This is a genomic window from Sulfitobacter noctilucicola (genome assembly GCF_000622385.1).
Taxonomy (GTDB): domain Bacteria; phylum Pseudomonadota; class Alphaproteobacteria; order Rhodobacterales; family Rhodobacteraceae; genus Sulfitobacter; species Sulfitobacter noctilucicola.
In genome coordinates this window covers 171,427-224,654 of sequence record NZ_JASD01000005.1, presented here as the reverse complement: position 1 = coordinate 224,654, position 53,228 = coordinate 171,427, and the positions used below count along the sequence as shown (strand labels likewise).

Genomic DNA, 53,228 nt, shown 5'->3' with positions numbered 1-53,228 from the left:
TGTAGCTGATGGTTGCTTCGCCGGTGAAGTCTTCGGCCGGGGTGAAGGTCACGGTGCCGTCGCCGTTGTCGACCAGGGTGCCCTGCTCTTCGGGAACGGTGGCTTCGACAACCGTCAGATCGTCGCCGTCCACATCCGTGTCGTTGGCCAGCAGATCAACCGTGATCGGTGTGTCTTCCGGTGTGACGTCCACATCATCAACCGCATCGGGTGCGTCGTTGACGGGGGTCACGGTCACGGTGACCGTGCCTTCCGTCTCCTCGCCCGAGGGATCGGTCACGGTGTAGGTGATCGTTGTCTCACCGTTGAAGTCCGGATCCGGCGTGAAGATCACCTCGCCTTCCGGCGTGAACGCCACCGTGCCATCAGGGCTCGTCGCCTCGATCAGCTCAAGCGGATCGCCATCGGGATCTGTGTCGTTGGCCAGCACGTTCAGCGGCTCGGACGGTGTGTCCTCATCCGTGGTCAAGGTATCGGGGTTCGCAACCGGCGCGTCGTTCTCTTCACCAACCGTGATCACGTGAACTGCGGAATCTTCGCCGCCGTTGCCATCGGAAATCGTGTAACTGACGGTCGCGTCGCCGTTAAAGTCAGGCGCTGGCGTGAAGGTATAGAGGCCATCGCTGCCATCAGTAACAGGCTCAAGCGTGCCTTCCTCTGCGGGAACGGACGCTGTTGTAACGGTCAGCGGGTCGCCTTCAACATCGGTGTCGTTCGCCAGCAGGTTGATCTCAACGCTGGTATCTTCGTCCGTCACGTCGGTGTCATCGACCGCATCAGGTGCGTCATTCACAGGGTTCACTGTGACGGTGACTGTTCCTGTGCTTTCGGTGCCGGATGGATCGGTAACGATATAGGTAATTGTCGTTTCGCCATTGAAGTTCTCGTCAGGCGTAAAGACGATCTCACCATCTGGGTCGAAGGAGACTTCGCCGTCCGGGCTGGTGGCTGATGTCAATGTCAGCGGATCACCATCGGGATCGCTGTCGTTGGCCAACACGTTCAGCGGCTCGGACGGTGTGTCCTCATCCGTGGTCAAGGTGTCGGGGTTCGCAACTGGCGCGTCATTCTCTTCGCCAACAGTGATCACGTGAACTGCGGAATCTTCGCCGCCGTTGCCATCGGAAATCGAGTAACTGACGGTCGCATCGCCGTTAAAGTCGGGAGCAGGCGTGAAGATATAGAGGCCATCGCTGCCATCGGTAACAGGCTCAAGCGTGCCTTCTTCTGCGGGAACGGACGCTGTTGTAACGGTCAGCGGGTCGCTTTCAACATCAGTGTCGTTCGCCAGCAGATTGATCTCAACGCTAGTGTCTTCGTCCGTCACGTCGGTGTCATCAACCGCATCAGGCGCGTCATTCACAGGGTTCACTGTGACATTCACGATGCCAGGAGATTCCAGACCGGAAGGATCTGTGACGAAGTATTCGATTGTTGTTGTGCCGTTGAAATTCTCGTTCGGCGTGAAGACGATCTCGCCATTCGGGTCGAAGGACACTTCGCCATCTGGGCTTGTGGCCGAGATCAGCGTCAGCTCGTCACCATCGGGATCGCTGTCGTTGGCCAGCACATTCAATGGCTCTGACGGCGTGTCTTCGTCGGTGGTCAGCGCGTCCGGTTCTGTGACCGGAGCATCCGCAACCGGTGTAACAGTGACGACTGCCTCACCGTCATCGGTATTTCCTTCGGGGTCGGACACAGTGTAGCTGATCGTTACTTCACCATTAAAATCCGGTGCGGGGGTGAACGTCACGGTACCGTCGCCGTTATCAACGACTTCACCTTGGTCTGCCGGAACAGACAAAGCAGAGATCGTCAGATCTTCGGCAGGCGTGTCTGGGTCTGTGTCATTACCGAGCAGGTCGATCACAACGGCGGTGTCTTCCTGGGTCTCTGCGACATCGTCGACCGCTACAGGAGAGACATCGGTGCTTTCGCCCACTGTCACTGTGTGAAGTGCGGAATCCTGCAAACCAGCAGCATCTTCAATGGTATAGCTGATTGTTGCATCACCCGAGAAACCGTCGGCAGGTGTGAAAGTCACGGTGCCGTCGCCATTATCGACCAGGATGCCCTGCTCGGCAGGAACAGTCGCTTCGATTACAGTGATGACATCGCCATTGGTCGCAATATCAACATCTGTATCGTTTGCCAGCAGGTCAACTGTGACAGCTGTTTCAAACTCTGTTGTATCGCTGTCATCAACCGCATCGGGTGCATCGTTGATCGGGTTCACAGTGACATTAACCGTGCCTGTGCTTTCGGCACCGGACGGGTCTGTCACAGTATAGGTGATCGTGGTCTCGCCGTTGAAGTCTTCCGTAGGCGTGAACACTATCTCTCCATCCGGATCGATCGAAACCTCTCCGTCAGGGCTCTCTGCCGATACAAGTGTCAGCGTGTCGCCATCGGGATCGCTGTCGTTCGCCAAAACGTTCAACGGCTCTGAAGGGGTGTCTTCGTCTGTGGTCAGCGTGTCGTCGCCGGTGACAGGTGGCTGGTTGTCGTCTACTTCAACAGTCACAAAGTGCTCGTCGCTATCGCGCAGACCGGCTTCGTCTTCGATAGTGTAGGCAATGGTTGCAACGCCCGTATAGCCGTCCGCAGGTGTGAATGTCGCGGTGCCGTCGCCGTTGTTGACGACTGTGCCCTGTGCTTCGGGGACGGAAACCGCCACGACAGTCAGGACGTCACCGTTGGTCGCAATGTCGGGGTCTGTGTCATTCGCCAGCAGATCGACCGTGATTGCAGTGTTGAAGTCTGTTGTGTCTGCATCCGCGACAGCGTCTGGCGCGTCGTTGATCGGGTTTACCTGAACAGTGACTTCGCCGACGTCTGTGTTGCCGTTCGGATCGCGCAGCGTGTAGGTAAAGACCGCCTCGCCATTGAAGTCCTGATCAGGCGTAAAGGTGACGGTGCCGTCGCCATTGTCCTCAACCGTGCCGTTCGGGCTTACGAACTCACCGATTGTGAGTTCTTCCAACGTGTTGTTAGGATCGTTGTCATTGCCGCGCAGATCGATGATGACGGAGGTGTCTTCATCCGTGATCGCGGAATCGTCTACAGCAGTCGGGGCTTCGTCTGCACCTTTGCCATCGTCAAAGACGAGGTTGTCGATTGCGCCCGAGCCTTCAAAGCGCACTTCCATACGCGCCGTGCCTGGAACGAACAACTGGACAGTTGTTTCACCACCATCACCCGTCGGGGCGACAAACTGGTTCTCAATGACTTCACCGTCCGCATTGTAGAAAATCATCCGCGTGCCTTCGCCGGATGTTTCTTCGATATCTTTGAATGTCAGTGATTTGATGCGCACGAGGTCTTCGAAATCGAAAAAGATGCTGCCGCCCGCGTCGTTGTCGTCGGGGTCACTGCTGTCACCGTCTTCGGAAATGATCAGCAGACCGTCTAGCGTATCGGACGCGAGATCAGTGTCATCACCGGTCGGGTTGTTGCTGTCAAAGATCATTGCCTGATCCGCACCATCGCCACGTGCAACAGCAGAAACCGTTACCCCGTCTGAAACGACATACTCATCATCGATTACGGTTCCCGCAACGAATGCGTTAAAGTCTATTGTACGGATCATTGGAAGTTCTCCTGAGCTGTGCTGCGCGCGGCGCGCAACGCGGCCGTTCTGGTAGTTGGTGCAAATTCGGTGTGTGGACGAGCAGATGAATCGGGCCCGAAGGCTCTGCTAGCTCTCAAATGTGGCAAAAATTGCTCACTCATCATCATCTACTCCTCACTCTCGCCCCACAGGCCTGTTGCAGGCAGAGCGACACACACAAAAACATCAACTTGAGGAGAGCACTGACAAGCAGCAGGTGAAATGACGCAAGCATCATAATCACCTAACGTATACGGTCGCGACGAACGCGGCGTACACACCTCTCCCGCATCCTTACGAATGCGCGAATTGTGTGGTCGCCCCCCGACCTACAGACAGTGCCCCCCAGTTGGGCAAGACCATAGATAGCTGCGCACAGAGGGGGAACAAAGGGGAAAATGTCGGGAATGTGTCCGTAATTGTGGCTGGATAAAGGCGGAAATGACGCGAACTTTTGAGAGTTTTACACGCTATCACGTTGTGGTCTTTTGGGTCGGATATACAAATAATCGCCCATTCCCCTTTAAAATAGGATTATTGACCATCGGGTTAAGAATTTGGATTTCGGCAATTCAACTATGACGGGTTCGGGGCGGAAAATGCGCCAGCACAATGAAAACGCTAAAGTGACCAAAAGGTTCTAGGCATAGGTGTAGCCGGGCTGTTCATGGTTTGGAACCAATAGTCAAAAATGGACTTTACTGATGCGTAGACACGCCAATAAGCGCCACATTTATTTCGAATCAAAAATAGTTTGAAGGTAAAAGCTCTGCTTGATCCACACTGTCTGAAGCAGAATTTAGTTATGTGCGCTGGTTCCAGAGAAACCAGTGGTACCCAAGGCCGGACTCGAACCGGCACGCCTCGCGGCGGGAGATTTTGAATCTCCTGCGTCTACCATTCCGCCACTTGGGCACATGCGGCGCACCTCTAGCCTGCCCTGCGACTGTCGGCAAGAGTATTTGTCGTATTTTATGCCCCTGCTCTTGACCCCGCGCAGGTGACGTGGTGTTGCCCTCTTGGAGAACCAGAAAGCAGTCCACCATGCTCCAGCGTTTATACAATTGGACCCTCAGTCTTGCCCAGCATCCGCATGCGCTCTGGGCGTTGGCGATCGTGTCCTTTGCCGAAAGCTCTTTTTTCCCGATCCCGCCCGACATTATCATGATCCCGATGATCATTGCCCGCCCCAACCGTGCCTTCGTCATTGCCGGTGTCGCTTTGGTGGCTTCGGTTCTAGGCGGTCTGGCGGGTTATGCCATCGGAGCCTTTGCATATGACGCCATCGGGGTGCCGATCCTGTCCGCTTTGGGCAAAGAACACGCAATGGAAGCCTTTGCAGAGCGGTTTAATGGCGTAGGTTTCTGGGCGGTACTTGCCGCAGGCGTGACGCCTTTCCCTTATAAGGTGATCACAATCATGTCCGGTTGGACAGCGATGCCACTCGGCACATTCCTTGTCACGTCAGTCATTGCGCGCGGGCTTCGCTTCTTCTTAGTGGCTGCCCTGCTGTGGAAATTTGGCGCGCCTATCCGCGATTTCATCGAAAAGCGACTGGGGCTGATGTTCATCCTTTTCGTCGTTCTGCTGCTGGCCGGCTTCTACGTGGTCAAACTGCTATGAGCCGCAACGTGCTGATTGCATTGGCGACGATTGGCTCCGCTGCGCTTTTGCTGGGTGCCTTCGGTTTCCAGCATCTGGGCGGTTTGCCACCCTGCAAGCTGTGCCTTTGGCAACGCTGGCCACATGCCGCTGCGATCCTCATCGGGGTGGTGGCTTTGCGCGTCTCTTATCGTGGGCTGGCCCTTCTAGGTGCTGCCGCTACGGCGACAACCGGTGTCATCGGCGTCTATCACGCAGGTGTCGAATGGGGCTGGTGGCCCGGTCCGACGTCTTGCAGTGGTGGCGGAACCGATCTCGGCAGCATGACCGGCGGTGATCTGCTGGCACTGGATACGCCCACTGGCGTTGTGATGTGTGACGAAATCGTCTGGCAACTTTTTGGTCTGTCGATGGCCGGTTGGAATGCCGTGATCGCCTTCGGTCTTACGGTAATCTGGATCATGGCAGCGCTGCGCGACTAAAGGCGTCTGACTAGCGGGCTTTGCTTGTTTTCAACAACAGGTTCGTCTCGCTTGATGTGATCCCGTCCAAACGCCTGATGCGTGTCAGCACATCATCGAACCGTTCCAGCGTCTCTGCACCGATCTCAACAATGATGTCCCACCGGCCGTTGGTCGAATGGACCGCGCGCACCTCCGGATAGCCGCTCAGCTGTCGGGTGATCCGGTCGGCACCGCGCCCTTCGATCCCGATCATCATCAGCCCCCGCACAGGATCGCGCATTACGTCCGCGCGGGTCAGCACGCTGAAGCCCGCAATCTCTCCGCTGTTTTGAAGCCGTTGCAAACGTGCCCGTACCGTCGTCCGCGAGGTTTTCAGCGTTGCTGCCAGTTCCGACAGTGGCATCCGGGCATCGTGGCGCAAAGCCGCTACGATGCGCATATCCAAATCGTCCATCATGGGTTCCGTTATGATCAATTATAAACCGATACGGCCAAAATAGCAGATTGTCGATGGTCAGCCTGCAACGCTATGCCCTTTCTCAACACATCAAGACCGGAGGATGAAGGGATGCCAGAGCGTCACTGTATACTAGTGGGTGCCCCGATGGATTGCGGCAAGAAGCGCAAAGGATGCCTGATGGGTCCTGACGCGTTCCGCACGGCGGGCCTTCCAGAAGCGCTGCGCGATTTGGGACACTCGGTCACCGATCAGGGGAATGTATCCCCTGCCCCTTTCACGCCAAAAGAGCACCCCAAGCTCGTTGCGTTGGAAGAGACAATCGGTTGGACAACGAGCCTTGCGGATGCGGCCGAGACAGCGCTGCGGGACGGCATGCCGATTTTCATGGGTGGCGATCACGCGCTTTCACTCGGCACGGTTCTGGGCGCAATGCGTCACGCCCAAAAGGTAGAGCGTCCGCTTTTTGTGCTGTGGCTGGATGCACATACCGACTTTCACACGCCAGATAGCACCGACAGTGGCAACCTGCATGGCACGCCTCTGGGATATGTGACCGGACGTCCCGGATTTGACGGATTTCCCACCATCGGCACACCGTTGCCACACGATAACCTTGCCATCATCGGTCTGCGGTCTGTCGACCGCGCAGAGCGCGAAGCATTGCAAGGCACAAATGTGACCTACGTGGATATGCGCCAGATTGACGAAACGGGCATTGCGCAACCGCTTTCTGAATTCCTTGAGCGTGTGGCGGCCGAAGATGGCATGCTGCATGTCTCGCTCGACGTGGATTTCCTTGACCCGGCTGTTGCACCTGCTGTCGGCACCACCGTGCCCGGCGGTGCCACCGTGCGTGAAGCCCATCTGGTGATGGAGATGCTGCACGACAGCGGCCTGATGACATCGCTTGATCTGGTAGAACTGAACCCGTTTCTGGACGAACGCGGGCGCACAGCATCGCTCATGGTGGACCTCGCCGCGTCGGCAATGGGCCGCCATATCTTTGATCGACCAACAAGGGCTTACTGACATGACCACACCTCAACCATCTCACAAGGCTTTGGTGCCTTTTGTCTCTGTTGATCACATGATGAAGCTGGTGCACCATATCGGGCTGGAACCGATGTTGCGCGGTATTGCCGACTATATCGAGGCAGATTTCAAACGCTGGCCTCTATTTGACAAGACCCCGCGCGTGGCGAGCCATTCGGACACAGGCGTGATCGAGTTGATGCCGACGTCGGACGGTGACGTTTATGGTTTCAAATATGTCAACGGGCATCCGTCCAACACCGCGGACGGTTTGCAGACAGTCACCGCTTTCGGTCTGCTGGCCGATGTGGCGTCCGGCTATCCCGTCTTGCTGAGCGAAATGACCTTGCTGACCGCTTTGCGTACGGCCGCAACCTCCGCGCTTGTGGCGCGCGTCCTTGCCCCGAAAGGGTCCAAAGTAATGGCGATGATCGGCAACGGCACACAGTCCGAATTCCAGACCCTCGGGATGAAGACCATCGTCGGGATCGAGGAAGTCCGTCTTTATGATATCGATGCAGCCGCGACTGCGAAATGTGCTGCGAACCTTGCGGGTCAAGGGCTGCGCGTGGTCAGTTGCACCACAGCCGAAGAAGCCATTGAGGGCGCGCAGATCATCACGACCTGTACGGCAGACAAACAATATGCCACCATCCTCACCGACAACATGGTCGGTGCCGGTGTGCACATCAACGCAATTGGGGGCGACTGCCCTGGCAAGACCGAACTGGCCCCAGCCATCCTTCACCGCTCCGACATTTTCGTAGAGTACCCCGAGCAAACCCGCATCGAAGGGGAAATCCAGCAGCTTCCAACGGATCATAGCGTCACAGAATTCTGGGAAGTTTTGACGGGCGCGGCTCAGGGCCGCACATCGCAGGCGCAAATTACGTTGTTCGACAGTGTCGGCTTTGCCATTGAAGACTTCTCTGCCCTGCGTTTTGTCCGAGACCAGATTGCGGATACCGCATTCTTTCATGCATTGGACCTGTTGGCTGATCCTGATGATCCGCGTGATCTGTTCGGCATGCTGGAACGAGCAACGCCAGCCTAGGGCTTCCGGTGTACTTTGTCGGTCACGTCATGACCGTAAAGCCAGTCAAAGGCACCGATCATACGACCCGGTGCCAAACGACTGGCAAGGCGCAGGCCCAGATGGGCCGCGCTGCGGACAGGTCCGGGCCGCAGATGATAGCGTTTTGCGTTGCCCTGCGCGGCGCGGATCACACGCGGGACGCGGGCCAGACGGCTGCTTTGATATCCTTCCAGCCCGCCCGCTCCGTTTCGCGTGACCGCGTCGGCCAGAACCCATGCATCTTCAAGCGCGAGGTTCGCGCCTTGCGCAAGAAATGGCAGCGTCGGGTGGGCAGCATCCCCCAGCAGCGCGATACCTTGATCGTGCCAGCGGGTGGCAACAGGGTGTAGGTGCAGGCCCCACAGGGTCACATCCTCTACCGCCGCAATCATCCGCGCCGCCGGCCCGCCAAAACCGGAAAATGCTGCTTTCAGATGTGCAGGATCATCGGCAAGGTTCCAGCCCTCCTGCGCCCAGTCATCCCGTTCTTCAACAGCGACCAGATTGACCAGACTGCCACCACGCAAAGGATAGCTGACCAGATGGCGGCCCGGTCCCATATGTACATGGGCTTGGGCCGGATGCTGCATGGAGTTTTCAATAACGGCCCGCCACGCCACCTGCCCCGAGAACGCCGCCTTGTCCGGTCCGTTCAGCACGGCGCGCGCCACCGAGTGGATACCATCCGCCGCAACGATCAGCTCGGCGCGGCGGGTGCTGCCATCTGCAAGCTGCACCTGTGGCGTAGGTCCGGGCCTCACGCTTGCGACCTGTGCGCCCATTTCGAAAGTCACGTTTGCGCGCTTGGCAGCACCTGCCAGCGCGTCCACAAGGTCTGCCCGATGGACAAAAAGATAGGATTGATCAGGCCGGTGCCGCTTCAGGTCCAGAACCGCGACAGTGGCGCCCGCGGCGTAGTCACGCAGAACAACTGCTTGTGCAGCGACGGCTTGCTTGCTGCGCAAGGCCGGGACTACACCAAGGTTGCGCAAGACGGCCAAACCGTTCGGGCTGACCTGCAGGCCGGCCCCCACTTCGCCCAATGCTGGGGCTTGTTCCAGAACGGTCACGGCGACCCCGCGTTGGGCCAAAGCCGCCGCAGCCGCCAGCCCGCCAATTCCGCCGCCCACAACAATGGCATTCGAGATCGTCATCACGGTCCTCCACAAGCAAACGCCGGAGCCAAGCCCCGGCGTCTAGCCTCTCATCCGACCCGTTTCCATACGGAGTGGTCGATCAATCGTCGCGATGTACTTTCTCGCGGCGCTCGTGTTTTTCCTGAGCTTCAAGGCTCATAGTCGCGATAGGACGTGCATCCAGACGCTTGAGCGAAATTGGATCACCCGTGACCGAGCAATAGCCGAATTCACCTTCTTCGATCCGCCGCAAAGCCGCGTCGATCTTGCCCACCAATTTGCGGGCCCGATCCCGTGTGCGCAGCTCAAGCGCGCGGTCGGTTTCTTCGGAAGCGCGGTCGTTCACATCAGGAATATTGCGCGTGCCGTTTTGCAGCTCTTCGATGGTGTCGCGGCTACCTTCGATCAGTTCCGCTTTCCAGTTCAACAACTTGCGACGGAAATATTCCGTCTGCTTGTCGTTCATGAATGGTTCGTCTTCCGCAGGTGAATAGTCGTCAGACAGAAAAACTTCCTGTTTCATCTTTTGTCCCTCAACGGTTTTTAGCCCTGGCATTCGAGACCTCTCTCCCCAGTCAGCTCCTGTGACGCCGCGTCTACCTTAGCATCCTCGAATTGTCACTACACAATCCCTTTGATTTTTGGTTAAAGGTCTGAAAGGCCCAACTGCGGGCGCAGGCGACAGAAGGTTGAAAAGCAATGAAATTCCAAGGCACCGCAGATTATGTTGCAACTGATGACCTGACAATTGCCGTCAATGCAGCCGTGACGCTGGAGCGTCCGTTGTTGGTTAAAGGCGAGCCGGGAACGGGTAAGACCGAACTTGCGAAACAGGTATCAAACGCGCTGGGTTTGCGGATGATCGAATGGAACATCAAATCAACCACACGCGCGCAACAGGGCCTTTATGAATACGATGCGGTAAGCCGCCTGCGCGACAGCCAGCTGGGTGAAGAGCGTGTGCATGACGTTGCCAACTACATCCGCAAGGGCAAGCTTTGGGAAGCTTTCGAAGCGGGTGAAAAGGTTGTTCTGCTGATTGACGAGATCGACAAGGCCGACATCGAATTTCCCAACGACCTGCTGCAAGAGCTCGATAAGATGGAATTCTTTGTTTACGAGACAGGCGAGACGATCAAAGCCGAGAACCGCCCTATCGTCATCATCACATCGAACAACGAAAAAGAGCTGCCGGATGCGTTCCTGCGCCGTTGTTTCTTTCACTACATCCGCTTCCCGGAAATGGAGACTTTGAAGAAAATCGTCGAAGTCCACCACCCCGGGATCAAGGAAGCCTTGCTGACGACAGCATTGACCCAGTTCTACGAGATCCGTGAGCAGCAAGGCCTGAAGAAAAAGCCCTCCACCTCCGAGGTTCTCGACTGGCTCAAGCTGCTGCTGGCCGAAGACATGGATGCGGCGGATCTGAAGAAGGACGGGGCCTCTGCCCTGCCCAAGCTGCATGGTGCGCTGTTGAAAAACGAGCAGGACGTCCACTTGTTTGAGCGGCTCGCTTTCATGGCGCGCGGCCAACAGCGATAAGAGCCGCACAATCAACCCCTACGTGACTGCAAAAATGCAGAACGCTTCTGTTTGTGGGCGCTTTGCAACTTATCCGAATGGCTTTAGGCACGGAAAAATCTGCTAAATCCCTCAAATTATGGCATTTTCGCGGGCACCGAAGAAATTCCCGTTAGAATTGAAACTGCACTGCCTTAATTTGCCTTATTTGCCCCAAATTTGCCTTAATTGATCCCTAGTAAGGTCCGGATGGACGGCGATAAGACCGGAAATCCAAAGCTCAAAAAGGGCAGGCAGGCAGTTATGAAGATGATTATCGCACCATGCGTGCGCGCTGAATGCGCGTTCACGGGGTGGAATGAACCAGTGCAGTTCTCTGCTGATCCCCTCCTCTGTGCGGCATTGCCAGTTCGGATGTGCCCATGAAAGCGCGCAGTGTCCTTCCGCTCGTTTTGCTGTTGAACGCCTGCGTTCCTGCCTCCCAGCACGGTGTTGCCACCCGCGCCAATTTCGCGGCAAGCTATACTGACGCCCAACTGCCCCCAATGAAAAGCTTTGCCACGAGCGCACCCAAGGCAACGATCCGCTCCAACAACGATCTGGCCCTCGATTTCATTGAACTTGCCTTCCAGATGGAAAGCGGTCGCCGCCTGCCGGTTCTGACGCGCTTTGAAAAGCCGATCACTGTGCGGGTAACAGGCAAGCCCACTGCGACACTTGGGCCGGACCTCAAACATCTTATTGCACGCCTGCGCAGCGAAGCAGGTATCGACATCAGCCTGACCACCGCGGGCACTGCCGACATCACCATTCAGGCCGTAACACGTTCGGAAATCCGTAAGGTACTGCCACAGGCCGCGTGCTTTGTTGCGCCCAACGTCTCGTCGATCGATGAATATCGCAAGGCACGTCGTAAGGCGCAAACAGACTGGAGCCTTTTGAAAAAGCGCGACCGTTTGATGATTGCGCTGCCAAATGATTCCAGTCCGCAAGAAACCCGCGACTGTCTTCATGAAGAACTGGCGCAGGCGCTTGGGCCGCTCAACGACCTTTACCGTTTGCCTGACAGTGTCTTTAACGACGACAATGTTCACACGGTTCTCACCGGTTTCGACATGCTTATCTTGCGGACCTATTATGACCCCGCGTTGCGCTCAGGCATGACGCGCGGCGAAGTGGCGGCCGCCCTGCCCGGTATTCTGGCACGCACCAATCCCGGCGGTGCGCGCAAGGCCGCACGATTTGCTACACGGACACCCCGCGCCTGGAGCAAGGCGATCCAGACAGCCCTTGGTCGGTCGGTCTCATTCTCCGGTCGCAACGCTGCGGCGAACGAAGCCATCCGCATCGCCACCGCGATGGGCTGGGAAGACCACCGCCGCGCCTTTGCCCATTACGCAATGGGCCGCGTGTTGCAGACCACCGATCCGATCACAGCTCACAAGCATTACCAGACTGCCGAAAAATACTATACTAACACTCCCGGCACATCCCTGCACCGCGCCTATGTGGCCACCCAATTATCGGCCTATGCGATCACACGCGGCGACGGTGCGACCGCCCTGCGGCTGATTGCCCCGCATATCCCTACCGCACGCCAAAGCGAGAACGCAGCATTGCTTTCGACCCTTCTTTTGCTGCGCTCAGAGGCACTTGAACTGGAAAACCGCCACGCCGAAGCGCGTAGCGTCAGACTGGACAGCATCGGCTGGGCGCGGTACGGCTTTGGTCCGGATTGGGCAGTGCGAGCCAAGCTGCGCGAGATTGCATCGCTCAACCCGCTAAAAGGATAAAAGCGGAGCGAAAGCGGCATATGATCTACACGGTTCTGGGCATCATCGGTGCAGTGATCGGCGGGCTTACTGCACGCAAACGTGGCGGCAACCGGATGGATATGGCACAATACGCTGCAAGCTACGCCATTGCCTTTGCGCTTTTGGGACTTGTTCTGACGGTCCTGTTGGACCGCTGGCTGTCAGCCGCGTGATCTGAGCAGATGTTCCTTCCCTTCTTCGACCAACTTCGCGCCCACAAGGTACCCGTCTCCATGCGCGAGTTTCTCGCCTTTCTGGACGGGATGGCCGCCGGCATCGCAACCTATGACGTCGAGGCGTTCTATTACCTTGCGCGCGTGGCGATGGTGAAAGACGAACGCAACATCGACAAGTTCGATCAGGCTTTTGCCGCAGCGTTCAAGGGGCTTGAGAACATCAGTTTTGACGATGTGCTGGAAGTCGTGGAAATACCCGGTGACTGGCTTGAGAAGATGGCTGAAAAGCACCTTTCGCCTGAAGAGAAAGCTGAGATCGAAGCGCTGGGTGGGTTTGACAAGCTGATGGAGACGCTGCGCGAGCGCCTCAAGGAACAGGAAAAACGCCATCAGGGCGGCAACAAGTGGATCGGCACCGCTGGTACATCGCCTTTCGGGGCCTATGGATACAACCCTGAAGGCGTGCGGATCGGTCAAAAAGAGTCCCGTCACCAGCGTGCTGCGAAAGTCTGGGATAAGCGTGAATTCAAGAACTTAGACGACACAGTTGAACTGGGGACGCGCAACATCAAGGTTGCTTTGAAACGTCTGCGCCGCTGGGCGCGTGACGGTGCCCAGGAAGAGCTGGATCTGGGCGGCACCATCCGCGCCACAGCCGAGCACGGTTATCTGGATGTGAAAACACGACCGGAGCGGCGCAATGCGGTCAAGGTTCTCTTGTTCCTCGACGTTGGCGGATCAATGGATCCGCATGTGAAGGTAGTGGAAGAACTGTTTTCGGCGGCCAAATCCGAATTCAAACATATGGAGCACTTCTATTTCCACAATTGCCTTTATGAGGGCGTGTGGAAAGACAACCGCCGCCGCTGGGACGAACAGATGTCGACCCATGAAATTCTGCGCACTTACGGGCCTGATTACAAATGCATTTTTGTAGGCGACGCTTCCATGTCGCCCTACGAGGTCGCTTATCCGGGCGGTGCGAATGAACACTGGAATCCCGAGGCAGGATCGGTCTGGTTGACACGTGCACGCGAGCAATGGACCAGCAGCCTTTGGATCAACCCGGTGCCAGAAAAGTATTGGCCCTATACCCAGTCGATTTCCATGATCCGCGAGATTTTCGGACCAGAGGCAATGGTCCCTATGACGCTTGAAGGGCTGACACGCGGGATCAAGGAACTGACCCGCTAAGAAACAGGTGACGGCGCGGATGCAATCATTCTAGGCTGGCATCATGTCAAACGCGCCTGTCAGCCACATCGACCCTGTTGCCTTCAACTCCGATCCCTATCCGGCGCTTGCGCAGATGCGGCGCGAAGCCCCGATCACCTTTGTACCAGAGTTGAACGCCACACTGCTGACGCATCGTGACGACATTCACCGTGAGGAAAAGAGAATAGAAGTCTTCTCGTCCCGCCAGCCGGATGGGCTCATGACCCAGTTGATGGGCGAAAACATGATGCGCAAGGATGGTGCCGCGCATATGTCCGAACGTCGGGCGCTTTTCCCTGCGCTCAGCCCGCGCACTGTCGCCGAACACTGGCAGCCGATGTTCGAGGCGGCGGCACGCGAAATCATCGAGAAATTGAAGCCAAAAGGCCAATGCGATCTGGTCACCGATTATGCGATGCCAGTGTCGGCAGCAGCTCTTATCGCGATTACTGGACTTGAGGGGATGGAACGCGCGGATATGGACCGTGTCAGCCAACACATGATCGACGGATGCGCCAATTACGCAGGTGATGGACCTACCGAAGCTCGGTGTCACGCCGCAACGGCACTGATAGACACGCATATCGACCGGATGCTTGACTGCGCCCCTGCCAAGAGCGCCCTTGCGGTTCAGCTTGACGCCGGTCTGCCGATGGACAGCGTTCGGGCGAACATCAAGCTCGTGATCTCCGGTGGCCAGAACGAACCGCGCGACGCGATTGCAGGTGTTGTATGGGCGCTTCTGAACCACCCTGCCCAGCTCGCTGCGATCCGTGCAGGCAGATACAGTTGGCAGGATGCCTTTGGCGAGTATGTGCGCTGGATCAGCCCGATCGGCATGTCGCCGCGTATCGTCGCAACCTCAGATACCGTGGGAGACGTCACGTTTAAGGCAGGCGACCGTGTATTTTTCATGTTTTCATCCGCTGGGCGGGACGAGGCGCATTTCGAGGCAGCAGATCAGTTCGACATCTCCCGCGACACCAGCCGGGCTATCCCTTTCGGCGCGGGGCCGCACTTTTGCGCCGGTGCGGCAGCGTCCCGCGCCTTGATTACACAGGTTGCTTTGCCCCTGCTGTTCAACGCCCTGCCCGATCTTCATCTGACAGGCGATGCACCTTTTGCGGGCTGGGCGTTTCGCGGACCGCTGTCGGTCCCTGTGGCGTGGTAGCGTCGCAGGCAGAATAGAGACCGCGGATGCTTGCTACCGACCACAGCACCCCCATATATCACTTATGATCCGTATTTTTCCCATCCTCCTTGCCGTTGGCTATGCCCTGGTGATGTACCGCTTTTCCGCCTGGCGCACGGCGCGTGAACTCGACGCCAAGTCGACGGAACTTGCTGACCCGGCGCTCAAAGCGGTGAGCGACAAACTGGCGGCAGCACTGGATCTGCCACGCATCCGCGTGAATATTTATGAAGTCGATCCCGTCAACGGGTTGGCTGCACCAGACGGGCGCATTTTCATCACGCGGGGCTTTTACCGGAAATTCACCCAAGGCGAGGTATCCGCGGAAGAAATTGCCAGCGTGATTGCGCATGAATTGGGTCACGTAGCACTTGGTCACTCGCGCCGCCGGATGATTGATTTCTCGGGTCAGAACGCAATCCGCACTATGTTGGCCATGGTACTGGGCCGGTTTATTCCCTTTGCCGGTGTCTGGATTGCCAACATGCTGACGACACTGCTTGCCGCAAGGTTGTCACGTGGCGACGAATACGAAGCGGATGCCTATGCCGCCGCTTTGCTTACTAAAGCGGGCATTGGTGTAGCTCCTCAGATCACGCTTTTCAAAAAACTCGACGCCTTGACGAAATCCGGCGGAGGAACTGCCCCTGCGTGGTTGTTGAGCCACCCAAAAACGGACGAGCGGATTACAGCGCTGCAAAAGCTCCAGCAGCGCTGGCAGAGCGATAGCTAGACAACCGTCCGAAGTGCCTTTGCCAGTCTTGGCAGGCGTGCTTTCTTCAGCAACGGGCGCATTTCCCAGTCTTCGCCCGACAGTCTGCGGGCGGTTTGCAACACATCAGCTGCGGCAGCTTCAATAGCGGCAGGATGGTCCATCCAAAGTGACACAAGGTGACTGTCAGGATCAATCCGCTCTACTCCTTCTTCAGCCAGCGTGCCGCGCGGAAAATCCTTTGTATTCAGCGTCATGATCGCATCAGCGCTCGCATCCACTGCCACAGCCAAAACGTGAATATCATTCTCGTCGGGCAACCAAAGGCGTTGGGCCACATGAGGCGCGGCGGGGCGCGATGCATCAGGCCATGCCGCGTGTAGCAGCGCAATTTCGCTGCGGGCCTGCATCTCACCGGTCGGGCCAATCTTGATCGCCGCGCGGGCCCACTCCTCAATAATGCGTTCGGACCAGATCGGCTCGAACAGGCCAGCGCGCGCAGCCCCCAGCACGATTTCGCGCATCACCGTCGGATAAAGGACGCAGGCATCAATCAGGATGCGCGAAACCATCAGAGGCGGAAGAACAGTGACTTCAGGTATCCGCTTTCAGCCAGTTGAGGCAGTTGCGGGTGATCCGGTCCGGCAAAGCCGGTGTGCAACAGGATCCCGCGTCGCCCTGCCCGCCCGATGCCACGGCTGGACGCCGTACGGAACTGTCCAAGATCCGCCGCATGAGAGCAGGAACACAAGCCAAGGATGCCGTTTTCCGCTACCAGAGGTGCTGCCAGCCGTGCAATACGCTCATACGCCCGCAATCCGGCTTCCAACGCGTTACGCGAAGGGGCAAAAGCAGGCGGATCGCAAATTACCACGTCGAACTGTGCGCCTTCGTTGCGCAAGGCGGCAAGCGTGTCAAAGGCATCGCCCTGACGCGTGGCAAAGCGGTCTGCCATATCCATCGCATCAGCACCTTGTGTCGCCAGCTCAAGCGCCGGAGCGGAGCCGTCCACTGCCAAGGCACTCTCCGCGCCTGCGGCAAGCGCTGCGAGTGAAAAGCCACCGACATGCGCGAAAACATCAAGCACGCGCGCGCCTTTAGACAGCCCCGCAGCAAATGCGTGATTTGGACGCTGGTCATAGAACAGACCGGTCTTTTGCCCTGCCATCAGGTCCGCCATGTAAATGGCGCCGTTCATTGGCACAGGAAGCGGTGCATCGGGTGCCTGACCTGCCAAGACGGATGAAATATCATCCAGCCCTTCCAGCGTACGGGTGCGCCCGCCTGCGTTCTTGAGCACATTGGTGACACCGGTGACGCTCTGAAGTGCGGCGCAAAGCGGCTCGATCATCACTTCGGCCCAAGCGGCATTGGGTTGCACCACGCAGGTATCGCCAAAACGGTCGATCACAACGCCCGGCAATCCGTCCGCTTCCGCATGGATCAGGCGGTAGAACGGCGCATCATAGGCACGGTTGCGCAAGTCCAGCGCACGGGCGATCCGCTTTTCAATCCATGTCTGATCGATGACTGCGTCCGCGTCCTGATCCAGCATACGTGCGATGATCTTGGACAGGGGATTTACGGCAACCACGCCCAAAGGCTGGCGCTCTGCGTCCTCCAGTCGTGCAATGGTGCCGGGTGCTAGGTTCTTGGTCCGGCGATCCACCACCAGTTCGTTGGTATAGACCCAAGGTGCGCCATGCCTGACGGCACGTGCATTGGCTTTGGGCATCATCCGGATGGTGGGCATCGCGGCGGAGTTTGCGGGCTCTGAAGGAGTAAGGGGCGCTGTCATAGCGCCCCTTTAGTCGTTTCGCGCCTCTTGGGAAAGCGCTGAATGTGGATAAGCGGCGCTTAGCCCGCGACGAAGCGGGAAAGTTCCTGCTGGATCACAAGTGCCAGATGATCCGTTACCCGGACTTTCTGTGTCTGGCCTTTGCGGTCCGCTTCCATGGCAGAACGGCCACCCAAAGCGGGCAAATCCGCCTCGATGAAACGCGTCGGCGCAAGTGCCGCGCCAGTTGACGCACGACGGACCGTCAGCTTGAACATGATGTTGTGCACGCCACCAACGGAATAGCGGGTCTTTTCCGTGACCGAATGGAACCGCACCAGTTCGACGTCAAGGATGACAGGGGTGCTACCATCCATTCCCACAGTGCCCCTTTTGAAGGCGGTCTCGAAGATTTCCGTGATCTGAGTGCGGCGGTTCCCCACCGGATCGCCACGCCAAACGATGTCAGCCGAAGGGTAATAGGTGTTTGCTTCGGACACCTTAAGCGCACCCGGGACATTGATGTTGATCGCTTTGACCGTCATGGGCAGCGGGGTCTGGGTCTCAAGCATCGCGGTTGGCTGGAACGGCGCTTTTGGCCTGAGGTCCTGTGCCGACGATGGCTGTGTCGCTTCGAAGGGCGCGTTGCGGGACGCGATATCGGGCATCGCGCCACAGGCCGCAACACTCACGCCCATCGTCAGGGCGGCAATCAGTTTTAATACTCTCATCTCTACCTCGCTTCAGGCGCATCGAGGCACCCGTCTTTTGATTTGCAGGTAGATTGACTAAAGATTGAGGCCAATTTGCGGCTTAATCAGCGGCATTTCGGGGGCAATGTGCGAAGGTCAGTAAAGCGGCAGGATCGAAGCAGAGCAGTGTCAGTTGCGCGGACGTGACCGCCACCCGCCCCGCCTGCGCGGGGCAGCCATACTGGTCAATCCCTCGCCCAGAACCTTTGTCATAGGATGATCAGGGTGCGGTCCCTTGTACTGCGCTAAAAGCGCCCGGATCGCAGTCGCGGTGTCACGCTCCATCGGCAGGCTCAGCGCCCAGTCCAGAAAGATGGTGCGGCATTCCTCTTTCGTGATGCCATCGATCCGGTAACTTTCAAAGACGAGCCCTTTCGGGTCATGAAGATCCCCTTTGATCATGTCGCATCCTCCTGCGGCAGTGCGCCCCTGATCACAGCTGCTGCATCGCTATAGGTCTGTTCCATCTGCGTCGCGAGGGCATCAAGCGTGTCGCAACCAAGCGAGCGGGCGAGAAACCCGGCCCCCGCCTGCCCCAGCGCATCGGTATCCAGAGGGCCAGCAGAAAGCAGGCGTGCGGCGCATTGTAGCTTCCAGCAGCTTTCATAACACTTGGTCAGGGTCTGCGCCGCCGCAGCATTCCACAGGGAGGCGGAAGTGCCTGCGTTGATGCCATCCGCAATCCGGTGCGCGCCCTTTGCGGTGATTAGCGCGGCTGCTTGCGAGGCAAGCTCAATATCCTGCAAGCGCCCTGCGCCGATCTTGGCGTCCCAGGGCCCGGCCGGCGCTTTGGCCTGCGCAATACGCACACGCATCTCTACGACGTCCTGCAATATCGCTGATCTCTCTCGCGGCAGGGCTACAATTTCGGCGCACAGCGCATCGACATCGGCACGGATTTCTTCGGGGCCAGCGATCACTTTGGCGCGGGTCAACGCAAGGTGTTCCCAGACCCATGCCTTTGTCTTCTGATAGCTGTCGAAACTTGCCAGGCTTGTGGCAACCGGTCCCTGATTGCCGGACGGGCGCAGGCGCATGTCTATCTCATAGAGTTTTCCCTGAGACATTGGTGCCGTCATGGCTGTGATCATCGCTTGTGTCAGCCGTGCATAATAGGTGCGCGACGGCAGCGACCGCGGACCATCCGAGGCTTCCTGATCAAGCGGATCGTAAATCACCAGCAAATCAAGGTCCGAGGTTGCTGTCAGACGTCCAGCGCCGAGCGAACCCATACCCAGAATGACCGCCCCACGTCCCGGCGGGGGACCGTATCGTCTCGCAAACTCTGCAGTCACAACAGGCCAGAGCGCGGACAGAACAGCACGCGCCAGATCGGCGTATTGCGCGCCAGCGTCCTGCGCATCCGTGAGCCCGCGCAGCAGATGAACCCCGATGCGGAAATGCCATTCACGCGCCCATCTGCGCGTCCCGTCCAACCGCCCCTCGTATGACGGCTCTGCCTCAAGCACCGCGCTCAGCGCGTCGGTCAATACCGCCTCGCCGGGCCAGTCGTCAAAGAAGTCGCCACCGATGACCGCATCAAGCACCGCCGCATTACGCGACAGATGCGCCGCAAGCGCAGGCGATGTTGTGACCACATCAATGAGCAGATCAGCCAGATGAGGATTGGCCCCCAACAGGGAGAAAAGCTGAACGCCCGCAGGCAGGCCCGCAAGAAAACCGTCAAAGGCCAACAATGCCTCATCCGGCTTGCCAGCCTGCGACAGTCGCGCCAGCAGATCGGGCTTCAGCCGCTCGAAAATCTCCGACGCCCGTTCAGAGCGGAAAGCAGGATAGCTCAGCCATTTCGAGAGAACCTGTTGATCAAAAGCGTGCTCTTGCACCTCAGGTTCCGGCCGCGAACGGGTGGCCGCAAAGAAACCTTCGGTCAGGTCGTGGACGTCTGACAACCGTTTGGTCAAATCCTTACGCAAGGCGTCTTCGTCCATGTCCATCATAGCGGCAAGGCGGGCAAAACCCTCATCGGATTTGGGCAGGTCGTGGGTCTGCGCATCGCGCACCATCTGCAATCGGTGCTCAACCGTCCGGTGAGCACGGTAATGATCGGTCAGCGTTGCGACCACATCCTCGGGCACCCAGCCTTTCTCTCCCAGCACCGCCAAGCTTTCGCAGGTGCCGCGCAGACGCAGATCAGCGTCACGCCCGCCGGCGATCAACTGCCGCGTCTGGGTAAAAAACTCGATCTCTCGAATACCGCCGCGTCCCAATTTCATGTTGTGACCAGGCAAAGTGATCGGCCCGCCAAGCCCTTTATGCTCACGGATGGCCAGGCGCATGTCATGCGCATCCTGAATTGCGGCAAAGTCCAGATGTCTGCGCCAGACAAACGGCCGCAGTGTTTTGATAAAGCGGTCGCCCGCTGCCACATCCCCCGCGCAGGCGCGTGCCTTGATATAGGCTGCACGCTCCCATGTGCGGCCAAGGCTCTCGTAGTACCGCTCAGCGGCCTCCATCGCCATACACACGGGCGTGACCGACGGATCGGGCCGAAGGCGCAGGTCTGTGCGAAACACATAGCCTTCGCCAGTCAGATCGCTCAGCGTGCCGCTCATGCTGCGGGTGGCTTTGACAAAAGCCATACGTGCGTCATGGAAATCGTCAGGTTCAAAGCGGGTTTCGTCAAACAGGCAGATGAGGTCGATATCCGAGGAATAGTTCAGCTCGAAGGCACCCATCTTGCCCATGGCAAGCACGCTCATACCGGCAGTATCCGGCAGATCATCCATGCTCATGCCTGGCACCTTGCCACGGCGCAGATGAGGAGCCAGTCCCGCCCTCAGAGCAGCGCCACAGGCAGCATCCGCGTATTCCGTCAGGGCTGTCGTCACCTGTTCCAACGACCATGCACCGCCCAGATCAGCCAGCGCGGTCATAAGCGCCACGCGCCGTTTGCCCTGCCGTAGACCGTCGTTCACCTGTTCCGGGCCAAGTTGACCTGCGCCGAGGATGACATCCCGCACAGCAGCAGCCGGATCATCTACTGCCTGCAGCAGCCAATCTGTCTCTTTTTCCAACAGGGCCATCAGATACGGCGCGGTCGATACCGCGTTGCAGATCAATGTGCGCACTTCGGGCGCGAGTGCGGGCAGCAAGGCCGCAGCTTCTGCCGCGCGGTCCGAATTGAACTGGCGTGGGACACGGGTAATGAGGGAGGCAAGGGTTGTTGTCATGCCATGATGTTTGCGCCAGTGTGGGCCCATGAGCAAGAGCCTGAAACGAGTACGTGCTGCCTTGGATGCCAGCGGCCATTCCGTCAACATTGTAGAAACAGCACTGGCGCGGACTGCACAGGACGCGGCAACGGCGTTGGGGTGCGCCGTTGACCAAATTGCCAAATCAATCGTCCTGCGCGGCGAACAAAGCGGTGAAGCCGTACTTTTCATCACCGCAGGCGGGCGGCAGGTCGATCTTGGAAAAGCAACAACGCTCGTGGCTGAACCCTTGGGCAAAGCGGATGCGGCTCTTATAAGGGCCCAGACAGGGTTCGCGATCGGTGGTGTCTCTCCTGTCGGGCACATCACGCCCTGTCGCGCATGGTTTGACAAAACACTTCTTCGATTTGAAGAAATATGGGCCGCTGCGGGGACACCACACCATGTGTTCGGCATGAAACCGGCTGAGATGTTGCAGCTTTCAGGCGCGCAACTTTCTGATTTCACTCAATAAACGAAATTAATGTAAAAACCTTTCACATTTACTCTTGTGAAACCCGAAGCAATGCCCATTTTGATTGATGTAAAGGGCATTCACATAAGACCCTTTCCCCACAGCGAGGCCGTCGTCAGGCCTGCACCACGAGAAAGGCTCGACAATGACAACGATGACAACAGACCAGACCTACGCCCCCCGCCCGAACTGGTTCGCCCGCACAGAGATGTGGCTGGATGACAAAGGCAAAGGCGCATGGATCGCCGCGATGGTCCTTGGTTTTATCTTCTTCTGGCCCGTCGGCCTCGCCCTTCTGGCATATATGATCTGGAGTAAACGCATGTTTTCTGGCAAATCCTGTACAAAACGCATGAACCGCACGGTCCTTTCAACCCGCAGCACCGGCAACTCGGCGTTCGACGCCTATAAGGCCGACACACTGCGCCGTCTGGAGGATGAACAGTCCAACTTCGAAGCATTCCTTGAGCGTCTGCGCGAAGCAAAAGACAAAGCTGAATTCGACCAATTCATGGACGACCGCGCCAAGCGCAACGAAACTGCCGCTGAAGCCTAAAGTCAGGCGACGCACAGATATCCATCTGCCTTCCGGCTACCCGTCGGAAGGCCCACTTTTTAGACAAGAGACCAAATATGACCCCCGATCCCGCAACCGACCCGCATTTCTATCAGGGCATCCCGTCCAAGCGCCTGTTGGCGTGGTGTCTGGATACTGTGTTGATTGTGGTGCTTTGTATTATGGTCCTGCCCTTCACAGTCTTCACCGGCCTGTTCTTCTTTCCCTTCCTGATGATGGTCGTGGGGTTCATCTACCGCTGCGCAACACTCGCAAGCGGGTCCGCCACATGGGGCATGCGGTTGATGTCGATGGAAATCCGTCAGGGGGATGACCGGCCCTTGTCCGGCGGCATGGCGATCCTGCACACGGTAGGTTACTCCGTTTCGCTGGCGATGCCGCTGTTTCAACTCATTTCTGTTGTCCTGATGCTGACGTCTGAACGCAAGCAGGGTTTGACGGATATGATCCTTGGCACAGTCGCAATGAACCGCCGCCTCTGACGGCTTTGGCCATGCCATCCCAGATTGATTGGATTTTATTAAAACATCCCTTGGCGGCATGGTGACCCAGCGCTACACTCTTTGTGACAGAGAACGGAAACCATGCGCCACACCCTTCCCCTAACACCACAATTCTACGTAACAGCGCCGCAGCCCTGCCCCTATCTTGAGGGCCGGCTTGAGCGGAAGTTGTTTACCGCGTTGCAGGGCGAGAACGCGAAGGATCTGAATGACAGCCTGTCTGCGCAGGGCTTTCGTCGTTCCCAGAATGTGCTCTACCGTCCATCCTGTGCCGATTGTGCGTCCTGTTTGTCAGCCCGTATCGACGTCTCCGCCTTCCGGCCCAGCCGCAGTCAGCGTCGTGTGATGAACCGGAACGAAAACGTGGAACGCAGGGCCACATCGCCTTGGGCCACAGAGGACCAGTACGACCTGTTTCGCCGCTACCTCGACAGCCGCCACGCTGACGGCGGTATGGCAGACATGGATGTGTTTGAATTTGCCGCGATGATCGAAGAAACGCCGATACGCAGTCGCGTTATGGAATATACCGACAAGACCACTCGCGAGCTTCTGGGCGTATGCCTGACGGATGTCTTGGGTGACGGTGTCAGTATGGTCTATTCTTTCTACACCCCTGACCGGCCGCGTGACGGGTTGGGCAATTACGTGATCCTTGATCATATCGAGATCGCCCGAGATGCGGGCCTGCCCTATGTCTATCTGGGCTATTGGGTGCCCGGCAGCCAAAAGATGGGATACAAGGCCAAGTTTTCAGGGCTGGAAGTCTACATCGGCGGCAAATGGCAGAAGATGCAGGATCCCGAGCAATTCGAGCCCGAGCAGCATCCCCTGAGTAATGATCCGATTGCCGAGCAGGTCGCGAACATCGCCCTGCCCGATATGGCCCGCGCGCGGCGCTAAGTGCGGCTTTCCACCTGACAATCGCAAAGTGAAGTGTAGGCTGCGTCTCGCAGCCAAATTAGCGTGCACAGTCACTGCTCCTTTCACGTCGACATATAAAAAAGGCTGCCCCTGAAGGCAGCCTTTTGTTCTTTGTTCATGTCCCGACTGGATCAGTTCGGGATCAGGTCCGGCACGATGGTCACAATCGCCGGGAAGAACCACAAAAGCGCCAGCCCTGCGACCTGAATGAGCACGAATGGTACGATGCCGCGGTAGATGTGCTGTGTCGTGACGCTCGCCGGTGCAACCCCGCGCAGATAGAAAAGCGCAAAGCCGAAGGGCGGTGTCAGGAAGGAGGTCTGCAGGTTCACGGCAATCATGATGGTCACCCACTTTGGATCAAACGTGCCGCCATAGATCACCGGCCCGACGATGGGCACCACGATGTAGATGATCTCAAGGAAGTCGAGCACGAAGCCCAGCACAAAGAGCACCAACATGACCAACAAGAAGACTGTCAGTTCGTTATCGAAGGATTTCAAAAACTGCTGGATATAGTGTTCACCACCAAAACTGATCACCACAAGGTTCAAGAGCTGTGAGCCGATCAGGATGGTAAAGACCATCGAGGTCACTTTGGCCGTTTCACGCACCACCGGTGTCAAGACGCCGGATGTGTAAAGGATCCAGCACGAGAACAGCAGACCGAAGACCGCATAGAGATACGCGCCGTATGCGACAAAGAAGGCAATCCAGCTTTCTGCACTGACGCCATCCTGATTGATCCGAAGATCAAAGTTCACGCCCACAAGGATGCAGATGATAATCGCCAGCGTCGACCAGATGATCACTCTGGGTGAGCGGTCCTCGTCTTTCAGTTTGCGGTAAGCTGCCAGCATGATGGCGCCACCTGCCCCCAACGCTGCCGCTGGTGTCGGGTTGGTGATACCGCCAAGGATCGAGCCAAGCACAGCAACGATCAGCATCAGCGGCGGGAAAACCACGCGGATCAGTTCGTTACCTGCACAAATTTTGGTCGCGTACACCACACCGTAGAGAAGCAAGGCAAAGGGGATCGCCATCAGCAATACTGTCGCCCCGGCAGAGGTGGTCGGCCCGAGCAGGAGAATATCGACCAGCACAGCCAGCACCGCACCCAAGGCACCGATCACAAGCGGCCGCGCATCCGAAGACGGAGAGACACCGCGCGCTGTTGTCAGGAAAAGCCCCAGGAGAACCAGAAGGATCGCGATGCCCGTTCCGATTGGCGCAGCAGCGTCGATCTTGGCGGCCTGCTTGGCGGCAAAATCGTCCTCGCTCAGCTTTTCGGACTGGGCCAGACCGCCTGCATCATCGATCACCTGTTGTTCGGCCAAGGCACGGTCCCATGCTTCCTGCCCGTGCAAATCAATCATAGACGCTTTGCATTCGTCCCCTACATTGGTGCGCAGGCTGGCGGCTTCACCGATGTCAGAGAAACTGGAAATCGTGGTCGACTGACTGCCGACAACACCCATGTTGCCAAGGAAAATGGTACCGACAACCAGCAGGATTGGCGCGCCAAGGAACCAGGTAAAGGCTTCGCCACGTGTGACCGGCTCTGAGTTGGTCGAGCCCATTTCAACAGGCGGGGCTTTTTCCGGGCGGAACAAGGCATAGCCCAGAGCGTAGAGCGCATAGAGAAGCGCCAGCATAATACCGGGCAACAATGCCGCCTGAAACAGGGTGCCGACCGAAACAACCGCAGGCTCTCCCAGCAGAGTCAAAGCATCCGTACATCCGGCAAGCTGCGCACGCGCTTCCTGCGCAGAGGAATAGAGATCACCCGCAAGCGTGCCGAGCAGAACGATCACGATTGAGGGCGGAATGATCTGCCCCAATGTGCCTGATGCCGCAATGACACCGGTGGCGAGCTCGGGTGAGTAGTTGTTGCGCAGCATTGTCGGCAGGGCGAGCAGACCCATGGTGACAACAGTTGCGCCCACGATCCCTGTGGATGCGGCAAGGAATGCCCCTACAACAACAACGGAAACGGCCAGACCACCGGGCAGCGGGCCGAATACCTTGGCCATACTGGTCAGCAGATCATTGGCAATCTTGGAGCGCTCAAGCGTAATGCCCATCAGGACGAACATGAGAACCGCCAGCAGCGTCTCGATCGACTGGCCTGCCAGAACACGTTCGTTCATGCGGTTCACGATAAAGGATACATTGCGGTCGAGCGCCACTTCCCAACCTGACGGGAATACAGGCTCCGCGATGCGCGGCAGGTCCGGATACCGGAAGAGCGATACCGTATCCTCCTTGACGCCGGAATTGACCAACGCGCGATAGGCGTCAGAAGAGGTGTCGATAGCCTGGTGGATCAGCAAACCAGCACTGTCCATTGCGGCAATGATACCGAATGAGATGATACCGGCCCCGCCAATGGCAAACGCCACGGGAAAGCCCGACAAAATGCCGCCGAAAAGGCAGACGAACACAATAATCAGGCCGACTTCGACCCCGTCCAATCCAAAAAACATCAGTGTGTCCCCTCGTAGGCTTCTTCCCCTTCGCCAAGCGTATCCCTGTCGAGGTATCTATCGGCGGCTTCTTCGCCTTCCATCAATTCGCACCAGCTGCGGTAGAAGATGGCAATCGCCTGCAGGATCACCATGACGCAGAACAGGCACAGCAACACCTTGAAGATGAAGTATCCGTTGAACCCGTTTGGTGAGAAACCGATGGTTTCTACGTTCCATTTCAGCACCCGCGCCTTGCGCAACAACAGCTCAAGACTGTCGGAGGCGGAGGGGTTCGGCGTGACAAGGTGACGCCACATGAAGAACCAGCCGTAAAGCCATGTAACGACAGCGAAAGGGATCATGAAGAACAGAGCGCCAAACATATCGACGATCTTCTTGGTGCGGAATTTCGCGCCCGCATAGAACAAGTCAACCCGCACGTGGCCGCCTTGGATAAATGTATAGCTTACGCAAAGACAGACCACCAACGCATTGAAAAGCTTCAATTCTTCGGCAAACCATGAAATGTCGAACTGCAGCGGAATACCGAAGCCGACAGAGATGTCTGGCCGTGTGAAGATCCGCTGCATGAAAACGATGATGATCTGCTGGATCACCATGATCAATCCTGCCCAGGCAAACAGACGCCCCACACCGTTCCCGAACCACTCCAGCCCCCGCACGACGGCCCACATGATACTGCGGCGGAACATCCCGAGGACAGTCAAAGCGATAAGTGCAAGCGCACAGACAAAGAAGAACTCAACCGATGCGCCATAATAGATAAACCGCATCATTGCCTGGGGATCGGTCCAATTCAGCCAAAGCATCGGCTGAAACAGGGCCGCAAAAAAGTTGTAAAAGGCTTCCAGAAAATTACCCAGAATAAACTGGATCATTCCGCTATCTTGGAATTTATCAAGACAGCTGAGTTTCTCGCCCTCAGCTGCACGGAAAAATCCCGAACATACCACGTCATCTGCCATTGATGTCCCCTCCCCGGATTGCACGCAGGGTTGTCCCTGTCTCGTGCTTGTCAGGTGATGTGTCACCTGTCGTTGATGTGCATCAAGGGCCGCAGTATCGAACTACGGCCCCCAAGCATATTAGATCAAGCGATTAGCCTGCGTTACGTACGCGCTCACGCTGTTCTACGTAGAAGGCGTCGGACTTGGACAGCCATTCCGCGGAAGACGTCAGAGACGCTTCAAAGCTCTCACGTGTTTTCGCAAACAGCTCGTCGCCCATGTTTTCGTCCATGACTTCGGAAGAGGCTTTACCGAATGCATCCCAGACATCGTCAGAGAACTGCATGGTTTTCACACCCTGCTGCTGCAGGCGCGCCAGTGCGGCACCGTTGTTTGCCAGCGTTTCAGCCAGCTGCAGGTGTGTTGTCGCCATTGTTGCGTATGTGATGATCTTCTGGTGCGCTGGTGACAGCTCGTTAAAGACGTCGAGGTTGACAGCCGCTGACAGACCGGAGCCTGGCTCGTGGAAGCCCGCAGTGTAGTACACTTTCGCAACTTCCTGGAAACCGGCGCGTTCGTCCGCGAACGGGCCAACCCACTCAAGACCGTCCAGAGCACCGGAAGAAAGCGCCTGATACAGCTCACCACCCGGGATGTTCTGAACAGATGCGCCCAGTTTACCCAGAACCTTGCCGCCAAGGCCCGGCATGCGGAACTTCAGACCGTTGAAGTCGGCAGCGGAGTTGATTTCTTTACGGAACCAGCCACCGGACTGTGAACCGGAGTTACCCGCCTGGAAGGACTTCAGGTTGAAGATCTCGCCCAGTTCGTTGTGCAGGTCGTGGCCGCCACCGTGGTAGTACCAGTTTGTCAGCTCTTGCGCTGTACCGCCGAATGGAACGGCTGTGTAATACGCATATGCAGGGTGCTGACCGATGAAATAGTAATCAGCAGAGTGGTACATATCGGCCTGACCGGATGATACCGCGTCAAACACTTCAAAAGCGCCAACCAGTTCGCCGGGGGCTTTCTTGTCGATGGTCAGCGTGCCGTCAGACATCTCGTTGACCATTGTGTTCAGATAGGATGCCGCATCGTCCAGCACGGCAAATCCGCGCGGCCATGATGTGACCATAGTCAGTGTACGCTTGCCCTGCGCATAAGCAGGTGCCGCGAGTGTTGTTGCTGCAGCGGCTGAACCACCAAGCGCAGATGTCTTCAGAAATGAACGACGATCCATAAGGTTACTCCTCCCGAGTAGGATGCCCACATGCCGTTCTGTCACGGCTGCAGGTCGTTTCAAGTGTGCGTACATTAGCGACGGCGACAGAAAGGGAAATACCTAGTACTACGTAGAAGCGCCGCAGAAGCGGGCGATCTTGTTGTTTTTCTGCGGAATTTGAGCGCTGTGATGCCTCAGGGTGCACTCTGTTAACGCTCACACGCCGCCCTGCCCTTTGCATTGCGCAGGAAACATCGTATCGAATCATCCATGCGCCGCTTGCTGCCTTCCTTTGTCTTTACCTATGCGCAAAAGCTAACGCTGCTCGCCGCGATCCCGCTTACCCTGGCCGTGGCCGCCATTGCGACGCTCGTGGCGCTTCAGGCCCGCGCCCTGGCAGAGCGCGAGATCAGCACGCTGGAAACACAATTGATCGAGGCCAAGAAAGCGGAGCTTCGCAATTATGTGACGCAGGCGCGCAATGGGTTCTATTTCATCTACGGCAATGCCGCCCCCGACGATGAAGAAGCCAAAGAGCGTGTCGCACAGATCTTATCCGCGATGATCTATGGCGATGAAGGACAGTTCTTTGTCTACGATTACGATGGCACGCAGTTGGTCAGCCCGCGCCAGACCGAGCGGATCAATCAGAATTGGGCCGGATTGACCGACAGTGCCGGCACGCCTGTGGTCGACACGCTTATCCGCATCGCGCGTGATGGCGCGGGATATCACAGCTATCTTTGGCCCAAGCCGTCCACAGGCGAGGAAGCGCGGATGATTACGTATGTGACATCATTTCCCTCCTGGCAGTGGGCCGTGGGAACAGGTGTGTTTATCGACGATGTACTAGCGTCGGTAGCAACAGCACGCGCTGACGTCGAACAGCGGGTACAGCGGACTTTTGTCTACATCGGGGCGATTACGCTCACTGCTTTGCTGGTCGTCTTCGGCACTGGCATGGGCGTGAACCTGCGGGAAAGACGCCTCGCGGATGCCAAACTGAAGAAGCTGACCGAACGGGTGTTTGACGCGCAGGAAGAAGAACGCGGACGAGTAGCGCGGGAATTGCACGACGGGATCAGCCAGATCTTGGTTGGTGTACGTTATGCGCTCGACAATGCGCGGCGCAGGTTGGAACGCGGCGACGAACGTGCAGCAGAACCGCTGGCGAAGGGTATCGACAGCCTTGGTGACGCGATCATCGAAGTCCGCCGCATCAGCCGCGACTTGCGACCGGGTGTTTTGGACGACCTTGGTCTTGGTCCCGCAATCAAGACGTTGGCCGATGACTTTCAGGCCCGCACCGGCATTATCTGCGTTTTTGAAACGGTCGTTTTTCGCAACCGGCTTGATGAAGAAGCAAAGATCGCTCTCTACCGGATCGCTCAGGAAGCACTGACCAACGTTGAGCGCCATGCAGGCGCCGACCGTATCGAGATTGCCCTGCGCGGACACCGGCGCGGCGCGACCTTACTGATCCGTGACAACGGGCGCGGCATCGGCGCGGGACGCTCTGCGGCCACATCGGGGCTTGGCCTGCGCAATATGCAGGAACGGATGGAGCAACTGGGCGGCAGGCTGGTCATTTCGACCAACAAAACCGGAATAAAACACAAGCATCAGGGCACCACTATTGAAGCCACGGTGCCGTTGAGCCATATGCTGCCGCCAGAAGACACAGAACATCCCAAGGTTGCGGCCCAATGACTTCTCTCGTGCGCGTATTGATTGTCGACGATCACCCCATGGTGGCCGAGGGCATCCAGTCTATCCTCGAAAGCTATGACGATATTGATGTGATCGGCACGCTCAGCACCGGCCGCGAAGTGATCGACCAGCTGGATAAACTGAACCCCGATGTCATTCTGATGGATTTGAACATGCCTGATATCGGCGGGCTAAGCGCCACCGAGATCGTGCTGGAACGTCGCCCCGGAACACGGGTGGTCATCCTTACCATGCACGACAACCCCGAATACATCGCCTCTGCCTTGAGCCATGGCGCTGTGGGCTATCTGCTGAAAGACGTGCCGACCGACGAAATCAAACAGGCAATTGACGTTGTGATGGATGGTGAAAAGTACCTATGCACCGGTGCGCAGGGATCGATCGCCCCCAAAGCCAACGGCGCACGCGAGGCGTTGACCGAGCGCGAGCAGACGATCCTGCTGCAGCTGGCACAGGGTAAATCCAACAAGCAGGTGGCAGGTGCGCTGGATATCTCTGTGCGCACGGTGGAAACCCACCGCAAAAATATCAAGCGTAAGCTGGGCATTTCCAGCACCGCCGGTCTGACACGCTACGCGATGGAGCATGGCGTGCTGCAGGGTACAGGCGCCCGACTGTAAGCAGACGGGCAAGTGACGCGAAGCGCTGATATTCTCAACCATTCCATTGCCTTTGCTTGTCCTAATGTGGCGGGTCCCCTTTCGGGCTTCCCCCACCGAGACACCTGACATCAGTTGCCATCAACTATTTCGAAGAAAAATTGGGGGTACAGACCGATAAAACCAGCATAGATTTCCGCTTTATGTCGCGAGAAACAAATCGAACGAAATAAAATGTCTCAAAAACACCATCTCGCGACATTTTTCCTGCCTTTTCGAGGTTGACGCCCCCAAGAACCCCTCATAATGTCCCCGGACGCATTAAGGAGCCTTTGGGCATGACTGAACTAGTCGTCATCGTAGGACACACGCGCATGGGCCGGTAACGGTACACCATAATTCGACCCATGCGCCCCCGACACACTCGGGGGCTTTTTTATGCGCAACGCAAATGACCGCCCACAACGGAGCAAGACCATGACACGCAAAATGACCGGAGCCAAAATGATCGTCCAAGCCCTGATCGATCAGGGTGTGGATACCGTCTTCGGATATCCCGGCGGCGCTGTCCTGCCGATCTATGATGAAGTGTTCCAGCAGAATGCGATCAAGCACATCCTTGTGCGCCACGAGCAAGGCGCCGTCCACGCTGCCGAAGGCTATGCGCGGTCAACGGGCAAGCCCGGCGTTGTTCTTGTGACGTCCGGCCCCGGTGCGACAAATGCCGTAACGGGTCTGACGGATGCATTGTTGGATTCCATTCCGATCATTGTTCTGACCGGTCAGGTCCCGACGTTCATGATCGGCTCTGACGCGTTTCAGGAAGCCGATACCGTTGGCATCACCCGCCCCTGCACCAAGCACAATTGGCTTGTAAAAGAGACAGACAAGCTTTCGGGTGTGATCCATGAGGCGTTCCATGTCGCGACCTCCGGCCGCCCCGGCCCTGTTCTTGTGGACATCCCCAAGGACGTGCAGTTTGCGACCGGCACCTATACGCCCAAGGCACCCTCCACCTCCCATTACCAACCACAGCTGAAAGGCGATCTGGAAGAAATCACCGAACTGGTCGCCGCAATCGAAAAGGCCAAGCGCCCGGTCTTCTATACAGGTGGCGGCGTAATCAATTCCGGCCCTGCTGCGTCACAACTGCTCCGCGAGTTGGTGGAAGCTACGGGATTCCCGATCACCTCCACGCTGATGGGGCTTGGCTGTTATCCTGCGTCGGGTGATAAATGGCTCGGCATGCTGGGGATGCATGGTCTGTATGAGGCCAACATGGCGATGCACGACTGCGATCTGATGATCAACATCGGCGCGCGCTTTGATGACCGCATCACCGGCGTTGTCGATCTGTTCAGCCCGAAGTCCAAAAAAGCCCACATCGATATTGATCCGTCCTCCATCAACAAGGTGATCCGTGTTGATATCCCGATCATGGGTGACGTTGGCCATGTGTTGGAAGATCTGTTGAAGATCTGGAAAGCGCGGGGCCGCAAGACCAACTCCGAAGCTGTGGCCAAATGGTGGAAGCAGATTGAAGAATGGCGCGCTGTAGATTGTCTGAAGTTCACGCAAAAAGGCAAGACGATGAAGCCGCAGTATGCTTTGTCTCGTCTTGAAGCGCTGACCAAGGACCATGATCGCTATATCTGTACCGAAGTCGGACAGCACCAGATGTGGGCTGCGCAGTATCTGGGTTTCGAGGACCCGAACCGTTGGATGACATCCGGTGGCCTGGGAACAATGGGATATGGATTTCCGGCCTCCATCGGTGTGCAGATGGCGCACCCCGAAGCGACCGTGATTAACGTAGCTGGTGAAGCGTCATGGCTGATGAACATGCAGGAGATGGGCACAGCCGTCCAATACCGCCTGCCCGTCAAGCAATTCATTCTGAACAATGAGCGCCTTGGCATGGTGCGCCAGTGGCAGGAGCTTCTTCACGGCGAGCGGTACTCCCAAAGCTGGTCGGAAGCCCTGCCTGACTTTGTGAAATTGGCCGAAGCCTTTGGTGCCAAGGGTATCTTGTGTTCGGACCCTGATGATCTTGATGATGCGATCATGGAGATGCTGAACCACGACGGTCCGGTTATCTTCGATTGTCTGGTGGAGAAGCACGAGAACTGCTTCCCGATGATCCCGTCAGGCAAAGCCCATAACGAGATGATTATGGGTGAAGATGTGGATACACAGATGGCGATCGACAAGGACGGCGCGGTGCTGGTCTAGCGGAATTTCATACGCGAAATTCACCGGGGCTTTTCGCAAGCCCCGGAGCCCCCTCTTTAAAGGACGAACAAAATGTCAGCTCTAAAACTAAAAAAAGGCTCTTCCAGCCACTCCGCCTACAACCTACGACCCAACTTCTCTGATGTGGTTGAGCGTCACACCCTTGCTGTGTTGGTCGAAAACGAACCCGGCGTACTGGCCCGTGTCATCGGATTGTTTTCCGGTCGCGGGTACAACATCGACAGCCTGACGGTCGCCGAAGTCGATCATACAGGACATCTGAGCCGGATCACCATTGTCACCTCCGGCACGCCTCAGGTGATTGAACAGATCAAAGCGCAGTTGGGAAGAATTGTGTCAGTCCATGATGTGCATGACCTGACGGTTGAAGGCAAAAGCGTCGAGCGCGAACTGGCGATGTTCAAGGTCGCAGGCAAAGGCGATCACCGCGTTGAAGCCCTACGTCTTGCCGATATCTTCCGCGCGAATGTGGTCGACAGCACTTTGGAAAGCTTCGTGTTCGAGATCACAGGTGCGCCCGAAAAGATCGATGCATTTGCTGATCTGATGCGGCCTTTGGGGCTGACGGAAGTGGCGCGCACAGGTGTGGCTGCACTGTCGCGCGGCGACTGACGCAAGCCCCATACATCATCTGAAAACAAATGCGGGCGTACTTTTATGGGGCCGCCCGTTTACATTGAACAAACTGTGCGCGGGATTAACCGTTCAGCAAACGCCGACCTGTCCTCATCGGGATCGTCTTGGGTCTGAAAGGGACAACATCGCCACCGGACGCATGGTACACCTCTGCGGCGACGTGATCTTGTGCTGTTGATCTCAAATGGTCTTGAAGACCGCGACAGACTTTCTGCTGCACCACCTGAGCACAACTGGCGCGGCGCATGTTTCCGTCCAGCGTCACTTCGAACTCAACCATGTCACCTGCTGCAAAAAATGCAGGCGCCTGATGCGCGTCAGCGAAACCGTCAAAGTATGCAAGATCGCCATGATCTTCGCACCAAAAGACTGCTTTCTGATCATCAAGATCACTCCAAAGTACTACGCCCATCATACCTTTTACGTTCCTTTCCCGCTTTCGAGATTTTATTGGCTGTTAACCTTTATATTTAAGGTGCCGTGTCATGGCACGTGTGGGTTTGTGTCTCTGCAAATGCGGGTTTGCAGCTATGCGGCGTCAAACCTGTTGCTTATCAGCGTCAACTATGGTGTCCTAAGTCCACTAAAGATGCGAAAGGCTTTTTTGGCAAATAGCGTCCATGAGCAAAGGGCACATATGGCGGCAGCGAATCAATCTCCGGCGGAGCTGCGCAGCATGTTTGGCGCAAATCTCCGGCTGTTGTCGCTCCCCTACTCTTCTATCTCCGACCTGTCGCGCCAGCTAGGGATCAACCGGACGCAGTACAACCGTTATCTCAACGGCGAAAGCTTTCCTCGTCCTGATGTGCTTTCGCGTATTTGTACCTTCTTCGATGTTGACGCCCGTGTTCTGCTTGAGCCTGTGGACCAAATCGCGTCAGCCCGCAATTCCAACACGTCCTCATACCTGAAGAATTACGTGTATGCCGGCGCGGAAGATGTGCCGACCGATATATTCCCGAGCGGGTTCTACCGGTTCACCCGACGCAGTTTTACGATGGAAGATGTTTTTATCAGCGGGTTGGTCTACATATTCCGCAAGGATTCACAGACCTTCTTGCGCGGATATGAAACCAAAAAGGCGATGACCCTGCAGGATTTCCCGAATTCCGCTGAAGCCAGAGAGTTCCGTGGTGCCGTGATGCAGCAAGAGTCGGGTATCGTCTTTATCGTCTCGCGAAAGAACGCCATGACGTCCTCTTTCAACTATATCAGCCGCGTTCCTTCCTTTGAGAATAACTTCTGGGTCGGATACGTCACCCGTACCGTACCAGAGAACCAAAACGGTTTGCGCGCGACGCGCATGGTGTTCGAGTATGTGGGCAAAAGCACTGCGGTCGCGCTGCGGACCGCGCGCAAATCCGGCTTCCTCAGCCGCGAGGAACTGCCCACCTTTCATCGCCGCCATTTGCAACCTGATCTGCCGTTTTCCTGATCACATGATGTCGCCTGTGATAAACACGGGTCGCTGACGGAAACGAATTGCGATGCGGTCAATCTATACTGATGGGATCATCAGGAGGATTGATCATGGGATACCCGACGACTGATCTGAGCACCGTGCGCCGGCCTATTGCTTCTGCCAATGGCTTGCCCAACGCCCACTATATCGATCCGGAGGTCTACGCCGAAGAGCGTCAAGCCGTTCTCTTTGACAATTGGGCAGGTCTTGGCGTCGGTGCAGATGTCCCCGAGATCGGGGATGCGGTGCCCGTCACGTTTCTGGGAATGTCGCTGCTTATGGTGCGCGACAAAGCAGGTCAGGTCCGCGTCTTCCAGAACATATGCCGCCACCGCGGTATGATCCTTGTTGACGCCGCGAGGAAAATCGAAGGCGCGATCCGCTGCCCCTATCACAGCTGGTGCTACAGCACCGACGGACGTCTGGTCAGCACGCCGCACGTCGGAGGGCCTGGCCAGAACACGCATGAGGGGATCGACCGCGCACTGCTCGGCCTGATCGAAGTCCGCAGCTACATCTGGATGGATGTTGTCTTTATCAATGTCTCTGGCACCGCCCCTGCCTTCGAGGACGTAAATGCGGACCTGATGGCGCGCTGGTCGGAATTCAACCAGCCCTTGCACCATGGCGGTGCCGACAGCCGCTTTGTGCTTGAGGTTAACTGCAACTGGAAACTTGCGGTGGAAAACTATTGCGAAAGCTATCACCTGCCTTGGGTACACCCTAGCCTGAACACCTATTCACGGCTCGAGGACCACTACCATATCGAAGCACCGGATCAGTTCTCTGGTCAGGGCACATTGGTCTACCGGCAACTGCGCGACGAGGCCGGTGGGGTGTTTCCCGATTTCGACGCGCTCAGCGACAAATGGGATACAGCTGCGGAATACATCACCGCCTACCCCAACGTCCTGCTGGGTGTGCACCGCGATCATACCTTCGCGATTGTGCTGGTCCCTCTAGGACCGGACCGGACGCTTGAGCATATCCATCTTTATTATGCTGCTTCTGATACGTCACCGGAATTACGCGACAGAAACACCAGCCAGTGGAAGGACGTGTTTTCCGAAGATGTGTTTGTCGTAGAAGGAATGCAGCGGGGACGACACGCCGTTCATTTTGATGGAGGGCGTTTTTCGCCCGCGATGGATGGGCCTACCCATCTGTTCCATGACTGGGTCGCAGGTCAGCTGGAGCGACACCGCACACCGGCTCATGCTGCGGAATGATGGCATCGGAAGAAATGGATAGAGCCCTGCTGGCTGCGCATGCCCATGGCGATACCGAAGCGCTGATCAGCTACTACACACTAGCCGCCGATCACGCTCAATCCCCTGACGAAGAAGGATTCTTCCTCACGCAGGCCTATGTCTTTGCATTGGAAAGCAACCATTCATCGATACCAGCCCTGCAGTCGCGCCTGATTAAAAGCGGGCGGGAGCAAGAAGACACTCCGCCACGCCTGCCATTCAGGTAATTCTCAGAGATCAGGAGGACGCTTGTTCGGCCAATCGGTCGCCGTGTGCCATTCGTGCGCGAGCTGGAGCAGACGTCCGCCACGCGAACGTGGACCAATCAGCTGTAAGCCTCCGGGCAATCCGTTCGCGCCAAACCCGGCAGGGATATTCACGACCGGCAGGCCGATCAAGCTGGCAGGAACAACAACCTGCATCCAGCGGTGATAGGTATCCATCGTGACACCGGCGATTTCGGTAGGGTACTCCAGGTTGACATCAAATGGCCAGCACTGGGCCGATGGCAACACGAGCACATCATAATTGTCGAAAAGCTCCAACGTGCGGCGGAACCAGTCGGAACGGGTCATGCTTGCGGTCAGCAAGTCCATCGCCGTCATGGATATGCCGCGTTCAATTTCCCATTGGGCGGTCGCCTTCAGCTGCGCGCGTTTTGCAGGGTCTGCATAAAGCGGATGCGCGCCACCAGCGACGGCAAATGAGCGCAAAGTTATCCAGCTTTCCCAGAGACTTTCGGCATCAAACGGTGCCTTCACCGCTTCGACGTGGTGGCCCATATCCTCCATCTGCTTGAGCGCGGCCTCGCTTAGCTCTGCGATGCCGTCTTCGTAAGGATAAGCACCACCCCAGTCTCCGAGCCACGCGATGCGCTGCTTTTCAACGGGAAGGGCCAACATCGGTGTGGCCACACCCGGAAAATGGCTATTCGGCTGTCGCGGATCAGGGCTTGTCATGGTGTCTATCAATGCCGCCAGATCTGCCGGCGACCGCGCCATCGGGCCGGATGTCGCGAGTTGGTGCATAAAGACGTCACCGGTAGGCTCGGACGGGACAGCGCCCCATGTGGGCCGCATGCCGTAAACATTATTCCAGCCCGCAGGATTACGCAGACTGCCCATCATATCAGACCCATCAGCGACGCTGAGCATACGTGCGGCAAGCGCGGTCGCTGCACCACCCGATGATCCACCCGCTGATTTGGACTGATCGTAAGGGTTGCGCGTGGGACCGAAGACAGAGTTGGTTGTATGACTGCCCAATCCGAATTCCGGTGTATTGGTCTTGCCAATGATGATCGCGCCGGCTGCTTTCATACGCTCAACCAGCAGGTCATCACGGGGGGCTATCGTGTCTACGAACAGGGGAGATCCCATCGTCGTGGGCATTCCCTCAACGTTCGCGAGATCCTTGACTGCAATCGGCACGCCGCGAAGCCAGCCCGTTTGCTTGGACGCATCTGCCGCTTTCGCTTGCGCAAGCAGCTTGTCGCGGTCTTCCAGATACACAATTGCATTGACTGTATCGTTTACAGCATCAATCCTGTCGAGAGTCGCATCCATCAACTCGACAGCGCTCAACTTGCCTCGATTGATCTTAGACGACAGCGACAGCGCGTCATTTTCAAAAAGCTCCATTACTGGACTTAATCAACTAAATGATGGAAAATCAAGTCCTAGATGGGTGCTGAACACTGACCAAACCTGCTGAGAAGCCGGACTTCAGCCGATGTCTATGACCCCTGCGCTTCAGCACGACTTTTGCCGCTGACGGCAAGGGCAAGCGTCGCCCCCATCAAACCGTCAAGATCACCGTCGAGCACACCTTTAGTATCGGATGTCTCAAAGTTGGTGCGCAGGTCTTTGACCATCTGGTAGGGCTGCAGAACATATGAACGGATCTGGTTGCCCCAACCTGCGTCCCCTGCACTCTCATGCGCCTCGTTCACCAAGGCAGAACGTTTGTCGAGCTCCATCTGATAAAGACGGCTCTTCAAGGCCTTCATCGCGATGTCGCGATTCTGGTGCTGTGATTTCTCGGAACTGGTCACGACGATGCCTGTCGGATGGTGGGTGATGCGTACCGCAGAGTCCGTGGTGTTAACGTGCTGACCGCCCGCGCCTGATGACCGGTAGGTATCAATACGGATGTCAGAAGGGTTCACTTCGATCTCGATGTTGTCATCGACAACGGGATAAACTTTGACGGATGTGAACGACGTGTGCCGCTTGGCCGCAGAATCGAAAGGGCTGATCCGCACCAGACGGTGTACACCGCTCTCGGACTTGAGCCAGCCATAGGCGTTGTGACCCGCGATCTTGTAGGTGGCGGATTTGATGCCCGCTTCTTCGCCTGCACTCTCGGCCTGCAATTCAACCTTGTAGCCCTTCTTTTCAGCCCACCGCACGTACATACGGGCCAACATCTGTGCCCAGTCACAGCTTTCCGTGCCACCTGCGCCAGAGTTGATTTCAAGGAAGGTATCGTTGCCATCTGCTTCGCCATCAAGCAGCGCTTCCAGCTCTTTCTGAGCGGCAGTCTCGGCCAGCGCCTTGAGTGCTGCCTCAGCCTCGGCAATCACTTCTTCGTCTTCTTCCATCTCACCCAATTCGATAAGATCGACAGTATCGGTCAGGTCCTGCTTGATCCCCTCATAAGTCGCAATGGCATCAACCAGCGCTTGACGATCACGCATCAGTTTCTGCGCGGCATCCGCATCATCCCACAGGTTCGGGTCTTCGACGCGCGCATTGAATTCTTCAAGCCGGTGTCCGGCCGTTTCAACATCCAACCGCTGCCCGAGCAATTCCAGGGACTTTGTAATCTGGTCGGCGGTATTCTGTGCCTCTGCGCGCATGGGTTCTGTGCCTTTATTCTATGCCCTTCGGGACATAGACCAGCCGTGCGGATGCTACAAGACGTGAGCCGGGGTTAACCCCCGACCCTCTTAGTACAAACCCCCCGAAGACAGCGAACCAAAGCTTGCCTTTGGACCGACAACCGCTTTTTTCCCAGTGGATGTCGTGACCTGCTTGGCCACACGGTTTACTTCTTCGACCAGCGGCAAATCGGAGCCCATGGCAAATCCACCGTCAAAAGTGATGCCAAAGACAGGCTCTTCGCCCATACGGAAACATTCGGACACCACGTTGGGGCCGGACGCACCACTGCTGAGCCGCGCACCGGTGAAGCGGTCAATCTTGATGAACTCGCACCCCTTTGGCACGCTGAATTCTCCACCGCCATATTTCTTGACCGCTTCACGCATGAAGCGTTGGAACACAGGGCCACACATGCCGCCACCGGTCGCACCGCGTCCCATAGGCTTTGGCTGATCGTAGCCGATGTAACAGCCCGCCACGATATTGCTGGTGAAGCCTACAAACCAAACGTCTTTGGCATCGTTTGTGGTACCTGTCTTACCGGCTGTCGGCACCCCAAGGCTTACTGTTTTGCGTGCTGTACCGCGCTCGACCACGCCCCGCATCATGGAGGTAAGCTGATAGGCAGTGACCGGATCCATGACCCGTTCGCGGTTCGAAATCACCCGCGGAGCGACACCTGGATCAAGGCTGGCCATCTGGCAGTCGTTGCAGATGCGGTCGTCGTGTTTGTAAACGGTGCGGCCATACCGGTCCTGCACGCGGTCTACCAGCGTTGGCTGAACACGCTCGCCACCATTGGCGAACATCGCATAGGCGCTCACCATTTGGTACAAGGTGGTTTCCTGTGATCCCAGTGCGTTAGCCAGCACCGGCGACAGATCGTCATAAACACCAAAGCGTTCGGCATAGCTGCCTACAGTGTCCATACCGACCTCCTGCGCGAGGCGGATCGTCATAAGGTTCCGGGACTGTTCGATACCTGTGCGCAATGGCGTAGGGCCGTAGAACCGGTTGGAGGAGTTCTTGGGGCGCCACACACCCTGAGGGGTGTTAATCTCAATCGGGGCATCTACAACAATTGTTGCAGGCGAATACCCGCTGTCGAGGGCGGAGGCATAGACAAACGGTTTAAAGCTGGAACCGGGCTGACGCTGCGCTTGGGTGGCACGGTTGAAAACTGAGTCCTGATAGGAAAATCCGCCCTGCATGGAAATCACACGACCCGTGTCCACATCCATTGCAACAAATGCACCCTGTACCTGCGGCACCTGTCGCAGTGTCCAGCGAATAAAGCTGCCATCCGCGTCCGCTGTCATGCGCCGCACCAGCACCACATCACCCACTTCAAGCAGGTCACCGGCGACACGGCCCTTCGGCCCAAGCTTGCCGTCCTCAAGCCGCTTGCGGGCCCACTGCACATCCTTGGCCGGAATGAAGTGGCCATCCGCGTCTTCATCCACCCCTTCGATCCCAATACGCGCGTCCGTTTCACCGATGCTCAGCACAACGGCCGGATACCATTGGTTTTCAAGATCAATGTCACGCGGAACGCGCAAGTCAGCCAGCGCATTGCGCCAGCTTTCTTCGTCTTTCAACTGGGCGGGATCGATCTTTTCACCCGTGCCGCGCCAGATTCCCAAGCCACGATCATATTGCTCAAGCTGCCGGCGTAGCGCATTGGCTGCAATGGGCTGCATCTCGTTGTCGATAGTGGCGCGAACAGTCAGACCGCCTGTAAAGAACTCGCCTTCACCAAAGTTCTCGGAGAGTTGGCGACGGATTTCATCGGTAAAATAATCTCGGGGCGGCAGGTCTGCTTTGAAGCTTTCGAAGTCACCATTCTGAACGGAGCGCAACGGCTGCGCCCTCTCCGTCTCGTAGACGTCATCGTTGATATATCCGTTCTCGTGCATCTCGCGCAGAACGAAGTTCCGGCGGGCCAGCAAACGCTCCTTGCGGCGCACGGGGTGGTAGTCTGACGGAGCCTTGGGCAAGGACGCAAGGAATGCCGCCTCATGCGGGGCAAGTTCCGCTAGCGTTTTGTTGAAATAGGTCTGCGCAGCGGCCGCCACCCCATAAGAGTTCTGGCCAAGGAAAATCTCGTTCATGTAAAGCTCGAGGATCTTCTCTTTATCCAGCGCCTCTTCAACGCGGGCCGCGAGAATGATCTCTTTGATTTTACGTTCTGCGCGGCGGTCGCCCGAAAGCAGGAAGTTCTTCATTACCTGCTGCGTAATGGTCGAGGCACCGCGCACGTCGCGCCCGCGTGTGCGCACCGCGTCCACCGCTGCGGCACCGATACCGCGCAGATCATACCCGTCGTGCTCGTAAAAGTTCTTGTCCTCAGCCGAGATGAACGCCTGCTTAACCAGCGGCGGGATCGTATCGGCGGGCGCAAACAGGCGGCGTTCCTTGGCGAATTCATCAATCAAACGGCCCTGCCCCGAATAAATCCTGCTGATCGTGGGCGGGGTATAACTGGCCAAACTTTCATGGCTCGGCAGATCGCGACCATACATCCAGAAGATCGCACCAATGGTCAGCGCGACCATGCCGACACTCATCGTCAGCGTGGTAAAGATACCGCCCAGAAAAGAAAGAACAAATCGGAACACCAGTGCAGACCCCTTGATGGCTGTCATTGCAACTGGGTATACCTGACCGCGCGGGTATCGTCAAAACCCCGCTGGCGGGTCAATCGGCTAAAAACGGCGCAAAAGCAGGGTTTATTGGCGCACAAGCGGGGCGCGGGCAGCGTCATCATCGCGCCAACTTAGAATCGCATCAGCCATGGCGTTAACCATCACGGACCGCCAAACAGGATCCCGCAGGTTTTTCAGATCACGATCCGAGCTTAAAAACCCGATTTCGACCAGAACGGATGGGATGTCAGCCGATTTGAGCACCGAGAACCCGGCCTTGCGCAACGGCCTGCGGTTCATCGGGCCACCTGCTTCGGCCATGCCCGCGGCCAGTGTCTTTGCAAAACTGAGCGAACGCGGCTCTGTCTCCTGTCGGGCAAGGTCCAAAAGCACGCCCGCCACCTGGTCGTCCGCGCCGGTCAGATCGGCCCCCGCAATAATGTCGGCCCGATTGTGACGCGCCGCCAAATGCGCAGTTGCGGCATCGCTGGCTTCTTTCGACAGGGTGTATATCGTCGCCCCCTTGGCCCCCCCCTGGCTCAGGCTATCGGCATGCAGGGACAAAAACACATCCGCACGCGCCTGATGGGCAATAGCCACACGTGTCTCAAGTGCGACGAACACATCATCGTCACGGGTCATCACAACCTCGACCCCGCCCCGCCGCAGTGCGTCTGCCAGCCCGCGCGCAAAGCTCAGCATGAGGTCTTTTTCTGCGACTTCGTCGCGCTCTGCACCGGGATCAAGACCACCATGCCCGGGATCAATCGCAACAGTAAACCGCTTCGGTCCATCGGGTGCAGGCATGGGCGGCCGAACCAGCGCTTCTGTCCAACCCGGATCAACGCGGTTGCCGACCGCTGCGGCGAACTGATCCTCATCTGCCTTTACGAGAGAAATCTGAAGACGCGCCTCACCGCTTGCGGGGTCCACTGGCATGCCAATCTCGGACGGGATCATGGGTTCGGCAAGGTCAGCCACCAGTCGCGACCAGCCGGGACGGAATGCACCGAACCGTACGCCTGTCACGCGGCCCTCTTCCGGCAACAGCGTCCCGGGGCGTAACCCAGACCAGTCTGCTTCGCGAAAATCTACGACCAGCCGCGGCGGGTCTTTCAGCATAAAGACGCGGAACGGCACACCTTGGCTTAACCCGATGGTCACCTTGGTCTTGCCGAACCAGCCATCTTCGATCCGGCTTTCTTCTGGATCGACGCGGGCCAAAGCGGTCAGGTCCTGTGCCGACACTTGGCCTGCACAAAGCATCAGTACCGCGATTAACTGAAGAAATGCCCGTCTCATTTTACCGTTTCGGCTTTTGATTTGCTGCGAGAGTATCAGGAGACGCACACCTGTTCCAGCGCTTCAACGTGCCGCCATAAAGGCCTTGAGGCGGGCCAGCCCCTCACGGATATCCTCGGTGCTGCGCGCGTAGGAAAAGCGCAAAGTTGTACCACCCCGTTCAGGATCAAAATCCAAACCGGGCGTCACAGATACTTTCGCTTTTTCAAGGATTTCAGCGGCAAAGCTAAGGCTGTCGCGCGTCAGGTCGGACACATCTGCGTAAACATAGAAAGCCCCATCCGGCGGGGCAAAGCTGGTGAAGCCTGCATCCCGCAATCCGTCCAGCATCAGCGCACGGTTGGCGCGATAGATGTCCATGTTCTGTTGCAACTCGTCATCACAGTCCATCGCAGCCAATGCCGCAATCTGGCTGGCATGAGGCGCGCATATAAACATGTTCTGGGCAATCCGCTCGACCACGCGCACGTGATCTTCGGGCACTACCATCCAGCCGACACGCCATCCTGTCATAGAAAAGTACTTGGAGAACGAGTTGATAACGTAAGCCTCGTCGGTGATCTCCAACGCAGTCACGGCTTTCTTTTCATACTCGACCCCGTGATAAATCTCGTCCGAGATAAAACTGGTACCATTTGCCGCACACGCCTCGACCAAGGCCGCCATGGCCGGTTTGTCCAGCATGGTGCCGGTGGGGTTGGCAGGGGACGCAACCATAAGCCCCGCCAGATCCATTCCGGCAAAATCACTTGCGACAGGCTGAAACCGGTTTTCGGCAGATGTCGGCAGGTCAACCGGAGTCAGCGCCAGCGCTTTCAATATCTGGCGGTAGCTGGGATAGCCCGGTGCCCCGATGCCTACCTTATCACCAGTGTCAAAAAGCGCGGTAAACGCAAGAATAAAGGCCCCTGAGGACCCCGGCGTGATGATGATGCGGTTGGGATCCAGATCGACGTTATACCATTCGCCGTACATCTGCGCGATCCGCGCGCGTAACTCAGGTATGCCCAATGCGACGGTATACCCCAGACTGCCCTGCCCCATGGCTTCGGTCAACGCCGCAGCAGCACCGCGTGGTGCACCTGTTCCGGGTTGGCCGACTTCCATATGAATGATGTGTTCGCCGCGGGCTTCTGCCCGGGCGGCGGCCTGCATGACATCCATCACAATAAAGGGATCGACATTGGACCGGGTTGAAATCCGCATGGTATTGCTCCTATCACTGTGCCGTGTTTCACTGCCACGCTCATGCCCGTCAAGCGGCTGTGCGTTCTCACAAAGGGTTTTTGCCATGATGCGTCAATTTATTGCTCCGGTTCTTGCAGGTGCGCTGGCTTTGCCCGCTGCTGCCATGGACCTCAAGGCCCTCACAGATGAAGAGCGTGCGTTGTTCCGCGCAGAGGTTCGCGCCTATCTGATGGACAATCCCGAAGTCATCATGCAGGCGGTCGAGCTTTTGCAGAACCGTGAAGCAGAGGCTCAGGAAATCGCAGACCTTACGCTTGTGTCCGACAATGCAGGCGACATTTTCGATGACGGGTTTTCTTACGTGGGCGGCAACCCAGATGGCGACATCACGCTGGTTGAATTTCTCGACTATCGCTGCGGGTATTGCAAACGCGCACATGATGAGGTGGCAAAGCTGTTGGAAACAGACGGGAATATCCGCTTGATCGTAAAAGAGTTCCCGATCCTTGGGGAGCAATCCGTAATCGCCTCCCGCTTTGCGGTAGCGACCAAACAGGTTGCGGGTGATGAAAGCTACAAGGCGGTCAACGATGCGCTAATGGCTTTCAACGGCGATGTGACACTGCCTGCCTTGCGGCGCCTTGCCTCAACTTTTGGTCTGGATGCGGATGCGATTGAGGCGCGGATGGACAGTGACGAGGTAACAGCCGAAATCGCTGCAACCCGCGCATTGGCCCAAAAGCTGAGCATCACCGGCACGCCGACCTTCGTCATGCATGACGAAATGCTGCGCGGCTATCTGCCCTATGACCAGATGAAAGCGATCGTCGACGAAAAGCGCGGCTGAGTACGCCTAAAGAAACGTCTGATGGTACTTCACGAGCCGCTGGAAATGCGCGTCGAGCGAGATTTTCAGATGGCCGGCGTCTTTGACGTTCAGAATGTAGTCCACCAGCAGATTGTATTGCTGGATCTGACGCGGCAAACGCTGCGCCGGATCAAGACGCAACTGGCGATCCGATTCCTCGATCACCTGTACTTCCTGCTTGTCAGGCCATTCCGGTGTCAACAAGGACGGTGCGAGGCTTTTGCCGTTCATCAGGGGCTGGACCGCGTCAAAATGATTGAAAACCGCGTCTTCCAACGGTTGCACATCGCTGACGTCCCCCACGGGCCACGCCCAGACATAGGCGATTTCCCAAACATCAATCTGGCGGTTTGCGATCACGTCCGAGCGGGCTGACGTCAGATGCCTGCGCACACGGTTTCGGATGCCATCAACGGATTGCCCGACATAGATCGGGTGCCCGTCCAGATCGCACAAGGCGTAAACGCCGATCTCGTTTGTGAGCGCAGACAGCGCTTCAGAGCGATAGGCCAACGCACGGCTCATGCCACCGCCCGCGCCCGTTCGGCCTGCAAAATGGGTTGGAACAATGTCCGGTCGAGATATGAGACGATAGGCACCGCGACACCGTCTCCCGCGACCTTATAGGCCTGATTGTAGCGCTCCGGCATACGGTATTTTGCGGGCAACCCCATCAGGCGCGCGACCTCTCTGCTTGACAGCAGGCGCGCGCGGGTTTCATTGCCTTTGACAAACATAATTGTCTGGCGCGACGATCCACCCGCCGGCGTCCGCAGACACCCTGCGATCCCATCGAACCTGATTTCTGCACGCTGGCGGTTCAATCCGCTTTCATCCGGTCTTCCGCGTTTATAAAGCAGACCGATCTCTGTTTTGCCGCTTTTGCGGGCTTTGCTCACGCGCGTGCGGCTTGGCTCTGACATAAGCGACAGCAACTTGCTCACTTCAGGATCCGACAGCCAATCGGTATTCGGCGTATCGTCGACCATGCTCCGCAATGTCCGGCGTTTGGCATCAGGCACTGCGTGCTGCCACCAGACCCAATGCGCACGCAGCTCTGTTGGCAGTGTCGCGGCAAACCCCTGAACCTTTTCCGTATAAAAGGGGCCTGCGGCATGGGGCATCGCCAAACCATCCAGCGGAATGTCCTGCCGCACACCGATGATGAACAGGCGCGGCCTGCTTTGCGGTACAAAGTGTACTGCGTCGATCTCTAGCGCGCCCACTCGGTAGCCCAGATCAACCAGTGTTTTCAGCACTGCCCGCAGATCGCGTCCGCCACTGCGTGTCATGAGGCCGGTTACGTTCTCGAAGGCGATGATGCGCGGCGCATGTCCGGCCTTGGCGGCCTCACCGATCAGTCGCGCCCATTCGTTGAAAACGCCGCTCCGCACGCCCGATAGACCGCGCCCTTTACCGGCGAGCGAGAAATCCTGACACGGGCTGGATGCCCAATAGAGATCAACAGCGGATGGGATCACCGCGCCAGCCAGTTGCGCAATATCGCCTTCGACAAGCGCCTTTGCACCGTAATTGTCACGATAGACTGCGCATTTCATCGCGTCGATGTCGTTGGCAAACGCACAGGTCCAACCTGATCCCAAGCCTGCGCGCACCATGCCACCGCCACAGAAAAACTCGGCAAATTTGGGGGAAATGTCGGGCGCAGATACCATATCTATGTCTAAACGCCGGCCTCTGGGGTGTCGACTGGAAATCAGCGAATTGCCGCGGGCTTACTCGGCTGCCTGCGCGGTTTCGGCTTCGATCTCCGCTGCCTTTTTCTCGACCTGCTCGACGATATGCTCGATCATGCTGGCGTTGTCCTGTTTGTGACTTTGTTTGCCTGCCAGATACACCATGCCTGATCCTGCACCGCCGCCGGTAAAGCCGACATCGGTCATCAACGCCTCACCGGGGCCATTCACCACGCAACCAATAATGCTAAGGCTCATGGGCGTCTTGATATGCTCCAGCCGCTGCTCCAATGCCTCGACCGTTTTGATCACGTCAAAACCCTGCCGTGCGCAGGATGGGCAGGAAATGATGTTCACACCACGATGGCGCAAACCGAGCGACTTTAGGATTTCGTAGCCGACCTTTACCTCTTCTACCGGATCGGCGGACAGGGACACGCGTATCGTGTCACCAATGCCCATCCACAAAAGGTTACCCAGACCGATGGCCGATTTGATCGTGCCCGAAACGAGACCGCCTGCCTCTGTGATGCCAAGGTGAATTGGCGCGTCTGTGGCTTCGGCGAGCTGTTGATAGGCAGCGGCTGCCATAAAGACATCGGACGCCTTGCAGCTGATCTTGAATTCATGAAAATCGTTGTCTTGTAAAATCTTGATGTGATCCAGACCGCTTTCCACCATCGCATCCGGACATGGTTCGCCGTATTTATCCAACAGATGTTTCTCAAGCGATCCGGCGTTCACCCCGATGCGGATCGAACAATTATGATCGCGCGCGGCCTTGATGACTTCCTTAACGCGTTTCTCGTCACCGATGTTGCCCGGATTGATCCGAAGACAGGCCGCACCCGCCTCTGCTGCCTCAATCCCGCGTTTGTAGTGGAAGTGAATGTCCGCCACGATCGGGACGGACACTTCCGGCACGATCTGTTTGAGCGCTTTGGAAGACGCTTCGTCCGGCACCGAAATACGCACGATATCAGCGCCCGCATCTGCTGCCGCCTGCACTTGTGCAATGGTCCCTTTCACATCCGTGGTCAGCGTATTCGTCATTGTCTGCACAGTGATCGGCGCATCGCCACCAACAGGCACGTTGCCCACCATGATCTGCCGCGACTTGCGACGGTAAATATTGCGCCAGGGACGGATGTGATTGAGCGACATAAAGCGGCCTTATGGCTTGGAACGATCTTCCAATTACCTAATCAACTAAGGGGCTGCGTGCAATGGCGGCTAGTTTGCCTGGCAAGGCAATGCGGCCAGGATTGCGGGATCAATGTCAGAGCTTGCGAGGTCCGCAAACATACGACCCAAGGCATTGTCACCGCTGGGGGCCACCGGATCATAAAGCTCAGCCAAAGCCTGCGTATCAAGCGGCAGGTTTGACGTCACACTGCCCCGTGCACCCACAGGCCCGTAACACCCATCTGCCATCGCAAAATAGATGGCACCGGATTCGCCGGTACGCAAAGTCGGTGCTTCTTCGGTCGCGGGGACATCCCATGTGTCGCCCTTATTCATCACACCCTCAAAAATGACGGTGCCGTCAGCCGCACGCACACGCACCCATGATGGATATGCCGCAACCATGCGCATCCCCTCTTGGATGCCTTCAACAACCTGCGGGACGGCAGGTGCATCGATACCAGCCGGCAGATTGGCCGTGGTCACCGGAAGCGACGTGTCGAAATTGGCGAAGTTACCCAAAGTGCGCGGATCGATTGTGGCGATCGGTGCATCACGGGCAACCATCACAGGCACTTCGAGCGCTTGAGGGCGGTACAGTCGATCCAGCGCATCCACACGGGGCGCTTCCATCACATTCGGTGCCGCAGAAGCAACCTCTTCTTCGGTCTGGACGGTCGTCAAAGCACCCTGCAGCGGATCAAGGTCGGACAGGACGACAGGTGTCTGGTCAACCGGTGCGACCTGAACGCGCTGCACTTCCTGCAAAACGGTGTATCCGCCAAACCCGATTGCACCAATCAGGCCAAGAAGAACGACCATCGATCCGATTGCGCTTGGCTCAATACGGCTCAGCAGGCTCTCGCCTACCGGTGTGAAGGGGGTATTCGGACGGGCAAACAGATCAGCTTCATGCGGGCGTTTGCGGCGCTCTTCGAACGGAGTTTTCTTAACGACGGACGCCTGCGCAGACATACCGTGAGCGACTTCGAAACCGCTCTCCTGACAAAAAGCGGCAAAAGCCTTGTCTGGGTCCATGTTCAGATAGCGCGCATAAGACCGGACGTATCCCGCGATAAAACCGGGCGTGTCAAAAGCATCGGGATCAGCGTTTTCGATGGCAGCGATGTAAGAGGCTTTGATGCGTAGTTCGCGCTGCACATCCAGCAGGGACTTGCCCATCGTGGCGCGTTCGCCGCGCATGAGATCTCCCAGACGCAGCTGAAAGGCGTCAAACCCTTTAGGCTCAACTTCTTCGACTTGTGCCGCCTTAGAGGACCAACGCCCGATCATCCCATCGCCCCGTAGTTAATACACCTGTAACCTTTTACCGGAATCAGCAGTCGATTCGGGTTAGGTCTTTTCTTTCGGTATCTGTAGCACAGTGCAACGGGAAAGACGAATTTTACGTGTTCAACCAGCGGCCTCGGCACGATTCAGCGCACAATGCGACCAAAGTCCGTCCATTGCCTGCACAAGTGCATTCATTTCGCCGAATTCATGGACCGGCGACGGGGTAAAGCGCAGACGTTCCGTTCCGCGTGGTACAGTCGGGAAGTTGATCGGCTGGACATAGATGCCGTGATCTTCGAGAAGCATGTCCGACAACATCTTGGTGTGAACCGGGTTTCCGACGATAACAGGCACAATATGTGACCCGTGGTCGATGATAGGCAGTCCCAGACCTTTGAGGCGCATCTTTAGGATTTTCGCCTGTTGCTGATGCTTTTCGCGCAGCTCCGGTGCCGTTTTCAGATAAGCCACGGACGCCGCTGCCCCTGCCGCGACAGCAGGCGGTAAAGAGGTCGTAAAGATGAAGCCTGGCGCATAAGAACGGATCGCATCGCACATCTTGTCAGAGGCCGCAATGTAGCCGCCCATGACACCATAGGCCTTGGCCAATGTGCCGTTGATAATATCCAGCCGATGCATCAGGCGGTCGCGTTCCGCAACCCCGCCACCGCGCGGGCCGTACATGCCGACAGCGTGCACTTCGTCGATATATGTCAGCGCGCCAAACTCATCCGCAAGGTCGCAAAGCGCCTCAATCGGCCCGAAATCGCCATCCATGGAATAGATCGATTCAAATGCGATCAGCTTGGGCGCATCGGGGTCGTCCGCCTCCAGCAATTCGCGCAGGTGCTCTACGTCATTGTGACGGAAAATGCGCTTGGACCCGCCGTTGCGGCGCACGCCCTCAATCATCGAGGCGTGGTTCAACGCATCTGAATAGATAATCAGACCGGGGAACAGTTTTGGCAGCGTCGACAGCGTTGCATCATTCGCGATGTAGGCCGAGGTGAACAACAAAGCCGCTTCCTTGCCGTGTAAATCGGCAAGTTCCGCTTCCAAGCGCTTGTGATACACCGTGGTGCCGGAAATATTGCGCGTCCCGCCGGAGCCCGCGCCCGTAGCTTCAAGTGCCTCGTGCATCGCTTGCAAAACGACCGGGTTCTGCCCCATCCCGAGATAATCGTTGCCACACCACACGGTGATGTCCTGCTCCGTCCCGTCGGGCCGTGTCCAGACCGCATGAGGAAACTGCCCGTTGCGCCGCTCGATATCGATAAAGGTACGGTAACGGCCCTCGTCATGCAGGCGCGCGATCGCCTGATCCAGTTTTGCCGAATAGTCCATGCGCGTCTCCGTCCAGGCTGGCAGCGGGGCGTCGGGAGGCTCCGCAGTCTCAAGTTCTTAGAATGAATATAGAAACAAATTCGGAGCTTCAACGCAGAATCCCTGAGCGACTTGTCGCAGGTGGGCGGTTTAGCTGGGTGGCACCGCTTGCACACCGCGCAGCAATACGTCCTTATTGCGCCAATGCCCTGCGGTTGCGGGGCCAGACTGAAACCCAAACGAAAGCCCTGTATTATGTCCTTGGAAAATGTCCTTGCCCGAATTGATGCCGATCTGCCCGACGCTACCGAGCGTCTGCTGGACCTGCTGCGCATCCCTTCCATTTCGACCGATCCGGCCTACAAGGCGGACTGTGACCGCGCCGCCGATTGGCTGGTCGCGGACCTACAAGGCATGGGAATTGACGCCAGCAAGCGGCCCACACCGGGGCATCCGATGGTTGTGGGCCACTTGGGTGATACGGGGCCGCACCTCTTGTTTTATGGCCACTACGATGTGCAACCGGTCGATCCGCTTGAGCTGTGGGACAATGATCCTTTCGATCCAAAGATTGAGCAAACCGCCAAAGGCGAAGTCATTCGCGGGCGCGGGTCGTCCGATGACAAGGGCCAGTTGATGACCTTTATCGAAGCTCTGCGCGCATGGAAGGCGGTCAAAGGTGACTGGCCCTGCCGCATCACCTTCTTTCTGGAAGGCGAAGAGGAATCAGGCTCCCCTTCCCTCGTCCCGTTCATGGAAGAAAACGCAGAAGAGCTGAAAACCGATATCGCGCTTATCTGCGACACGGGGCTTTTCGAATCTAAAACACCTGCCATCGTGACCATGCTCCGGGGCTTGTTGGGTGAAGAATTGAAAATCACAGCACCGGACAAGGACCTGCATTCGGGTATGTATGGCGGCATCGCGATGAACCCTGTTCGCGTGCTTTCGAAAATCATTGCATCGCTGCACGACGACACGGGCCGCATCACGGTGCCGAATTTCTACGACGGTGTGCCAGAACTCTCTGACGAGCTGGAAGCCCAGTGGCAGGGCCTTGCCTTCAACCACCAGCAGTTTCTCAGCGATGTTGGCCTGTCAGAGCCTGCAGGCGAGCAGGACCGCACCCCGCTTGAGATGATCTGGTCGCGCCCGACCTGTGAAGTGAACGGCATCTGGGGCGGCTATACCGGCGACGGGTTCAAAACCGTATTGCCCTCCAAAGCCAGCGCCAAGATCAGTTTCCGCCTTGTGGGCACGCAAGACCCGCTGGCGATCCGCGAAAACTTCCGTGCGATGGTTACAGATATGCTGCCCGCTGATTGCGAGGTCAGCTTTTCTGGTCATGGCGCATCTCAAGCCTCCGGCGCCGATTTCTCCGACCCGATGTTCGAGGCCGCACGCAAGGCGCTGTCGGATGAGTGGCAACTGCCTGCGGCCTATGTGGGCTGCGGCGGCTCCATCCCGATTGCAGGACACTTCCAGAAAGTGCTGGGCACAGAACCGATGCTGATAGGCTTTGGCAAAGACGACGATGCGCTGCATTCCCCTAATGAGAAATACGACATGGAGAGCTTTCACAAAGGTATCCGGTCGTGGGCGCGGATACTCGACGCGCTGACCTAGGGCGGCATAAAAAGGGGCGTGCACGAAGGTGCGCGCGCCTTTGCTATTTTAAAATGTGATGCTCGCAGCCGTTCGCAGTGCCTAGGCCCGTCAGGTCCGTTCAAATGAGTCCTAAAGTGGCATAGTCACATCAAGCGCGACGCATAGGACGTCTTGCAATCCGCCCCTCGCGCACGAAGACGTATATTCCGGACCCGATCACAATCGCCGCACCCAGCATAACGCTTAGTGTTGGCCATTCACCAAATACCGTCCAGCCCCAGAACAGCGAAAAGATCAGCAGAATATATTCAAACGGGGCCACAGCGGATGCTCGGCTGAGCCGGTAAGCCTGTGTCATCAGATAGCCGATGATCGCCGACAAAAGCCCCAGCCCGAGGATTGGAAGCCAGTCAGCC

General features: G+C 57.3%; 46 protein-coding genes and 1 tRNA gene (1 of these 47 running past the window's edge). 23 read left to right on the top strand and 24 right to left on the bottom strand.

Features of this window, described 5'->3' with window-relative positions; all coding sequences use genetic code 11:
• Together Z946_RS0102260 and Z946_RS0102255 are read right to left on the bottom strand one after the other, a co-directional pair.
• The coding region (locus tag Z946_RS0102260; protein ID WP_025054124.1) for an Ig-like domain-containing protein at positions 1 to 3,589 on the bottom strand (3,589 nt) is incomplete at its 3' end.
• Between the two features lie 852 nt (positions 3,590 to 4,441).
• Positions 4,442 to 4,525: transfer RNA gene (locus tag Z946_RS0102255), tRNA-Leu, on the bottom strand.
• Positions 4,526 to 4,654: 129 nt separating this feature from the next.
• Between Z946_RS0102255 and Z946_RS0102250 the strand changes: the two genes are divergently transcribed.
• Together Z946_RS0102250 and Z946_RS0102245 are read left to right on the top strand one after the other, a co-directional pair.
• Positions 4,655 to 5,233: a YqaA family protein gene (locus Z946_RS0102250; RefSeq protein ID WP_025054123.1), complete on the top strand. Its 579-nt coding sequence runs from the start codon at positions 4,655 to 4,657 to the stop codon at positions 5,231 to 5,233.
• Positions 5,230 to 5,694, top strand: a complete 465-nt coding sequence (locus Z946_RS0102245) for a disulfide bond formation protein B (RefSeq protein ID WP_025054122.1) — start codon at positions 5,230 to 5,232, stop codon at positions 5,692 to 5,694. Before Z946_RS0102250 ends, Z946_RS0102245 begins: the two co-directional genes overlap by 4 nt.
• Positions 5,695 to 5,704: 10 nt before the next feature.
• Here Z946_RS0102245 and Z946_RS0102240 read toward each other — a convergent pair whose 3' ends face one another.
• Positions 5,705 to 6,130 (bottom strand): Lrp/AsnC family transcriptional regulator, encoded by a 426-nt coding sequence (locus Z946_RS0102240; protein WP_025054121.1) that lies wholly within the window; start codon positions 6,128 to 6,130, stop codon positions 5,705 to 5,707.
• Between the two features lie 114 nt (positions 6,131 to 6,244).
• On the opposite strand from Z946_RS0102240, the gene rocF reads away from it, so the two are divergent.
• Together rocF and Z946_RS0102230 are read left to right on the top strand one after the other, a co-directional pair.
• A complete protein-coding gene (rocF, locus tag Z946_RS0102235; RefSeq protein WP_025054120.1) occupies positions 6,245 to 7,165 on the top strand; it encodes an arginase in 921 nt (306 codons plus the stop codon).
• Position 7,166: 1 nt separating this feature from the next.
• Positions 7,167 to 8,222, top strand: a complete 1,056-nt coding sequence (locus Z946_RS0102230; RefSeq protein ID WP_025054119.1) for an ornithine cyclodeaminase — start codon at positions 7,167 to 7,169, stop codon at positions 8,220 to 8,222.
• On the opposite strand, the gene Z946_RS0102225 is transcribed toward Z946_RS0102230, so the two are convergent.
• Both Z946_RS0102225 and dksA read right to left on the bottom strand, forming a co-directional pair.
• A complete protein-coding gene (locus Z946_RS0102225; protein WP_025054118.1) occupies positions 8,219 to 9,397 on the bottom strand; it encodes an FAD-dependent monooxygenase in 1,179 nt (392 codons plus the stop codon). The two genes, Z946_RS0102230 and Z946_RS0102225, sit on opposite strands and share 4 nt — an antisense overlap.
• An 82-nt stretch (positions 9,398 to 9,479) precedes the next feature.
• Positions 9,480 to 9,902, bottom strand: coding sequence for an RNA polymerase-binding protein DksA (dksA, locus tag Z946_RS0102220; protein ID WP_025054117.1), 423 nt, complete (start codon positions 9,900 to 9,902; stop codon positions 9,480 to 9,482).
• A 176-nt stretch (positions 9,903 to 10,078) separates the two neighbouring features.
• Between dksA and Z946_RS0102215 the strand changes: the two genes are divergently transcribed.
• From Z946_RS0102215 to Z946_RS0102190, 6 genes are all read left to right on the top strand, one after another.
• On the top strand, positions 10,079 to 10,921 hold the full coding sequence (locus tag Z946_RS0102215; protein WP_025054116.1) for an AAA family ATPase: 843 nt from the start codon (positions 10,079 to 10,081) through the stop codon (positions 10,919 to 10,921).
• Between the two features lie 401 nt (positions 10,922 to 11,322).
• On the top strand, positions 11,323 to 12,693 hold the full coding sequence (locus tag Z946_RS0102210; RefSeq protein WP_025054115.1) for a DUF2927 domain-containing protein: 1,371 nt from the start codon (positions 11,323 to 11,325) through the stop codon (positions 12,691 to 12,693).
• A 20-nt stretch (positions 12,694 to 12,713) separates the two neighbouring features.
• The gene (locus Z946_RS0102205; protein WP_025054114.1) at positions 12,714 to 12,887 is read left to right on the top strand and encodes a hypothetical protein; all 174 of its coding nucleotides are present in this window, start codon (positions 12,714 to 12,716) and stop codon (positions 12,885 to 12,887) included.
• 9 nt (positions 12,888 to 12,896) lie between these two features.
• Entirely contained in the window at positions 12,897 to 14,084 is a 1,188-nt protein-coding gene (locus tag Z946_RS0102200; protein ID WP_025054113.1) for a vWA domain-containing protein, read from the top strand.
• Positions 14,085 to 14,127: 43 nt separating this feature from the next.
• Complete coding sequence (locus Z946_RS0102195) at positions 14,128 to 15,276, top strand: cytochrome P450 (RefSeq protein WP_025054112.1); 1,149 nt, start codon at positions 14,128 to 14,130, stop codon at positions 15,274 to 15,276.
• 64 nt (positions 15,277 to 15,340) lie between these two features.
• The gene (locus tag Z946_RS0102190; protein ID WP_025054111.1) at positions 15,341 to 16,030 is read left to right on the top strand and encodes a M48 family metalloprotease; all 690 of its coding nucleotides are present in this window, start codon (positions 15,341 to 15,343) and stop codon (positions 16,028 to 16,030) included.
• Here the strand turns inward: Z946_RS0102190 and Z946_RS0102185 are convergent.
• From Z946_RS0102185 to Z946_RS0102165, 5 genes are all read right to left on the bottom strand, one after another.
• Complete coding sequence (locus tag Z946_RS0102185; protein WP_025054110.1) at positions 16,027 to 16,581, bottom strand: RSP_2648 family PIN domain-containing protein; 555 nt, start codon at positions 16,579 to 16,581, stop codon at positions 16,027 to 16,029. The two genes, Z946_RS0102190 and Z946_RS0102185, sit on opposite strands and share 4 nt — an antisense overlap.
• A complete protein-coding gene (locus Z946_RS0102180; RefSeq protein WP_025054109.1) occupies positions 16,581 to 17,807 on the bottom strand; it encodes an RSP_2647 family RNA methyltransferase in 1,227 nt (408 codons plus the stop codon). The genes Z946_RS0102185 and Z946_RS0102180 overlap by 1 nt, the downstream gene beginning before the upstream one ends.
• Positions 17,808 to 17,866: 59 nt before the next feature.
• Positions 17,867 to 18,517: a DUF6778 family protein gene (locus Z946_RS0102175; protein WP_025054108.1), complete on the bottom strand. Its 651-nt coding sequence runs from the start codon at positions 18,515 to 18,517 to the stop codon at positions 17,867 to 17,869.
• A 150-nt stretch (positions 18,518 to 18,667) separates the two neighbouring features.
• The gene (locus Z946_RS0102170; RefSeq protein WP_025054107.1) at positions 18,668 to 18,940 is read right to left on the bottom strand and encodes a hypothetical protein; all 273 of its coding nucleotides are present in this window, start codon (positions 18,938 to 18,940) and stop codon (positions 18,668 to 18,670) included.
• Positions 18,937 to 21,729 carry a [protein-PII] uridylyltransferase family protein gene (locus Z946_RS0102165; RefSeq protein WP_025054106.1) on the bottom strand — a complete coding sequence of 931 codons (2,793 nt, stop codon included), beginning with the start codon at positions 21,727 to 21,729 and terminating at the stop codon, positions 18,937 to 18,939. Before Z946_RS0102165 ends, Z946_RS0102170 begins: the two co-directional genes overlap by 4 nt.
• 28 nt (positions 21,730 to 21,757) lie before the next feature.
• On the opposite strand from Z946_RS0102165, the gene Z946_RS0102160 reads away from it, so the two are divergent.
• The 4 genes from Z946_RS0102160 (at position 21,758) to Z946_RS0102145 (ending at position 24,208) form a co-directional block, all read left to right on the top strand.
• Positions 21,758 to 22,225 carry a YbaK/EbsC family protein gene (locus tag Z946_RS0102160; RefSeq protein ID WP_025054105.1) on the top strand — a complete coding sequence of 156 codons (468 nt, stop codon included), beginning with the start codon at positions 21,758 to 21,760 and terminating at the stop codon, positions 22,223 to 22,225.
• A 145-nt stretch (positions 22,226 to 22,370) separates the two neighbouring features.
• Positions 22,371 to 22,781 (top strand): DUF2852 domain-containing protein, encoded by a 411-nt coding sequence (locus Z946_RS0102155; protein ID WP_025054104.1) that lies wholly within the window; start codon positions 22,371 to 22,373, stop codon positions 22,779 to 22,781.
• A 77-nt stretch (positions 22,782 to 22,858) separates the two neighbouring features.
• Entirely contained in the window at positions 22,859 to 23,284 is a 426-nt protein-coding gene (locus Z946_RS0102150) for an RDD family protein (protein ID WP_025054103.1), read from the top strand.
• Between the two features lie 102 nt (positions 23,285 to 23,386).
• On the top strand, positions 23,387 to 24,208 hold the full coding sequence (locus tag Z946_RS0102145; RefSeq protein ID WP_025054102.1) for an arginyltransferase: 822 nt from the start codon (positions 23,387 to 23,389) through the stop codon (positions 24,206 to 24,208).
• 152 nt (positions 24,209 to 24,360) lie between these two features.
• Here Z946_RS0102145 and Z946_RS0102140 read toward each other — a convergent pair whose 3' ends face one another.
• The 3 genes from Z946_RS0102140 to Z946_RS0102130 all read right to left on the bottom strand — a co-directional run bounded on the left by Z946_RS0102140 (position 24,361) and on the right by Z946_RS0102130 (position 28,905).
• Complete coding sequence (locus Z946_RS0102140) at positions 24,361 to 26,715, bottom strand: TRAP transporter large permease subunit (protein WP_025054101.1); 2,355 nt, start codon at positions 26,713 to 26,715, stop codon at positions 24,361 to 24,363.
• On the bottom strand, positions 26,715 to 27,683 hold the full coding sequence (locus Z946_RS0102135) for a TRAP transporter small permease subunit (protein ID WP_025054100.1): 969 nt from the start codon (positions 27,681 to 27,683) through the stop codon (positions 26,715 to 26,717). The genes Z946_RS0102140 and Z946_RS0102135 overlap by 1 nt, the downstream gene beginning before the upstream one ends.
• A 133-nt stretch (positions 27,684 to 27,816) precedes the next feature.
• On the bottom strand, positions 27,817 to 28,905 hold the full coding sequence (locus tag Z946_RS0102130; protein ID WP_025054099.1) for a TRAP transporter substrate-binding protein: 1,089 nt from the start codon (positions 28,903 to 28,905) through the stop codon (positions 27,817 to 27,819).
• Positions 28,906 to 29,157: 252 nt separating this feature from the next.
• Between Z946_RS0102130 and Z946_RS0102125 the strand changes: the two genes are divergently transcribed.
• From Z946_RS0102125 to Z946_RS0102090, 7 genes are all read left to right on the top strand, one after another.
• Positions 29,158 to 30,597: a cache domain-containing protein gene (locus tag Z946_RS0102125; RefSeq protein ID WP_025054098.1), complete on the top strand. Its 1,440-nt coding sequence runs from the start codon at positions 29,158 to 29,160 to the stop codon at positions 30,595 to 30,597.
• Positions 30,594 to 31,238, top strand: coding sequence for a response regulator transcription factor (locus Z946_RS0102120; protein WP_025054097.1), 645 nt, complete (start codon positions 30,594 to 30,596; stop codon positions 31,236 to 31,238). The genes Z946_RS0102125 and Z946_RS0102120 overlap by 4 nt, the downstream gene beginning before the upstream one ends.
• A 456-nt stretch (positions 31,239 to 31,694) precedes the next feature.
• A complete protein-coding gene (locus tag Z946_RS0102115; protein ID WP_025054096.1) occupies positions 31,695 to 33,449 on the top strand; it encodes an acetolactate synthase 3 large subunit in 1,755 nt (584 codons plus the stop codon).
• A gap of 72 nt (positions 33,450 to 33,521) precedes the next feature.
• Positions 33,522 to 34,082: an acetolactate synthase small subunit gene (ilvN, locus tag Z946_RS0102110; protein WP_025054095.1), complete on the top strand. Its 561-nt coding sequence runs from the start codon at positions 33,522 to 33,524 to the stop codon at positions 34,080 to 34,082.
• A gap of 214 nt (positions 34,083 to 34,296) precedes the next feature.
• Positions 34,297 to 35,541, top strand: a complete 1,245-nt coding sequence (locus Z946_RS21925) for a helix-turn-helix domain-containing protein (RefSeq protein WP_311733216.1) — start codon at positions 34,297 to 34,299, stop codon at positions 35,539 to 35,541.
• Positions 35,542 to 35,636: 95 nt separating this feature from the next.
• Positions 35,637 to 36,797 (top strand): aromatic ring-hydroxylating oxygenase subunit alpha, encoded by a 1,161-nt coding sequence (locus Z946_RS0102095; RefSeq protein ID WP_025054092.1) that lies wholly within the window; start codon positions 35,637 to 35,639, stop codon positions 36,795 to 36,797.
• Entirely contained in the window at positions 36,794 to 37,045 is a 252-nt protein-coding gene (locus tag Z946_RS0102090) for a hypothetical protein (RefSeq protein WP_241461284.1), read from the top strand. Before Z946_RS0102095 ends, Z946_RS0102090 begins: the two co-directional genes overlap by 4 nt.
• A gap of 3 nt (positions 37,046 to 37,048) precedes the next feature.
• Here Z946_RS0102090 and Z946_RS0102085 read toward each other — a convergent pair whose 3' ends face one another.
• The 5 genes from Z946_RS0102085 to Z946_RS0102065 all read right to left on the bottom strand — a co-directional run bounded on the left by Z946_RS0102085 (position 37,049) and on the right by Z946_RS0102065 (position 44,856).
• Complete coding sequence (locus Z946_RS0102085) at positions 37,049 to 38,458, bottom strand: amidase (protein WP_025054090.1); 1,410 nt, start codon at positions 38,456 to 38,458, stop codon at positions 37,049 to 37,051.
• 95 nt (positions 38,459 to 38,553) lie between these two features.
• Entirely contained in the window at positions 38,554 to 39,678 is a 1,125-nt protein-coding gene (prfB, locus tag Z946_RS0102080) for a peptide chain release factor 2 (RefSeq protein WP_025054089.1), read from the bottom strand.
• Between the two features lie 90 nt (positions 39,679 to 39,768).
• A complete protein-coding gene (locus Z946_RS0102075; protein ID WP_025054088.1) occupies positions 39,769 to 42,321 on the bottom strand; it encodes a penicillin-binding protein 1A in 2,553 nt (850 codons plus the stop codon).
• 111 nt (positions 42,322 to 42,432) lie between these two features.
• The gene (locus Z946_RS0102070) at positions 42,433 to 43,650 is read right to left on the bottom strand and encodes an N-acetylmuramoyl-L-alanine amidase (protein WP_025054087.1); all 1,218 of its coding nucleotides are present in this window, start codon (positions 43,648 to 43,650) and stop codon (positions 42,433 to 42,435) included.
• Positions 43,651 to 43,713: 63 nt separating this feature from the next.
• The gene (locus Z946_RS0102065) at positions 43,714 to 44,856 is read right to left on the bottom strand and encodes a pyridoxal phosphate-dependent aminotransferase (protein ID WP_025054086.1); all 1,143 of its coding nucleotides are present in this window, start codon (positions 44,854 to 44,856) and stop codon (positions 43,714 to 43,716) included.
• 85 nt (positions 44,857 to 44,941) lie between these two features.
• On the opposite strand from Z946_RS0102065, the gene Z946_RS0102060 reads away from it, so the two are divergent.
• Positions 44,942 to 45,685 carry a DsbA family protein gene (locus Z946_RS0102060; protein ID WP_025054085.1) on the top strand — a complete coding sequence of 248 codons (744 nt, stop codon included), beginning with the start codon at positions 44,942 to 44,944 and terminating at the stop codon, positions 45,683 to 45,685.
• Positions 45,686 to 45,691: 6 nt separating this feature from the next.
• Here Z946_RS0102060 and Z946_RS0102055 read toward each other — a convergent pair whose 3' ends face one another.
• The 5 genes from Z946_RS0102055 to hemA all read right to left on the bottom strand — a co-directional run bounded on the left by Z946_RS0102055 (position 45,692) and on the right by hemA (position 51,225).
• Positions 45,692 to 46,231, bottom strand: coding sequence for a GIY-YIG nuclease family protein (locus Z946_RS0102055; RefSeq protein ID WP_025054084.1), 540 nt, complete (start codon positions 46,229 to 46,231; stop codon positions 45,692 to 45,694).
• A complete protein-coding gene (locus Z946_RS0102050) occupies positions 46,228 to 47,382 on the bottom strand; it encodes a DNA cytosine methyltransferase (RefSeq protein ID WP_025054083.1) in 1,155 nt (384 codons plus the stop codon). Before Z946_RS0102050 ends, Z946_RS0102055 begins: the two co-directional genes overlap by 4 nt.
• A gap of 60 nt (positions 47,383 to 47,442) precedes the next feature.
• On the bottom strand, positions 47,443 to 48,567 hold the full coding sequence (gene ispG / locus Z946_RS0102045; RefSeq protein ID WP_025054082.1) for a flavodoxin-dependent (E)-4-hydroxy-3-methylbut-2-enyl-diphosphate synthase: 1,125 nt from the start codon (positions 48,565 to 48,567) through the stop codon (positions 47,443 to 47,445).
• 69 nt (positions 48,568 to 48,636) lie between these two features.
• Positions 48,637 to 49,881, bottom strand: coding sequence for a helix-turn-helix domain-containing protein (locus Z946_RS0102040; RefSeq protein WP_025054081.1), 1,245 nt, complete (start codon positions 49,879 to 49,881; stop codon positions 48,637 to 48,639).
• 120 nt (positions 49,882 to 50,001) lie between these two features.
• Positions 50,002 to 51,225 carry a 5-aminolevulinate synthase gene (gene hemA / locus Z946_RS0102035; RefSeq protein WP_025054080.1) on the bottom strand — a complete coding sequence of 408 codons (1,224 nt, stop codon included), beginning with the start codon at positions 51,223 to 51,225 and terminating at the stop codon, positions 50,002 to 50,004.
• Positions 51,226 to 51,459: 234 nt separating this feature from the next.
• On the opposite strand from hemA, the gene Z946_RS0102030 reads away from it, so the two are divergent.
• Positions 51,460 to 52,830: a M20/M25/M40 family metallo-hydrolase gene (locus Z946_RS0102030; protein ID WP_025054079.1), complete on the top strand. Its 1,371-nt coding sequence runs from the start codon at positions 51,460 to 51,462 to the stop codon at positions 52,828 to 52,830.
• A gap of 130 nt (positions 52,831 to 52,960) precedes the next feature.
• Here Z946_RS0102030 and Z946_RS0102025 read toward each other — a convergent pair whose 3' ends face one another.
• On the bottom strand, positions 52,961 to 53,228 hold the final stretch of the coding sequence (locus Z946_RS0102025) for a DMT family transporter (RefSeq protein ID WP_025054078.1). Its footprint extends 695 nt past the window's final position; the window shows 268 of its 963 coding nt (coding positions 696-963); its start codon lies beyond the right edge, outside the window — the gene reads right to left on this strand; the stop codon is at positions 52,961 to 52,963.

What these genes read in the sequence shown, in the direction of transcription:
- Z946_RS0102250 (WP_025054123.1), top strand. Translation starts at nt 4,655, where the DNA reads ATGCTCCAGCGTTTATACAATTGGACCCTCAGTCTTGCCCAGCATCCG.
- Z946_RS0102245 (WP_025054122.1), top strand. Translation starts at nt 5,230, where the DNA reads ATGAGCCGCAACGTGCTGATTGCATTGGCGACGATTGGCTCCGCTGCG.
- Z946_RS0102240 (WP_025054121.1), bottom strand. Translation starts at nt 6,130, where the DNA reads ATGGACGATTTGGATATGCGCATCGTAGCGGCTTTGCGCCACGATGCC.
- rocF (WP_025054120.1), top strand. Translation starts at nt 6,245, where the DNA reads ATGCCAGAGCGTCACTGTATACTAGTGGGTGCCCCGATGGATTGCGGC.
- Z946_RS0102230 (WP_025054119.1), top strand. Translation starts at nt 7,167, where the DNA reads ATGACCACACCTCAACCATCTCACAAGGCTTTGGTGCCTTTTGTCTCT.
- Z946_RS0102225 (WP_025054118.1), bottom strand. Translation starts at nt 9,397, where the DNA reads ATGACGATCTCGAATGCCATTGTTGTGGGCGGCGGAATTGGCGGGCTG.
- dksA (WP_025054117.1), bottom strand. Translation starts at nt 9,902, where the DNA reads ATGAAACAGGAAGTTTTTCTGTCTGACGACTATTCACCTGCGGAAGAC.
- Z946_RS0102215 (WP_025054116.1), top strand. Translation starts at nt 10,079, where the DNA reads ATGAAATTCCAAGGCACCGCAGATTATGTTGCAACTGATGACCTGACA.
- Z946_RS0102210 (WP_025054115.1), top strand. Translation starts at nt 11,323, where the DNA reads ATGAAAGCGCGCAGTGTCCTTCCGCTCGTTTTGCTGTTGAACGCCTGC.
- Z946_RS0102205 (WP_025054114.1), top strand. Translation starts at nt 12,714, where the DNA reads ATGATCTACACGGTTCTGGGCATCATCGGTGCAGTGATCGGCGGGCTT.
- Z946_RS0102200 (WP_025054113.1), top strand. Translation starts at nt 12,897, where the DNA reads ATGTTCCTTCCCTTCTTCGACCAACTTCGCGCCCACAAGGTACCCGTC.
- Z946_RS0102195 (WP_025054112.1), top strand. Translation starts at nt 14,128, where the DNA reads ATGTCAAACGCGCCTGTCAGCCACATCGACCCTGTTGCCTTCAACTCC.
- Z946_RS0102190 (WP_025054111.1), top strand. Translation starts at nt 15,341, where the DNA reads ATGATCCGTATTTTTCCCATCCTCCTTGCCGTTGGCTATGCCCTGGTG.
- Z946_RS0102185 (WP_025054110.1), bottom strand. Translation starts at nt 16,581, where the DNA reads ATGGTTTCGCGCATCCTGATTGATGCCTGCGTCCTTTATCCGACGGTG.
- Z946_RS0102180 (WP_025054109.1), bottom strand. Translation starts at nt 17,807, where the DNA reads ATGACAGCGCCCCTTACTCCTTCAGAGCCCGCAAACTCCGCCGCGATG.
- Z946_RS0102175 (WP_025054108.1), bottom strand. Translation starts at nt 18,517, where the DNA reads ATGAGAGTATTAAAACTGATTGCCGCCCTGACGATGGGCGTGAGTGTT.
- Z946_RS0102170 (WP_025054107.1), bottom strand. Translation starts at nt 18,940, where the DNA reads ATGATCAAAGGGGATCTTCATGACCCGAAAGGGCTCGTCTTTGAAAGT.
- Z946_RS0102165 (WP_025054106.1), bottom strand. Translation starts at nt 21,729, where the DNA reads ATGACAACAACCCTTGCCTCCCTCATTACCCGTGTCCCACGCCAGTTC.
- Z946_RS0102160 (WP_025054105.1), top strand. Translation starts at nt 21,758, where the DNA reads ATGAGCAAGAGCCTGAAACGAGTACGTGCTGCCTTGGATGCCAGCGGC.
- Z946_RS0102155 (WP_025054104.1), top strand. Translation starts at nt 22,371, where the DNA reads ATGACAACGATGACAACAGACCAGACCTACGCCCCCCGCCCGAACTGG.
- Z946_RS0102150 (WP_025054103.1), top strand. Translation starts at nt 22,859, where the DNA reads ATGACCCCCGATCCCGCAACCGACCCGCATTTCTATCAGGGCATCCCG.
- Z946_RS0102145 (WP_025054102.1), top strand. Translation starts at nt 23,387, where the DNA reads ATGCGCCACACCCTTCCCCTAACACCACAATTCTACGTAACAGCGCCG.
- Z946_RS0102140 (WP_025054101.1), bottom strand. Translation starts at nt 26,715, where the DNA reads ATGTTTTTTGGATTGGACGGGGTCGAAGTCGGCCTGATTATTGTGTTC.
- Z946_RS0102135 (WP_025054100.1), bottom strand. Translation starts at nt 27,683, where the DNA reads ATGGCAGATGACGTGGTATGTTCGGGATTTTTCCGTGCAGCTGAGGGC.
- Z946_RS0102130 (WP_025054099.1), bottom strand. Translation starts at nt 28,905, where the DNA reads ATGGATCGTCGTTCATTTCTGAAGACATCTGCGCTTGGTGGTTCAGCC.
- Z946_RS0102125 (WP_025054098.1), top strand. Translation starts at nt 29,158, where the DNA reads ATGCGCCGCTTGCTGCCTTCCTTTGTCTTTACCTATGCGCAAAAGCTA.
- Z946_RS0102120 (WP_025054097.1), top strand. Translation starts at nt 30,594, where the DNA reads ATGACTTCTCTCGTGCGCGTATTGATTGTCGACGATCACCCCATGGTG.
- Z946_RS0102115 (WP_025054096.1), top strand. Translation starts at nt 31,695, where the DNA reads ATGACACGCAAAATGACCGGAGCCAAAATGATCGTCCAAGCCCTGATC.
- ilvN (WP_025054095.1), top strand. Translation starts at nt 33,522, where the DNA reads ATGTCAGCTCTAAAACTAAAAAAAGGCTCTTCCAGCCACTCCGCCTAC.
- Z946_RS0102095 (WP_025054092.1), top strand. Translation starts at nt 35,637, where the DNA reads ATGGGATACCCGACGACTGATCTGAGCACCGTGCGCCGGCCTATTGCT.
- Z946_RS0102090 (WP_241461284.1), top strand. Translation starts at nt 36,794, where the DNA reads ATGATGGCATCGGAAGAAATGGATAGAGCCCTGCTGGCTGCGCATGCC.
- Z946_RS0102085 (WP_025054090.1), bottom strand. Translation starts at nt 38,458, where the DNA reads ATGGAGCTTTTTGAAAATGACGCGCTGTCGCTGTCGTCTAAGATCAAT.
- prfB (WP_025054089.1), bottom strand. Translation starts at nt 39,678, where the DNA reads ATGCGCGCAGAGGCACAGAATACCGCCGACCAGATTACAAAGTCCCTG.
- Z946_RS0102070 (WP_025054087.1), bottom strand. Translation starts at nt 43,650, where the DNA reads ATGAGACGGGCATTTCTTCAGTTAATCGCGGTACTGATGCTTTGTGCA.
- Z946_RS0102065 (WP_025054086.1), bottom strand. Translation starts at nt 44,856, where the DNA reads ATGCGGATTTCAACCCGGTCCAATGTCGATCCCTTTATTGTGATGGAT.
- Z946_RS0102060 (WP_025054085.1), top strand. Translation starts at nt 44,942, where the DNA reads ATGATGCGTCAATTTATTGCTCCGGTTCTTGCAGGTGCGCTGGCTTTG.
- Z946_RS0102055 (WP_025054084.1), bottom strand. Translation starts at nt 46,231, where the DNA reads ATGAGCCGTGCGTTGGCCTATCGCTCTGAAGCGCTGTCTGCGCTCACA.
- Z946_RS0102050 (WP_025054083.1), bottom strand. Translation starts at nt 47,382, where the DNA reads ATGGTATCTGCGCCCGACATTTCCCCCAAATTTGCCGAGTTTTTCTGT.
- ispG (WP_025054082.1), bottom strand. Translation starts at nt 48,567, where the DNA reads ATGTCGCTCAATCACATCCGTCCCTGGCGCAATATTTACCGTCGCAAG.
- Z946_RS0102040 (WP_025054081.1), bottom strand. Translation starts at nt 49,881, where the DNA reads ATGATCGGGCGTTGGTCCTCTAAGGCGGCACAAGTCGAAGAAGTTGAG.
- hemA (WP_025054080.1), bottom strand. Translation starts at nt 51,225, where the DNA reads ATGGACTATTCGGCAAAACTGGATCAGGCGATCGCGCGCCTGCATGAC.
- Z946_RS0102030 (WP_025054079.1), top strand. Translation starts at nt 51,460, where the DNA reads ATGTCCTTGGAAAATGTCCTTGCCCGAATTGATGCCGATCTGCCCGAC.